Source organism: Falsiruegeria mediterranea M17 (genome assembly GCF_900302455.1).
Classification (GTDB): domain Bacteria; phylum Pseudomonadota; class Alphaproteobacteria; order Rhodobacterales; family Rhodobacteraceae; genus Falsiruegeria; species Falsiruegeria mediterranea.
Genome location: NZ_ONZG01000019.1, coordinates 1 through 54,366 on the forward strand (window position 1 = coordinate 1; position 54,366 = coordinate 54,366).

30 protein-coding genes are annotated in these 54,366 nt (G+C 61.5%); 18 read left to right on the forward strand and 12 right to left on the reverse strand.

Going from position 1 to position 54,366, the window contains the following annotated elements; genetic code table 11:
- From TRM7615_RS23940 to glmU, 3 genes are all read right to left on the reverse strand, one after another.
- The coding region (locus TRM7615_RS23940; protein WP_108792502.1) for a heparin lyase I family protein at nucleotides 1-6,449 on the reverse strand (6,449 nt) is incomplete at its 3' end.
- Between the two features lie 319 nt (nucleotides 6,450-6,768).
- A complete protein-coding gene (glmS, locus tag TRM7615_RS23945) occupies nucleotides 6,769-8,589 on the reverse strand; it encodes a glutamine--fructose-6-phosphate transaminase (isomerizing) (RefSeq protein ID WP_108792504.1) in 1,821 nt (606 codons plus the stop codon).
- Nucleotides 8,590-8,619: 30 nt separating this feature from the next.
- Nucleotides 8,620-9,963 carry a bifunctional UDP-N-acetylglucosamine diphosphorylase/glucosamine-1-phosphate N-acetyltransferase GlmU gene (glmU, locus tag TRM7615_RS23950; protein WP_108792506.1) on the reverse strand — a complete coding sequence of 448 codons (1,344 nt, stop codon included), beginning with the start codon at nucleotides 9,961-9,963 and terminating at the stop codon, nucleotides 8,620-8,622.
- Nucleotides 9,964-10,165: 202 nt separating this feature from the next.
- Here glmU and TRM7615_RS23955 point away from each other — a divergent pair, with 202 nt between their 5' ends.
- Complete coding sequence (locus tag TRM7615_RS23955; RefSeq protein WP_108792507.1) at nucleotides 10,166-11,167, forward strand: NAD-dependent epimerase/dehydratase family protein; 1,002 nt, start codon at nucleotides 10,166-10,168, stop codon at nucleotides 11,165-11,167.
- An 87-nt stretch (nucleotides 11,168-11,254) separates the two neighbouring features.
- On the forward strand, nucleotides 11,255-12,559 hold the full coding sequence (locus tag TRM7615_RS23960) for a UDP-glucose dehydrogenase family protein (protein ID WP_108792508.1): 1,305 nt from the start codon (nucleotides 11,255-11,257) through the stop codon (nucleotides 12,557-12,559).
- Nucleotides 12,560-12,665: 106 nt separating this feature from the next.
- Here TRM7615_RS23960 and TRM7615_RS23965 read toward each other — a convergent pair whose 3' ends face one another.
- Nucleotides 12,666-13,727 (reverse strand): ParB/RepB/Spo0J family partition protein, encoded by a 1,062-nt coding sequence (locus TRM7615_RS23965; RefSeq protein ID WP_108792509.1) that lies wholly within the window; start codon nucleotides 13,725-13,727, stop codon nucleotides 12,666-12,668.
- 34 nt (nucleotides 13,728-13,761) lie between these two features.
- Nucleotides 13,762-15,150: an AAA family ATPase gene (locus tag TRM7615_RS23970; protein ID WP_108792510.1), complete on the reverse strand. Its 1,389-nt coding sequence runs from the start codon at nucleotides 15,148-15,150 to the stop codon at nucleotides 13,762-13,764.
- 456 nt (nucleotides 15,151-15,606) lie between these two features.
- Between TRM7615_RS23970 and TRM7615_RS23975 the strand changes: the two genes are divergently transcribed.
- The 3 genes from TRM7615_RS23975 to rfbB all read left to right on the forward strand — a co-directional run bounded on the left by TRM7615_RS23975 (nucleotide 15,607) and on the right by rfbB (nucleotide 18,295).
- A complete protein-coding gene (locus TRM7615_RS23975) occupies nucleotides 15,607-16,623 on the forward strand; it encodes a replication initiator protein A (protein WP_108792511.1) in 1,017 nt (338 codons plus the stop codon).
- A 73-nt stretch (nucleotides 16,624-16,696) separates the two neighbouring features.
- A complete protein-coding gene (rfbC, locus tag TRM7615_RS23980; RefSeq protein WP_108792512.1) occupies nucleotides 16,697-17,251 on the forward strand; it encodes a dTDP-4-dehydrorhamnose 3,5-epimerase in 555 nt (184 codons plus the stop codon).
- A 3-nt stretch (nucleotides 17,252-17,254) separates the two neighbouring features.
- Nucleotides 17,255-18,295 (forward strand): dTDP-glucose 4,6-dehydratase, encoded by a 1,041-nt coding sequence (gene rfbB / locus TRM7615_RS23985; protein WP_108792513.1) that lies wholly within the window; start codon nucleotides 17,255-17,257, stop codon nucleotides 18,293-18,295.
- Between the two features lie 32 nt (nucleotides 18,296-18,327).
- Here rfbB and wecB read toward each other — a convergent pair whose 3' ends face one another.
- The gene (gene wecB / locus TRM7615_RS23990) at nucleotides 18,328-19,443 is read right to left on the reverse strand and encodes a non-hydrolyzing UDP-N-acetylglucosamine 2-epimerase (RefSeq protein ID WP_165821525.1); all 1,116 of its coding nucleotides are present in this window, start codon (nucleotides 19,441-19,443) and stop codon (nucleotides 18,328-18,330) included.
- Nucleotides 19,444-19,656: 213 nt separating this feature from the next.
- Here wecB and rfbD point away from each other — a divergent pair, with 213 nt between their 5' ends.
- The 3 genes from rfbD to TRM7615_RS24005 are packed head-to-tail and all read left to right on the forward strand — an operon-like array spanning nucleotide 19,657 to nucleotide 22,621.
- Nucleotides 19,657-20,502 (forward strand): dTDP-4-dehydrorhamnose reductase, encoded by an 846-nt coding sequence (rfbD, locus tag TRM7615_RS23995; RefSeq protein ID WP_235824200.1) that lies wholly within the window; start codon nucleotides 19,657-19,659, stop codon nucleotides 20,500-20,502.
- Entirely contained in the window at nucleotides 20,499-21,371 is an 873-nt protein-coding gene (gene rfbA / locus TRM7615_RS24000; protein WP_108792516.1) for a glucose-1-phosphate thymidylyltransferase RfbA, read from the forward strand. Before rfbD ends, rfbA begins: the two co-directional genes overlap by 4 nt.
- Nucleotides 21,368-22,621 carry a glycosyltransferase family 4 protein gene (locus tag TRM7615_RS24005; RefSeq protein WP_108792517.1) on the forward strand — a complete coding sequence of 418 codons (1,254 nt, stop codon included), beginning with the start codon at nucleotides 21,368-21,370 and terminating at the stop codon, nucleotides 22,619-22,621. Before rfbA ends, TRM7615_RS24005 begins: the two co-directional genes overlap by 4 nt.
- Nucleotides 22,622-22,702: 81 nt before the next feature.
- Here the strand turns inward: TRM7615_RS24005 and TRM7615_RS24010 are convergent, their stop codons facing one another.
- Complete coding sequence (locus TRM7615_RS24010) at nucleotides 22,703-23,827, reverse strand: polysaccharide biosynthesis/export family protein (RefSeq protein ID WP_108792518.1); 1,125 nt, start codon at nucleotides 23,825-23,827, stop codon at nucleotides 22,703-22,705.
- An 87-nt stretch (nucleotides 23,828-23,914) separates the two neighbouring features.
- On the opposite strand from TRM7615_RS24010, the gene TRM7615_RS24015 reads away from it, so the two are divergent.
- From TRM7615_RS24015 to TRM7615_RS24030, 4 genes are all read left to right on the forward strand, one after another.
- Nucleotides 23,915-24,769, forward strand: a complete 855-nt coding sequence (locus TRM7615_RS24015; RefSeq protein WP_108792519.1) for an NAD-dependent epimerase/dehydratase family protein — start codon at nucleotides 23,915-23,917, stop codon at nucleotides 24,767-24,769.
- Nucleotides 24,766-25,377 carry a sugar transferase gene (locus TRM7615_RS24020; protein ID WP_108792531.1) on the forward strand — a complete coding sequence of 204 codons (612 nt, stop codon included), beginning with the start codon at nucleotides 24,766-24,768 and terminating at the stop codon, nucleotides 25,375-25,377. Before TRM7615_RS24015 ends, TRM7615_RS24020 begins: the two co-directional genes overlap by 4 nt.
- Nucleotides 25,378-25,543: 166 nt before the next feature.
- Nucleotides 25,544-26,437: a UTP--glucose-1-phosphate uridylyltransferase GalU gene (galU, locus tag TRM7615_RS24025; RefSeq protein ID WP_108792520.1), complete on the forward strand. Its 894-nt coding sequence runs from the start codon at nucleotides 25,544-25,546 to the stop codon at nucleotides 26,435-26,437.
- Nucleotides 26,438-26,702: 265 nt separating this feature from the next.
- A complete protein-coding gene (locus TRM7615_RS24030; RefSeq protein WP_108792521.1) occupies nucleotides 26,703-28,583 on the forward strand; it encodes a polysaccharide biosynthesis protein in 1,881 nt (626 codons plus the stop codon).
- 20 nt (nucleotides 28,584-28,603) lie between these two features.
- On the opposite strand, the gene TRM7615_RS24035 is transcribed toward TRM7615_RS24030, so the two are convergent.
- Nucleotides 28,604-29,524, reverse strand: a complete 921-nt coding sequence (locus TRM7615_RS24035; protein WP_125133741.1) for a hypothetical protein — start codon at nucleotides 29,522-29,524, stop codon at nucleotides 28,604-28,606.
- Nucleotides 29,525-29,781: 257 nt separating this feature from the next.
- Between TRM7615_RS24035 and TRM7615_RS24040 the strand changes: the two genes are divergently transcribed.
- From TRM7615_RS24040 to TRM7615_RS24060, 5 genes are all read left to right on the forward strand, one after another.
- Nucleotides 29,782-32,007 carry a YjbH domain-containing protein gene (locus TRM7615_RS24040; RefSeq protein ID WP_108792523.1) on the forward strand — a complete coding sequence of 742 codons (2,226 nt, stop codon included), beginning with the start codon at nucleotides 29,782-29,784 and terminating at the stop codon, nucleotides 32,005-32,007.
- Entirely contained in the window at nucleotides 32,004-32,684 is a 681-nt protein-coding gene (locus TRM7615_RS24045) for a YjbF family lipoprotein (protein ID WP_108792524.1), read from the forward strand. The genes TRM7615_RS24040 and TRM7615_RS24045 overlap by 4 nt, the downstream gene beginning before the upstream one ends.
- Before the next feature lie 115 nt (nucleotides 32,685-32,799).
- Complete coding sequence (locus TRM7615_RS24050) at nucleotides 32,800-33,129, forward strand: hypothetical protein (RefSeq protein WP_165821526.1); 330 nt, start codon at nucleotides 32,800-32,802, stop codon at nucleotides 33,127-33,129.
- A gap of 202 nt (nucleotides 33,130-33,331) precedes the next feature.
- A complete protein-coding gene (locus TRM7615_RS26060) occupies nucleotides 33,332-36,397 on the forward strand; it encodes a LamG-like jellyroll fold domain-containing protein (protein WP_108792526.1) in 3,066 nt (1,021 codons plus the stop codon).
- Between the two features lie 203 nt (nucleotides 36,398-36,600).
- The gene (locus tag TRM7615_RS24060; protein WP_108792527.1) at nucleotides 36,601-37,971 is read left to right on the forward strand and encodes a calcium-binding protein; all 1,371 of its coding nucleotides are present in this window, start codon (nucleotides 36,601-36,603) and stop codon (nucleotides 37,969-37,971) included.
- Nucleotides 37,972-38,128: 157 nt separating this feature from the next.
- Here the strand turns inward: TRM7615_RS24060 and TRM7615_RS24065 are convergent, their stop codons facing one another.
- The 4 genes from TRM7615_RS24065 to TRM7615_RS24080 all read right to left on the reverse strand — a co-directional run bounded on the left by TRM7615_RS24065 (nucleotide 38,129) and on the right by TRM7615_RS24080 (nucleotide 45,472).
- Nucleotides 38,129-39,442, reverse strand: coding sequence for an HlyD family type I secretion periplasmic adaptor subunit (locus TRM7615_RS24065; RefSeq protein WP_108792528.1), 1,314 nt, complete (start codon nucleotides 39,440-39,442; stop codon nucleotides 38,129-38,131).
- Entirely contained in the window at nucleotides 39,439-41,175 is a 1,737-nt protein-coding gene (locus TRM7615_RS24070) for a type I secretion system permease/ATPase (RefSeq protein WP_108792532.1), read from the reverse strand. Before TRM7615_RS24070 ends, TRM7615_RS24065 begins: the two co-directional genes overlap by 4 nt.
- 395 nt (nucleotides 41,176-41,570) lie before the next feature.
- Nucleotides 41,571-44,261: a calcium-binding protein gene (locus tag TRM7615_RS24075; RefSeq protein ID WP_108792529.1), complete on the reverse strand. Its 2,691-nt coding sequence runs from the start codon at nucleotides 44,259-44,261 to the stop codon at nucleotides 41,571-41,573.
- A gap of 152 nt (nucleotides 44,262-44,413) precedes the next feature.
- Nucleotides 44,414-45,472: a sulfotransferase domain-containing protein gene (locus tag TRM7615_RS24080; RefSeq protein ID WP_108792530.1), complete on the reverse strand. Its 1,059-nt coding sequence runs from the start codon at nucleotides 45,470-45,472 to the stop codon at nucleotides 44,414-44,416.
- 238 nt (nucleotides 45,473-45,710) lie between these two features.
- Here TRM7615_RS24080 and TRM7615_RS24085 point away from each other — a divergent pair.
- Nucleotides 45,711-54,366, forward strand: an 8,656-nt coding sequence (locus tag TRM7615_RS24085; RefSeq protein ID WP_207775269.1) for a putative Ig domain-containing protein, incomplete at its 3' end; no start/stop codon positions are given.

Here is a 54,366-nt window from a genome sequence, read left to right on the forward strand (position 1 = left end):
GAAAACACCGTCTCGACCACCGCCGCGCCCGAGGATGCGGCCTCGAGGAAGGTGATCATGTCCTGCCCGTTGCCGCCGTCCAGCGTGTCGTCGCCGGCCGTCGCAATGAACCAGTCGTAATCGCCCAGACCGCGCATCTCGTCATTGCCATCGCTGCCGCGCATCACGTCGGCAAAGATCGAACCGGTGGCCCGTTCGATGCTGATCAGCTGGTCGGTCTCGCCGCCAAAGATTTTGGCAGTCCCTCCGCCCAGATCGAGGTCGAGCATGAAGTTCGTCCCCCGCCCGGCCACTTCCGGCGCGTCGGAATAGGACACCATGTCCAGACCCGTCCCGCCATCCACGGTGTCATTGCCACGACCCGGAATGATCCAGTCATACCCGCCCAACCCATTGATCTGCTCGCTGGCAGCGGTGCCGTGCAGGGTTTCCGTTGCAGACGTGCCGTTGATCGGCGGCACGGCCGGGCCGACTGTCGCCTTGAGAACAGAGGCATCGGCATAGCTCAGGATGGTGTCGGTAAAGACCAGGAATTCGACACTGTTGTGGACGAAATCGTTGCCTTCCGAGGATTGCAGCCGGAAGCTGGTCGCCCCTGCGGATGCCGTCACCTGGGTCGAGGCCACTTCGAACACGGCCCGGTCTGTGCCGTCGCCACCATAAAGCGTGTCATCGCCAAAACCGCCGACCAGCGTGTCATCGCCACCCTTGCCGTCCAGCCAGTCACCGCCGGTGCCGCCAAACAGACCCTGTCCCAGCTGGTTGCCAACCAGGGTCAGCCCCGCCGTGCCCTGCACTTCGAGGCGTTCGATATAGTGAACCGAGCTGAGCGTGAAATTGACCGAGGTGCGGATCATGTCAAAGCCGTTACCCGCCCATTCGTTGATCCGGTCGCCAGCATTGTCGACGTAATAGACATCATCCCCGGCGTAGCCGTACATGTTGTCGGCGCCACCTTTGCCGTCCAGCACGTTGTTGCCGGCATTGCCCCGGATCAGGTTGTCGGTGTTGGACCCGATCAGGTTGATCACGTTGGTCGAATTCAGATCGGTGGCGCGCAGCTCCTCGATCTCGTCATCGGCGCTCAGCGTGACGCTGAAATTGGTAAAGACCCGGTCGTTCCCCTGCCCCGCCGTCTCGACGATGCTCATGTTGGCCGCTTCGACATAGTAGGCATCGTCGCCCGCCCCGCCGCGCATCTCGCCGCCGTTGTTCGGGTCGTCCGATGCGCCTGACCGCAGGGTGTCGTTGCCATCACCACCGATCAGCAGGTCGACGCCGTCACTGCCGCGCAGGTCATCATTGCCGCCCAGGCCACTGATGGTGTCATTGCCGCCCTGACCGTCAATGACATCCGCCCCTGGGGTGCCTTCCAGCACGTTGGGTCCGGTCGGGTCCGACGGGACCGGATTGTTCGAGACCAGCTGGGTCGCCTCGGCAAAGCTGAGCGTGCGATCCAGGAAGGCGATCTGCTCGGTGCTGTTGTGCACCCGCAATTCGCCGTTCTGGGTATAGAGCACCAGCAAGGAGCCCCCGAGCCGTCCGGTCACCTCGGTCGAGTTCACATCCATCTGCAGCACATCGGTGCCCGCATCGCCATAGATGGTGTCATTGCCGTCATGGGCCACCAGCGTATCGTCACCATCGCCACCGCGCAGGGAATCTGCGCCATCGGTGCCTGCAATCAGGTTGTTGATGCCGTTGCCGATCAGGGTCATGCCCGTGGTCGAGGTTTCATCCGCGGCGCGCAGAACCTCAATCTCATCGACCGATCGCAAGGTGCGGTTCACCGTGGTCAGGACCGTATCGGTGCCGCCGCCCGCGCTCTCATAGGTGAAGTCACCAGCATTATCCACGTGATAGACGTCATCGCCGCCATAGCCGAACATCCGGTCCGCCCCGGCCCCGCCATCAAGCGTGTTGTTGCCCGCGTTGCCGCGCAACGTGTTGACGATGTTGGAACCGGTCAGGGAAATTCCCTCGATGCCACTCAGGTTATCGGCCTGAATGTTCTCGACCTGCGATCCGGCGGCCAGGGCCACGCTGACCGTTGTGCGGATGGTGTCGGTGCCGCCGCTTGCGGCCTCGGTCACGGTGGTGTTTTCGGCGGTGACATAAAACAGATCGTCACCAGTGCCACCTGCAAGCGTGCCGCCTGCTCCGTCCCCGGTGTGGAGCGTGTCGTTGCCCGCCCCACCTTGCAGCACATCCACGCCCTCATCCCCATAGATCAGGTCGTTGCCGCCCAGGCCGTCAACCGTGTCGTCGCCGCGCCCGGCATAGATCACGTCATCGCCCGCGGTGCCGGTCAGGCTGTTGTTGCCGGTCAGATCGCCGGTGATCGCCGTGTTCGAGGTCAGCTGCGCCGCCTCGGCATAGGTCAGGGTCTGATCGGTAAAGACGACCCGCTCGACATCCTCGCTGATCAGCTTGCTGCCGTTGGGGGTCTGCAGCAGCAGCCGCACCCCCTGCAGGGTGCCCGACGCCTGGGTCGAGGCGATGTCCAGCACCACCTCATCCACGCCGGCCCCGCCCAGCACCGTGTCATCGCCATCATGGACGAACAGCCGATCATTGCCGCCGTTGCCCACCAGGCTGTCGTTGCCATCGGTGCCATAGATGTCGTTGTCGAGGTTGTTGCCCACCAGGCGCATGCCGGTGGTCGAGGTTTCATCGAGCGCCCGCAGCTCTTCGATGAACTGGGTCGAACCCAGTTGCAGGTCGATCCCGGTGCGGATCGTGTCCCGACCCTGTCCCTGCCCTTCGACGACCTGGTCCCCGGCCTGGCGCACGAAATACAGGTCATCGCCGCCATAGCCGACCATCAGGTCGTCGCCCGCGCCGCCGTCCAGCGTGTTGTCGCCTTCGTTGCCGCGCACCGTGTTGTCGATGTCCGACCCGGTCAGGGCGATGTCATTGGTGGTGGACTGATCGTGGACCTGCAGGGTTTCGATGTCGTCATCGCCCGCCAGCGCAAAGCTAACCGAGGCGCGGACCACATCCGTGCCATTGCCGGCCGTTTCGGTGATGGTCGAGTCGTCGGCATCGACATAATAGGTGTCATTGCCCGCACCACCGCGCATTTCGGCGCCATTGCCGGTGCCAACCCCGGAATAGAGACTGTCATTGCCCGCGCCGCCGTCCAGCGTGTCGAAATCATCACCACCATAAAGCTTGTCATCACCGCCCAGGCCGTTGAGCGTATCCGCGCCACCGCCACCGTTCAGCGTGTCTGCGCCCTCTGTACCGGTCAGGCTGTCCGGACCCGCCAATTGGGTGGGCAGCTGAATGTTCGTCATCAGGGTGCTGGCCTGAGTATACGTCAGAGTCGTATCTTCGAACTGGATGGTCTCGACCGTGTCCGAGATCACCTTTTCCCCCAACAGTGTCTGCAATCGCATGCTGGTGGGGCCTGCCGTGGCCGTGACCTCGGTTGATTTCACATCCGCCAGCACCAGCGTGTCGTTGCCCGCGCCACCGTTGATCGTGTCGTTGCCTTCGCCCGCCACCAGCGTGTCATCGCCATCGTTGCCGACCAGGCTGTCGTCTCCGTTTGCGCCCACCAGACGGTTGTTCAACTGGTTGCCCACCAGGGTAACATCGACCCGCGAAGCACTTGGTGTCACCTCGACGGTTTCAATATCCATGGTCGAGCTGAGCGAATAAGAGGTCTCGGTCAGGATCTTGTCGTTGCCGCCGCCGGCCGCTTCGATCACCACATCGGTGCTGCTGTCCACGTAATAGACGTCATCGCCGCCAAAGCCGCGCAGGGTGTCATTGCCTGCCCCACCGCGCAGGGTGTTGGCGCCGGCATTGCCGCGCAATTCGTTGTCGATGTCCGAACCGGTCAGATCCACCGCATTGGTGCTGGCCTCATTGTCGACCCGCAGCACCTCGATGTCGGAACTGGCGTCCAGGTGCACGTCCACCGTGGTGCGCACCGTGTCGGTGCCGTTGCCCGCGGTTTCCACGATGTTGGTGTTGATGGCTTCGACAAAATAGATGTCGTCGCCAGCCCCGCCGCGCATCTCGCCACCGTTGTCGGGAATATCCGCCGTGCCCCCGCGCAGGGTGTCATTGCCGCCGCCGCCGACCAGCGTATCAACGCCTTCGTTGCCATAAAGCTCGTCGGCATCATCGCCACCTTCCAGCGAGTCCCGGCCGGTTCCGCCAAACAGCGTGTCCGAGCCGGTGCCGCCCAACAGCGTATCGTCCCCCTCGTTGCCGGACAGGTTGTCGGCGCCTGCGCCACCGTCCATGCTGTCGTTGCCGAGCCCCCCGAACAGGGTATCGGCGCCGCCGCCGCCCAGGATCGTATCCTGACCGTCCTGGCCCAGCAGGCTGTCGTTGTTGTCGCCTGCGGTGATGCTGTCGTTGCCATCTCCGCCAAAGACGGTATTGGCCCCGGATCCCGCATTCACCGTGTCATCGCCGGCCTCACCGGACAGGCTGTCAGCCCCCGCACCGCCAGACAGGCTGTCATTGCCCGCACCACCAAAGGCGGTGTCATTGCCGTCACCGCCATCCAGCGTGTCATCCCCGGCATAGCCCTGCAGCAGGTCGTTGCCACCGCGACCCAGCAGCACGTTTTCCCCGTTGGTGCCGCGGATTTCGTTATTGGTGTTCGACCCCGACAGGTTCAGCGCTGTGGTCAGGCTGGTGTCGGTGGCATTGATCACCTCGATCTCATTGGTCAGCCCGGCGTCGAAATTCGCAGACGCCCGTACCGTATCGCTGCCGCCACCGGCAGCCTCGACCACGGTTTCCCCGACGGCGTCCACATCATACTGGTCGTTGCCCGCGCCGCCGACCATGCTGTCGACCCCGGCGCCACCGGTCAGCGTGTCATTGCCCGCGTCCCCGATCAGCGTGTCATTGCCCGCATAGCCCTGCAGCAGGTCGTCGCCGCCCCGCCCCTGCAAGCGGTTGACGCCATCGTTGCCGCGCACTTCGTTGTCCCCGTCGGTGGCGATCAGGTTGATCGCCTGGGTGCCGCGCACATCGATGGTATTGACGATCTCAATCGAATTGGCTGCACCAGCGTCAAAACTGACGGCCGAGCGCACCGTATCGGTGCCATCACCGACCCCTTCGGAAATCACGTCCGTGGCGTTTTCGATCACATAGACATCGTCACCCGCCCCACCGGCCAGGGTGTTCTGTCCGGTGCCGCCATAGAGCGTGTCATTGCCGGCGCCGCCCAGCAGGCTGTCATTGCCCGCGTCACCATAAACTTCGTCATTGCCGGTGCCGCCCAGAACCGTGTCATTGCCGATATCACCGTGGACCGTGTCATTGCCCGCACCACCATCGACGCTGTCGTTGCCCCCATTGGCCAGCAATTCATCATCACCGCCCAGGCCGCTTATGGTGTTGTTGCCACTGTTGCCCTGAATCTTGTTTGCCTTGGCATTGCCGGTGGCAGAAATATTGTCATCCCCCAGCATCAGCAGATCTTCGATCTCGGCTTCCATGGTGCGGGTCACCCAGGTTTTGATCTGGTCGTGACCGCCCGCATCCGCGCCGCCTTCGCGCTCGTTGACCACGTCATTCACGTTGTCGACGAAATATTCATCGTTGCCCGCGCCGCCATTCATGGTGTCGGCTCCGACGCCCCCGTTCAGGGTATCGTTGCCGCCATAACCGTTGAGCACCTCGTCCTCGAAGAAACCGACCAGATTGGCCTGCAGGTCATCATCCCCTGCCGTGCCGTTGATCGGTGGCGGATCGCCCGCACCGGTATAGGTCACATCGCGGAACTGCGCGGCAAAGGTCTCGCTTGTGGCGCCGCGATAGACGCCCATCTGCAGGTAGGGGGCAACCGTGTCGTTATACCCGATGGGCCCGGAATAATCGACGATCTGCACATTGTCGCGCCAGACCTTGAGCATGCCACTGCCGCCAACATTATAGTCAAAGACGATTTCGATGCGCAGGTTGATCCACGTGTCCCGCGGCAGCGGATTGGAATCCAGATACAGCGTGTTGGTCGCCGGAGTATTGTAGGGGGGCACCGAGATCCGTTCCGGCGTCGACAAGGTCACCGGGTTGGGGTCGGTCCGGCCGGTGATCTCCAGGCGCTCCCCCCGCATCTGTACCGCAAAGGGCGGGCTGGCCGGGCCATCCTTAGACGAGCCGTCCGGGTTCTTGTCCTCGGTCTGGTGGAACTGCGCCAAAAGCAGCCAGGGGGCATTGTTCGCCGCACCGGATTCAACCTGAAAATCGAAATCCAGCGTAAATTTCCGCCCATATTGGGTATATTTCAGCGAGGAAATCTCGCTTCGGTTCTTGCCCTGAGCCTCATCGTCCAGCTCCGGCGGGGCCAGCGGGTTGTCATAATAGTCGCCCCCCCGCACCTCGAACCGCATCGTGTCGCTGTTCGGCGTGGAATAGCTCCAGGTCTTGTTCGAGTTTCTCAGGAATGAATCACTGCTGGTAAATGCGGGCATCGCCTCGGCCTCTGATAATTGTGTGTTAATTTTGCGCATCAAACTGCGGGTTTACCCCCCACCTGTCAACAATCGGTTAGCATATCTGCAGCCGATGTGCCGTACGCATCATATGTTTCACCAATTTAGAGTCTATTATGCCAAAATAAGCACAAAATCTCTGCATCTCGCCGTTGGCTCAAAGGCGGGTTTTGCGGCTGGGAATGGGGGGGTATCACGCCATTTCCAGACACACGCCAAGCGCGAAAAAAACCCGCCTCCCCAAATAGGGAGGCGGGTCCAAAACATCTTGCTCTCTAAAGGTCCGGCAAAACGCCGATCACTCGACCGTCACGGATTTCGCCAGGTTGCGCGGCTGGTCCACATCGGTGCCCTTTTCAACCGCCGTGTGATAGGCCAGCAATTGGATCGGCACCGCATAAGCGATCGGGGCAAAGGGCCCTTCGATCTGCGGCACTTCGATCTGCTGCCAGGTCTCGCCCCCTGCTTCGGCCAGACCCTTGGCATCCGACAGCATCACGATCTTGCCGCCGCGCGCCATGACCTCCTGCATGTTGGAGACGGTCTTGTCGAACATCTCGTCATGCGGCGCGATCACCACCACCGGCATGTCGTCATCGATCAGCGCGATGGGGCCATGCTTGAGCTCGCCGCTGGCATAGCCTTCGGCGTGGATATAGCTGATCTCCTTGAGCTTCAGCGCGCCCTCAAGGGCCAGCGGGTACATCGCCCCACGCCCCAGGAAGATCGCATCCTTGAAGCGGGCCAGCTGCTGACTGATCGCCTTGACCTGACCTTCGCAGGTCATGACATCCGCCATCAGCCCCGGCATCTGGAGCAACTGGTCCTCAAGCTTGGACAAGGCCTCTGCGGGCAGCACTTTACGCTGACGTGCCGCTTGCAGGGCCATGGCCGCCAGGACCACCAGCTGACAGGTGAACGCCTTGGTCGAGGCCACGCCGATTTCCGGACCGGCCAGGATCGGCAGAACCACATCGCTTTCGCGCGCGATCGAGCTTTCGGCGACATTCACCACCGACACGATCTTGCCCGCCTTGCCCGCGCAATAGCGCAGCGCCGCCAGCGTATCTGCCGTCTCTCCCGACTGGCTGACAAAAATCGCCAGGGTCCGATCCGAGATCGGCGGTTCGCGATAGCGGAATTCGGACGCGATATCGATTTCCACCGGCACGCCCGCGATTTGTTCGAACCAGTATTTCGCGGTGAAACAGGCCAGGGATGCCGTGCCACAGGCCACCATCACCACCCGGTCGATATTGGTGAAGTCCAGATCGTTTTCCAGCATCGTCTGACCTTCGCGGCCCGACAGGTAGAATTTGACCGCCGCTGCCAGAACCGAGGATTGCTCGGCAATTTCCTTGGCCATGAAGTGGCGATAGCCACCCTTGTCAACCGCCGAGGCATCCACATTCACCTTGCGACGCTCGCGTTCCACGGTGTTCTGTGCCGCATCGAAAAAGATCGCGCCGGCCCGGGACATGACGGCGATGTCGCCCTCTTCGAGATAGGTGATCTCATCGGTCATCGGCGCCAGCGCCAGCGCATCAGAGCCCACGAACATCTCGCTCTGGCCCCAGCCGACAGCCAACGGGCTGCCCTTGCGGGCGGCAACGATCAGGTCGTCTTCGCCGTCAAACAGGATGCACAGCGCATAGGCGCCTTCGAGCTGTGCAATGGTTTTCATCGCCGCTTCGATCGGGCCACAGCCCTGGGTCAGGTGCCAATCGCACAGCATCGCCACGGTTTCGGTGTCGGTTTCGGTTTCCGGCTTCATCTGATGCTCGCCCAGGAAAGCGCGCAGCTCGCGATAGTTCTCGATGATGCCATTGTGAACCACGGCCACCCGGCCACGGGCATGCGGGTGGGCGTTTTCGGTGGTTGCCGCCCCATGGGTGGCCCAGCGGGTGTGGCCGATGCCAACGGTGCCCGCCAGCGGCTGATGCACCAGCAGATCGCTCAGGTTGACCAGCTTGCCCAGGGCGCGGCGCCGATCCAGACGGTTTTCGTGCACGGTTGCGATACCGGCGCTGTCATAGCCCCGGTATTCGAGCCGCTTCAATCCTTCAACCAGAATGGGGGCCGCCTGATGCTGTCCCAATACGCCGACAATTCCACACATGATAAATACCTCAGTTTACAAAATTCAGCATCACTTCTTGGCCTTCATGGCCAAGCGCCGCTCGCGCAGCTTTCGCGCCAGGTCCGGCAACGTTTTCTGATCTGCCCGCGCAACAGCGAGCGCATGATCCGGCACATTGCGCGTCACCACAGACCCGGCACCCACAATGGCACCAGCCCCGACACTGACCGGAGCGACCAGTGAAGCATTCGATCCAATAAAAGCCCCCGCCCCGATTTCAGTCCGGTGCTTGGAAACCCCGTCGTAGTTGCAGGTGATCGTCCCGGCGCCGATATTGGCCTCCGCCCCGACCTCTGCATCGCCAATATAGCTCAAATGATTGAGTTTCGCACCTGCCGCGATATCGGCGTTCTTGGTTTCGACGAAATTGCCCACACGGGCGCCTGCACCAATGGTGCTTCCGGGGCGCAAACGGGCATAGGGACCAACCGTGGCGCCCGGTGCCACATGGCAACCTTCAAGGTGCGAAAACGCCCGTATAGTGACGCCATCTTCGACCCTAACCCCCAGACCAAAAACCACATTCGGCTCGACAATCACATCCTGGCCCAACTGGGTGTCATAGGAAAAATAGACCGTGTCGGGGGCCTGCAGGGTCACCCCTGCCGCCATCGCGGCCTGCCGCGCGCGGGCCTGGAAAATACCATCCGCCGCCGCCAGATCGATTCGCGAGTTCACGCCCAGGGTCTCGGCCTCGTCACAGACCACCACCGAACAGGTCCGGCCCGCATCATTGGCCAGACCGATGATGTCGGTCAGGTAATATTCGCCGCTGGCATTGTCGTCGTTCAACTGCGCGATCAGATCAAACATCAGGGCGCGATCGGCACAGATCACCCCCGAATTGCACAGCCGGATGGCCAGCTCTTCGGGCGTGGCGTCCTTGGCCTCGACAATCCGCTCCAGACGGTCGCCCTGCGCCACCAGACGCCCGTATTTGCCGGGATCTGCGGCCTCGAACCCCAGCACCACCAGATCGCTGCCCTCGGCGCGCCGGTCGCGGATCCGGGACAGGGTGTCGGGGCTGATGAAGGGCGTATCCCCCAACAGGACTGCAACATCGCCGTCGAAATCGGCCAGCGCCGCGCGGGCCTGATCCACTGCATGCCCGGTGCCCAGCTGTTCGGTCTGGTCGACAAATTCGATGCTGGCATCATGGGCTTGCACCTGGGCCCGTACAGCCGCGCCGCCGTGACCCACCACAACCAGACGCCGCTCGGGCGCAAGCGGGGCCGCTGCGTTCAACGCGTGGATCACCATGGGCACACCGGCCACCTTGTGAAGGACCTTGGGATCGGCTGAACGCATCCGCGTTCCTTTTCCCGCTGCCAGGACGATAAGAGCTAGTGACATAACAATTCTATTAAACAATTTCGGCTGTCGCTTGTTACTGTGAAGCAGGCGTTTTGCCAAGATAGTTTGTGCGCTATCAGCCCCCGCCAGCAAAAGCCCGCCACGACACAACCATGACAGGTAGCCGCCCCAAAAGAGGCTCTGCACGGACAGGGCAGAGAAGAGTTTGACAGCGCCACACCGGAATGGCTACGCAACCTACATGCGTACTATCCTCGTTACCGGCGCGGCCGGCTTCATCGGCTCAGCTCTCAGTCACCGTCTGCTGGACGCGGGCCACCGGGTTGTGGGGCTCGACAGTCTCAATGCCTATTATGACCCTGCCCTGAAACAGGCCCGCCTGGACCGGCTGACCGCCCGCGACGGGTTCACCTCGGTTCAGGGCAAACTCGAAGAGCCCGGCCTGCTGCGCGCCCTGTTTGAGCAGCACCGCCCGGCCCGTGTCATCCATCTGGCCGCACAGGCCGGGGTGCGCCATTCCATCGATGCGCCGCGCGACTACCTCGAGGCCAATCTGATCGGCACGTATGAGCTGCTCGAGGCCGCGCGCGCCTACCCGCCCGAGCATATGCTTCTGGCCTCCACCAGCTCGGTCTACGGCGCCAACACGGATATGCCCTACCGCGAGGTGGACAAGGTCGACAGCCAGATGTCGTTCTATGCCGCCACCAAAAAGGCAAACGAGGCGATGGCCCACTCCTATGCCCACCTTTATGGCCTGCCCACCACCATGTTCCGGTTCTTTACCGTCTATGGCCCCTGGGGTCGGCCCGACATGGCCTATTTCAAATTCACCCGCGCGATCCTGAACGGTGAGCCGATCGACGTTTACAACAACGGCGAGATGCGCCGCGATTTCACCTATATCGACGACCTGGTCACGGCCATCCTGGCGCTTGGCGATGCGGTGCCGGACGACGCCCCCGTGGGCGCGCATGACAGCCTGAGCCCGGTGGCCCCGTTTCGCGCCGTCAACATCGGCATGAACAGCCCCGTGGCGCTGATGGATTTCATCCAGGCGATCGAAACCGCCATCGGGCAAGAGGCCGTGAAGACCATGCTGCCCATGCAACCAGGCGACGTGCCTGCGACCTGGGCCGACACCACATTGTTGCAGGATCTGACCGGAGTGGAGTTGAAAACACCCGTCGCCAAGGGCATCGCACAGTTCGTGACCTGGTATCGGGACTATTACGGGGTCTAAGAGGCCCCCTGGACATCAGACAATTGAAACCTGCGCAGGAACGGTCAAAGGTGACCCCAAACAGGCAGGCACAAAAGAGGTAGGGCAATGCGGATTGCAATGATTGGAACGGGCTATGTCGGGTTGGTCTCGGGCGTCTGTTTCTCGGACTTTGGCCATGACGTGATTTGTGTCGACAAGGCAGAAGCCAAGATCGAGATGCTGCAGGCAGGACAGGTGCCAATCTATGAGCCGGGGCTTGAGGCTCTGATGGCCAAAAACGTGGCCGCGGGGCGGCTGAGTTTCACCACCGATCTGGCGGCGGCCGTGGATGGGGCCGATGCGGTATTCATCGCCGTGGGCACCCCGACGCGGCGTGGCGACGGGCACGCGGACCTGACCTATGTGATGGCAGCTGCCCAAGAGATCGCACAGGCCATGACCGGCTATACCGTGGTGGTGACCAAATCCACCGTCCCCCTTGGCACCAATCGTCAGGTGAAACAGACCATCCTCAAGGCCAACCCGCAGGCCGAGTTTGATGTGGCGAGCAATCCCGAGTTCCTGCGCGAAGGGGCGGCCATCGACGATTTCATGCACCCCGACCGCGTGGTTGTCGGCGTTCAAAACGAGCGTGCCGCCGAAGTGATGGCCGACATCTACCGGCCGCTCTACCTGCGCGACTTCCCGATCCTGACCACCGATCTGGAAAGCGCCGAGATGATCAAATACGCGGCCAACGCATTCCTTGCCACCAAGATCACCTTCATCAATGAAATCGCCGGACTGTGTGAGCGGGTCGGCGCAGACGTGAAAGAAGTCGCACGTGGCATCGGCCTGGATGGGCGGATCGGCAACAAATTTCTGCACGCAGGCCCCGGCTATGGCGGCTCGTGTTTTCCCAAGGACACCGCCGCCCTGGCGCGCATCGGTCAGGACCACGCCTATCCGATGCAGATCACCGAGACGGTCATGCGCGTCAATGACGAGGTCAAGAACCGCATGGTCGAAAAGCTGCGCGATGCGCTGGATGGATCGTTCAACGGCAAGACCGTGGCGGTGCTGGGGGTGACCTTCAAACCCAACACAGACGACATGCGCGACGCCCCCAGCCTGACCATCGTGCCGGCCCTGATTGGTGGCGGCGCCAAGGTGCGCGTGGTGGACCCGCAGGGCTTTGCCGAGGGCGAAGACCTGCTGCCGGGTGTGAAGTGGATGGACGATCCCTATCACGCTGTGCGCAACGCCGATCTGGTGGTGCTGCTGACCGAGTGGAACGAATTCCGGGCGCTGGATCTCAAGCAGATGGCCAAGAAGATGGAAACGCCCCGCATGGTCGACCTGCGCAACATCTACACCGAGAAATCCGCCAAGCGGGCCGGGTTTGAAATGTACCTTGGGGTGGGGCGGTAATCCCTAACGAAACGTTTCGCGCGCGAAACAAATAGACTCGATTAGGGTCTAATCAAAGGGGGTGCCGCACAATCCTGCGACACCCCCTTCATCATTTCAAAAGCGATCAGGCGCGGCGGATGGCGTCCTGGATCAGTTCGACCAAGGCCTCGGTCACACCGTCGCCGACCAGCTCAATACGGCTCTGATCCGGGGTAAACCGCATCTCGATCCCAGCTGTCACTTGCGTGATGATGCGCTCGCCCTTGGCCGGGTTCTGCGCGGTCGAGCGGATGCGGGGCCGTGGAGCAGGCTCGGGGTCTGCCGCCGGGGCAGGGGGCTGGCGTTCCGTGACAGCCTGGGCCAGGACCCGCATCTCGGCGCCGGCACTGTCACGAGGCGTCTCTTTCAACCGCTCTTTCAGTGCATCCGCGAACCCGGGGTCCCGCACCATCTCGCGCGCAAGCGCCAGACCCAGCTTTTCGCTGATCGCCGAGGGGTACCAGAGCGTCGCGTCAAAGGCATCGACCAGCATCATGAAGGTGCCAATTTTTGACCGCTTGGACCGGGTGGCATTGGCAAAGAGCCCCTGCAGGGCGGCGCGCTGTGTCGGATAGACCTCTTCCTTCATCGCCCGCACGGCAATGCGGGCGCGCTCGTAATGGCTCAGGTTCACCCGGATTTCGTTTTCTTCGACCATCGCCACATAAGCATCCTGGGCGGTATCCGGCGTGATCACCATGGCGCGGACCTTGGCAAATTTCGGGTCTGATGTCTCTTTGTAGAGTCTTTTCAGCGCCGTCAGCCGTCGCCAGCCCGAGATCAGACCATGGGTCCGCCCACCGGCTGCGTCAGGCAGGGCAACCACCTCGACCGGCATCTGCTGGCCGCGCGCGCGCAAGCTTTCGACAAGCGACTCCATCTCTTCTTCGTTCTGCTCCAGACGATCGCGCACCAGGTGGCGTTCGTCGATCACATCCAGATCCAGCAGTTCCAGCATCCGCCCCTCGGCGCGCGCCGTCGCCAGTGCTTCACTCACCTCGGCAAGTGCCGCCGTCGCCGAGGCTTCGCCCGCCACTTGCGCGATTGGGGCGTTCATACCCACCGGCATCGCCTTGGTTTCGGGTGCGGCTTGTGATGTGCCCAGAAAGCCGGGTTGGGCGGGGGTCAGCCGTTTGCGTTTTGCCATATCTGCTCCTCCGAATAGCCCTTGTTAGGGTCTGTTATTCTGCAGCTTGTTGTGCGTCGAGTTCGCCACGCCGCCAGACACCCAGAAGCAGGCGCTTGAAGGCGGCATAGGTGGCGTCGAATGTTTCGCGGCCGCGCGCATAGGTCTCGCGGTTGAAATCGCGGTAATCGGCCTCGTAGATGCCATTCACCTGCTCGCCAGCCTGGCCAATGAGGGCGGTGAAATCCTGTCGGTGGGGGGACAAGGTTTTGCCCAGATAAGCCTGCATCAGAGCCGAAAGTTCGCCCTGTTGCGCGCCGTCATATCGGGTGATCACCGTGCGCACCGCGTCCCATTCAAAGCCCATTTCGGGTCGCCCCAGGGCACGGGCGGCGATATTCTCGCCATCCTCGATGCTGGCAAAGGTGGAATGCAGCATGTCGAAAAAGCGCCCCGTGCTGTCGAACTCCAGAAACGATGCCCCCATGGGCACCAGCAGGATGTCCGCCGCCGCCAGCCCGTTGATGGTCAGATAGCCAAGCGCCGGGGGCGTATCGATGAATACGAGATCATAGTCATCAAGGACACCATCCGCCTCGAGCCGGTCAGTGAGCGCATCCCACAGCTTCCAGCCGCGCGCCTGCATGCGCCAGACCGGGATCTGGAATTCCGCCCAATAGAGGTTCAGCTGCGCGCCGATAAGGTCGATGTTGGGCCAATGGGTGGATTGGATGACGTCACGCGCTGTCATGTCCATGGCGGCGCTCAGCGCCTCGTCCAGGGGCTGTGGCGCGTCTCCACGATCCAGGCGGCGCTGGTTCTCGATGCGCAGATACTCGCCATAGTGGCGCGCCAGCAGCGGGAAGGCGGTGTGCCACTCATCCTCGACCCGGCCACCAAAGATCGACGTCATCGATCCCTGGCTGTCCAGATCCACCACCAGCACCTTGTAGCCATCCAGAGCCGCCGACATGGCCAGATGCGCCGCCGTGGATGTCTTGCCGACGCCGCCCTTGAAGTTTGCCACTGCCACCAGTTTGGCGGGTTGCCCGGCGGGCCGATAGGGGAGGTAGTTCTTGGCCTTTGACCCTTGCGCGCCAAAGAACGCCCTGAGCCGCAGCACCTCATCCAGGGTGAACCACTTGGCGCCGCCCTCGGTCTCGGACTGGCCCTGGGGCAAGTCGGGGTTCTGCTTGAGCACGCGGCGGAAATGGGCCTGGGCCACGGGGATCAGATAGCGGGTGATCTCCCATGTGGAAAACAGGCGCAGGGATTTGCGCCCTTCCTCATCCATACCCCGGCTGGCCAGGTCCGCCCGACCCCGGGTGCAGGCCTCGGCAATCTCGGCAAAGCCGCCTGTGTCTGTGGGTAAGTCCAGCTCGGCCAGGGCCGCGTCGGGGTCGATGTTGAAATAGGGGGGCAGAGAGGTGCTGTCCTTGGCCATGGGGGAACCTGTTTGAAATCCGCTCGATGTGCTGTGTTTTCCCCATGATACCGAAAAAGGCGACACATGAAAGGAAAACGCGCAGGTCGTTTGAATTTTCTCAGCAAAATAAGGGGATGGTGGTGCGAATATAGCGCAAGCTTGGGTGTGGTGAAACTTTTTTGGCTTGTTAGTTTTGTGTTATCTATCAGTTACAGGACATGTCTTTCCGGGAAATTTCCTTTTGAATCAAACAGCAAAGGTCAAAATCTTGGTAAGTAACGACTCTGAAACCCCGATAAGGTGACTCTGAACCCCCGATGAAGTGACTCCGAACCCCCGTTGTCAGATGCTTGTCTGGGCTTGTGGATAACTCTAGGGTGGCGTTACTAAAACCACGAAAGAAAACGAGCCCTAAACGAGTCGGCCAACCGACCACCAAAAGGGGCCGAGCAGACAAGAGCCGGGGCAGGGCCAATGAGCAGGGCAGTGACAGCAGCGGGGGGGCTATTGCCGGACCGCCATCAACAGGGCGATTTTTTCGTCTGCGATATTTTTGACGCGATCCCCAAGGATGATCTCGCCAGCATGGAGCATCCGCTGTTCTCGCTGGCGACCCGGCCGGATCGGCGCATCCTGCAATATGATCACAACGGCACCGAGATCACTGTGACCCCGTCGGTCAAGGGGCTGGCCACGATCCACGACAAGGACATCCTGATCTTTTGCATCAGCCAGCTGATGGCGGCGATCAATGCTGGCCGCACCGTCAGCCGCACGCTGCAGCTCAAGGCGCATGATCTGCTGGTGGCCACCAACCGCGAAACCTCTGGCGATGCCTACCGCCGCCTGCGCGAGGCGTTTGAACGACTGGCGGGCACCCGCATCACCACCAACATCGTCACCGGCGAGAAAGAGACGACGACGGGCTTTGGCCTGATCGAGAGCTGGGAGATCGTGCGCAAATCGCGCGGCGGCCGAATGGTCAGCGTGGCGGTGACGCTGTCGGATTGGCTGTTTCGCGCGGTGGTGTCGAAATCTGTGCTGACGCTGAGCCGCGATTACTTCCGCCTGCGCAAACCGCTGGAGCGGCGGATCTATGAGCTCGCGCGCAAACACTGTGGGCGCCAGCCGTCCTGGACGGTGTCGGTCGACACGCTGCTGAAAAAATCTGGCAGCGCCTCGCCCCGGCGTGTGTTCCGCAAGATGCTGCGCGACATGATCGAGGCCGACCACTTGCCGGATTATGAGATGTCTGAGGAGCCCGGCGACCTGATGCGCTTCACCCCGCGTGGGGGGCTGGTGAGTTCCGACACGCCGCCGCCGACACTCAGCGCCGAGGCCGTCGAAGAGGCCCGCCGCCTGATGCCGGGCGCGGATGTCTATGCGCTCGAGGCGGAATGGCGCGGGGTCTGGGCGCGCTCAGGCAGCCCCCGCCTGCGCAAGCCCGATGCAGCCTTCCTGGGCTGGGTGAAAAAACGCGCCAGCCGGTGACAGATCGGTGACATCTCCCGGGTCATCTTGGTAGAGGTCCGGATAGGACAATTTTGAACGAGGTGATTTGCAGATGCAGGTAGAGCAGACCGCATTGCCAGGGGTGCTGATCCTGACGCCCCAGCGATTTGGCGACGCGCGCGGGTTCTTTTCCGAAAGCTGGAACAGACAGCGCATGGCCGAGCACGGCATCACGCTGGAGTTTGTGCAGGACAATCATTCACTCTCGGCCACCCCTGGCACCATCCGGGGCCTGCATTTCCAATCGCCGCCCCATGCCCAGGACAAGCTGGTGCGCTGCGGGCGCGGGGCGCTGTTTGATGTGGCGGTCGACATCCGCAAGGGCTCACCCACCTATGGGCAATGGGTGGGGGTTGAGCTGAGCGCGGAAAACGGCAAGCAGCTTCTGGTGCCCAAGGGGTTCCTGCATGGCTTTGTCACCAAGGCCCCGGATACCGAGATCTGCTACAAATGCACCGACTACTACGCGCCCGAGTGTGACGGCGCGGTCCGCTGGGACAGCTGCGGCATAGACTGGGGCTTTGACGGCGACCCGGTGCTGTCGGACAAGGACAAGGCGGCGCCTGCGCTTGCTGATTTCGACAGTCCGTTCGTGTGGGAGGGGTAGGTCATGCGTTTGATCGTAACCGGCGGGGCCGGGTTCATCGGATCGGCTGTGGTGCGCCAGGCGGTGGCGGCGGGGCATGAGGTTCTGAACCTTGATGCGCTCACCTATGCGGCCTGTCTGGACAATGTGGCCAGTGTCGCTGATAGAGCCAATTACACCTTTTTAGAGGCTGATATTCGCGACCGTGCAGCGATGGATCAGGCCTTTGCCGACCATCAGCCCGACGCCATCATGCATCTGGCGGCCGAGTCCCATGTGGACCGGTCAATCGACGGGCCGGGCACCTTTATCGAGACCAACATCACCGGCACGTATACGCTGCTCGAAGCCGCCCGCGCCTATTGGCTGGGGCAGGGCAAGCCCGAGGGCTTTCGGTTTCATCATATCTCGACCGATGAGGTCTATGGCTCGCTGGGGGACACCGGCCAGTTCACCGAAGACACAGCTTATGATCCCCGCTCGCCTTATTCGGCCTCCAAGGCGGCCAGCGATCATCTGGTGCGCGCCTGGGCCGAGACCTATGGCCTGCCGGTGGTGTTGACCAATTGCTCGAACAACTACGGGCCATACCATTTCCCCGAAAAGCTGATCCCGGTGGTGATCTTGAACGCACTGGCAGGCAAACCGCTGCCGATCTACGGAGACGGCTCTAACGTTCGCGATTGGCTCTATGTCGAGGATCACGCCGACGCGCTCTTGACCGTGTTGCAGCGCGGAGAGTTGGGCCGGTCCTACAACATCGGCGGCGAGAACGAGCGCTCGAACCTGGAGCTGGTGCAGACGATCTGTGCCATCCTCGATCGGCTCAAACCCGGCCCGCATCCCTATGCCGATCTCATCACCTTTGTCACCGACCGCCCCGGCCATGACGCGCGCTATGCCATCGATCCCACGCGCATCCGCGAGGAACTGGGTTGGCGGCCGTCGGTGACGGTGGAAGAGGGGCTGGAGAAGACCGTGCGCTGGTATCTGGACAACGAGGCCTGGTGGCGCGCCCTGCAGGATCGTCAGGGTGTGGGGCAGCGGCTGGGGGTCAAGGCGTAGCCTGCCCCTTCATCTTTCCCAAGCCGCCTGCATCACGGTTCCAGGAATGTGCGCAGACATTGCGCCACCCGCTCGGCGGTCAGCCCGTCCCATAGGGGGATGTCCTGGATCTGACGCCCTGCGGCCAGGGCCTTGGTGATGACGCTCTGGTAATTGTGGATCGAGATCAGGTGATTGGACCCGGCCTCGATGGTCTGGGGCCGTTCGGTGTTGTCGCGGAAGGTAAAGCAGAGCCGTTTGAGGAACGCCGCCTCTTCCTGCACGCCGCCGGAATCGGTGAGCACAAATTCGGACCGGGCGATCAGGTGGATGAAGTCGATATAGGGGATCGGATCACATAAGCGCAGCCAATCCTGTCCGGTGAACTTTTCGGTCAGGCCAAAGGCCTCGATATTGGCGCGGGTGCGGGGATGCACGGGAAACAGCAATGGGTGATGGCGGGCGACGTTTTTCAGCACCCCGTACAGCTGTTCCAGCGCCTGCGCGCTGTCGACATTTGACGGCCGGTGAAAGGTGCAGAGCGCAAACCGTTCCAGGTCCAGCTGATCCAGGATCGCCGGGCGATACTCTGCGCGATAGATATGCATCAGCGTGTCGATCATGATGTTGCCGACCAGCTGGGTGCGCTTGATGGCGCGCCCCTCGCCATAGACCAGGTTGTCCATCGCCGCCTGCGAAGGGGGCAGATGCAGGTCCGAGATGGAATCGATCAGCATCCGGTTCAGCTCTTCGGGCATGGTTTCATCAAACGATCGCAACCCCGCCTCGAGATGCGCCACCGGCACGCCTGCGCGCCGCGCCGCGATGGTGGCCGCAAGCGAGGCATCCACATCGCCAGGCACCACTATCAAATCGGGCATCAGATCGGGCATCTGGTCCGGTCCGGCCTGGGTGATGAAATCATGCACCTTGTCGGCAATGATCCCCAGCCTGCGCATCGGGCTGCCGCCGCCCTCCAGCACGATGGTGTCGTCAAATTCGGGGATGCCAAGCGAGCGGGCAATTTCGGTGGTCATTGGTCCGGGGGGATGCTGGGCCACATAGAGCAGGCGCACCTCGCACCAGCCCTGCTGTTTGAGGCACAGGTAGAGCGGCGCAATCTTGATGAAATTCGGCCGCGTGGCCGCAACCAGTGTAATGCGCCGCATGGGCGGTCTCCTTCGTGGTGCCATCTGTCATGGCGACGTGCCGCCCAGTGGTAGCAGCATCCGGCCCGGATCGGAATGCCATGGATGGCCAGAGATATGTCCTGGGTATCCAGCCCGGGAAAGGGCGGGATGCTGGGCATTCAGCATTGGATTTTTTCTGTGAAATGGGGCATTTGGACAAGAGATAATAATTTAAGCAACACGAGCAGAGACGTGAACATTTTGATCTTTGGCCAGACCGGGCAGGTGGCGCGGGAACTGGCGATGTATGAGGGCGTGACCTGTGTGGACCGGGCGGCGGCGGATCTGGAGGATCCAGGCGCCTGTGCCGCGCTGATTGCCGCGCGGCGTCCCGATGCGGTGATCAATGCCGCTGCTTATACAGCCGTCGACAAGGCCGAAGAGGACGAGGCGCGCGCCACTGTGATCAATGGCGATGCCCCCGGTGCCATGGCGCGGGCCTGTGCCGATCTGGGCGTGCCTTTCGTCTCTATTTCGACGGATTACGTGTTTTCCGGGACGGGCACGCGCGCCTGGCAGGAGGCGGATCCGACCGGCCCCCTGGGCGCCTATGGGCGTTCCAAGCTGAAGGGCGAGCACCTGGTGCAGGCAGCCGGTGGGGCCTATGCGATCCTGCGCACCTCCTGGGTGGTGTCGGCTCATGGGCATAACTTCGTCAAGACCATGCTGCGGCTGGGGGCCGAACGGGATGCGCTGACCATTGTGGGTGATCAGATCGGTGGGCCAACGCCTGCGCGTGATATTGCGGCGGCCTGCATGGAAATCGCCCGGCAGCTGGCGGATGATCCGGGCAAGGCGGGGATCTATCATTTTGCGGGCGCCCCAAACGTGAGCTGGGCAGATTTCGCGCGCGAAACATTTGCTGTTGCGGGATTGACCTGTGCGGTTACGGATATTCCTAGCTCCGATTACCCCACACCAGCACAGCGACCGCTGAATTCGCGACTGGATTGTGATAGACTAGAGACTGTTTTTGGCCTCAGGCGCCCTGATTGGCGCGTCGGGCTGCAAGATATTGTAAAAGAGGTATCCGTATGACGCGGCGCAAAGGTATTATTCTTGCAGGAGGATCGGGAACGCGGCTTTACCCGATCACCATGGCAGTGAGCAAACAGCTCTTGCCGCTTTATGACAAACCGATGATCTACTACCCGCTCAGCGTGTTGATGCTGGCGGGCATCCGCGAGATCTGCGTGATCACCACGCCGCAGGATCAGGACCAGTTCAAGCGCACCCTGGGCGATGGCAGCCAATGGGGGATCTCATTGAGCTATGTGATCCAGCCCAGCCCCGACGGTCTGGCGCAGGCCTTTGTCCTGACCGAGGATTTTCTGGCGGGCGCCCCAAGTGCGCTGGTTCTGGGTGACAACGTGTTCTTTGGCCACGGCCTGCCCAAGCTGATGGCGGCCGCAGACGCGCATGCGGCAGGGGGCACGGTGTTTGGCTATCACGTGGCCGACCCCGAACGCTATGGTGTGGTGGCCTTTGATGCCGATGGTCGGGCCCGCGAGATCATCGAAAAACCCACCGTGCCGCCCTCGAACTATGCGGTGACGGGGCTCTACTTCCTTGACGGGTCGGCCCCGGAGCGGGCGCGCCAGGTGACGCCGTCACCCCGCGGCGAGCTGGAGATCACCGACCTGCTGCAGAGCTATCTGGATCAGGGGCAGCTCAGGGTGGAAACCATGGGACGCGGATATGCCTGGCTCGATACCGGGACACATGCCAGCCTGCTGGATGCGGGCAATTTCGTGCGCACCCTGGAAGAGCGTCAGGGTCTGCAAACCGGCTGTCCCGAAGAGATCGCCCACGAGCAGGGTTGGATCGACGATGCGCAGCTGCGCGCCCGGGCCGAGATGTTCGCCAAGAACGCCTATGGCCGTTATCTGGCGGGGTTGCTGGCATGAAGATCCTGTTTGTCCATCAGAACATGCCCGGTCAGTACCGCGAGATGATCCAATGGCTGGCCGCGCAGGGGGGGCACGAGTTGGTGTTCCTGACCCAACGGACCCCGGCGCCACAGCTGACCGGGGTGAAAACCGTGGTCTACAAGGCGCATCACAAACCCGCGGCAGAAGCTTATGGGTTGAGCAAGGTCTGGGAAGAGGCCGCAGGGGCCGGGTTCGGGGCTGCGATGGCGGCGCAAGCGCTGGAACGCAGCCAGGGGTTCAAACCGGATGTCGTGGTTGGTCACACCGGCTGGGGCGAGCTGCTGTTTTTCAAACAGATCTGGCCGGACGTGCCGGTGCTGGGGTTCTTCGAATATTTCTATATCAGAGAGGGCGGGCTGGTCGGCTTTGACCCTGCCGATCCGCCGACGGAACATTCGCCCTTTTTCCTGCATGCGCGCAATGTGGTGCCCTTCACCAACATCAACGTCGTCGACACCGGGCATGTGCCGACCGAATGGCAGAAGAATGTGTTTCCAACCAGTTTCCACGACAAGTTCTATACCTGTCACGATGGCATCCGCACCGACCTATTGCGCCCGAACCCGGATGTGCAGGTGGGGCTGGGGCGGCTTCCGGCGCCGCTGACGCGCCAGGATGAGGTCTTTACCTATCTGGCGCGCAACCTGGAACATGCCCGCGGCTTTCATATCTTCATGCGGTCGCTGCCCCGGATTCTGCGCGAACGCCCGAACGCCCGGGTGCTGATCCTGGGCGGGAACGAGGTGTCCTATGGCCGCAAGAGCCGCCACGAAGGGGGCCTGCGCGCCGAGATGGAGGCCGAGATCGGCCCGGATCTGGATTGGGACCGGGTGCATTTCCTGGGCCGGGTGCCCTATCCCAAGTTCTGCGAAATCGTGCAGCTCAGCCGGTGCCACATCTATCTGACCATGCCGTTTGTGCTGAGCTGGTCCGTGCTCGAGGCGATGTCGATGCAGGCCACCATCGTCAGTTCCGATGTGGCCCCGGTGCGCGAGGCGATCACCCATGGAGAGACCGGGCTCTTGGTGGATTTCTTCGATCATGAGGCGCTGGCTGCCCAGGTGATCGATGTGCTGGCCAATCCGCAGGACCATGCCCATCTGGGCCCGGCGGCGCGGGCGCATGTGGTGGAGAAATACGATTTCCTCACCCGCTGTCTGCCGGAACATATCCGTCAGATCAACGCGCTGGTGCCCGCGGACAAGCACATTCCGCTGCCTGCGTAAGGCTGGTTGTACAAACGGAAAAGGGCGCCCCAGTCAGGGGCGCCCTTTTCCGTTGGGCGAGCAGAACCGGTAGGGTCCGGATCAGTTCGCCAGGTTGCTGGTGGCGTTGAAGACACCGACGAAGTTACCGATGATGTTCGACACGGTCAGCACGTCGTTGATGGGCGATTCCGTGGCGATGATCAGGTCGTCGGGGTTGATCTGAAAGCGGCGCGCGGAAAAGATCCCGTCGGTCGAATCCAGGTCCACCGAAAAGACCACCCGGGTCATGCGTGGGCCGCGTACGCCGGTGGTAATGGCATTGGCGGGGTATTCGCGCAGAATCAGCAGGCCACCGGGGTCGGCCTTGGAATCATTCAGCCCGCCCATGATCGAGACCGCATCCATTGCCGACACCTGGTCCTTGGTGAAGATGTGCAGGGCTTCCTTGCCGGCCGCGCCAAACGACAGGAAGTACCGCTGATCTTCTTCGACAAAGACCCGGTCGCCACCGCGCAGCAGGGTGTCCAGGTTCGGATTGTTCAGCAATCTGTCGATCGAGGTGCCATAGATGTTGCCGCCGCGCATCAGGCGAATCTGCGGGTTGTTGAGGCTGGAGCTGATGCCGCCCCCGGCCGAGATCAGCCCGAGGACGGAATAGTTTCGATCCGGCATCGGATAGGTGCCGGGATTGGCCACGCCGCTGACCAGATCCACCGAATTGTTGCGCCCTTCGGACATCGACAGCTGCAACTGGGCCGACGGCACGATGGCCTCAAGCGCGGCCTGCAGGTCTTCGCGGGCCAGGTCCGGGGTCAGGCCGATGACGCTGATGTTGCCGACATAGGGCATGAAGATCGATCCGTTGGCCGCCACGGTCACGTCCTGCAGCTGGACCACCTTCTGATCCAGCGAGGTCAGCAGCGAGTTGTCGCCACTGTCCCAGATTGCCAGGGTCAGCTTGTCACCGGGTTGGATGATTTGGGTCTTGGCCCCGCGGGAGGCGCCGATCCAGCTCAGGTTTTCCTGTTTGCCGGTGGGCGGCCAGTGCGCCACCGTGGGCAGGAACGCGCGAGTCACGGGATAAAGCGCAAAGTCTGCGGTGTCTTCGCTGGCCTGCTTCAGGATGTCTTCGCTGACGGGGGCGCCGCCGGGCAGGCGGCCAGTGCAACCGGCAAGGGCGAACAGGGCGCAAGTCAGCACCAGAAGTGGAAAGTGGAGACGCATGACGATTGACCTGAGTGAAACTGCTTGAATTTTTGTTGCTGCAAGATACTGCCACAGGACAAATGGTCAACTGGAACAAGGACGCGGATGAAAATTCTCAAGGTTTTGGTCCTGGGCGCAACAGGGCGGATCGGGTCGGTTCTGCGCCGCTCCTGGATGCAGGGGAACACCGCTGATGGGGTGATCTGGCAAGCGCGTCGCCCGCAGGCCGGGCCGGGCTGGCATGTGTTTGATCCGCTTTCGGGGCAAGAGGTCGCAGCAGGATCCAAGGCGCTGATGCAGGCGGCGCAGGGGTGTGATCGCATTCTGTGTCTGGCCGGAGCCATTCCGGGACGGCAGCAGGATCTGGCGGACAACACGCGTCTGGCCCGGGCGGCGATCCTGGCCGGGGCCGAGGTCGGGGCCGGGGTGCTTCTGTGCTCGTCGGTCGCGGTTTACGGGGCGCAGGACGGGGTGCTGGATGAGGCGAGTGCGCTCAGGCCGGTGGCCCCTTATGGGCAGGCCAAGCTCGAGATGGAGCAGGCAGGTCAGGCCCTGGGGCAGCAATTGGGCGTGGCGGTGACGGCGCTGCGCATCGCCAATGTTGCGGGCTGTGACGCGATTTTGGGGGGGTGGGCGCCAGGGTTTGCGTTGGATCGCTTTGCCGATGGCACCACCCCGCGCCGCAGCTACATCGGCCCGCAGACCCTGGCGCGGGTGCTGTGGGATCTGACCCAGGCGCGCGATTTGCCGCCGGTTCTGAATGTGGCGGCCCCCGGCGCGGTCGAGATGGGTGCGCTGCTGGATGCGGCCGGTCTGGCCTGGACCCCGCGCCCGGCCCCGCCCGAGGCCATCGCGCGGGTCGAGGTGGCAACGGGGGCGCTTTCGGCCTTCACCCGGCTGGAGGCGCGCGATAGCTTGCCCGAACATCTGATTGCACAATGGCGGAGCAGCGCGGCATGACCTGGGGCAAACGCCTCTTCGATCTGGTTCTGGTGGCCCTTCTGGTGCCGGTCCTCGGGCCGGTGTTGCTGTTGCTGGTGCTGTGGATCCTGCTGCGCGAGGGGCGGCCGGTGTTTTATGTGGCCGAGCGGATGAAGGGGGTGGACCGGCCCTTTTCCCTGTGGAAGCTGCGCACCATGACGGTGGTGGACAGTGATGCGGGGGTATCGGGGGGCGACAAGGTGGCGCGGATCACCCGCACCGGCGCCTGGCTGCGGCGCAAGCGGCTGGATGAGATCCCGCAGCTTTGGAACATCGTCCGGGGCGATCTGAGCTTTGTTGGCCCGCGCCCGCCACTGCGCGAATACGTGGAACGCTTTCCCGCGCTTTACGGTCAGGTCCTGCGGTCGCGCCCCGGGGTCACCGGCCTGGCCAGCCTGGTCTATCACCGCCACGAGGCGACGCTGCTGGAGCGGTGTGATACGGCGCTGGATACAGATGCGGTCTATGCCCGCATCTGCGTGCCGGCCAAGGCCAGGCTGGATCTGATCTATCAGCGGCATCAGAGCGTCTGTTTCGACATCGCCCTGGTGATACGGACAGCCGCTACGGTGTTTCGCCGCCGATAAAAGCGGCGGGGGAAGCACAGCCGGGGACTCCCTTTGTGAAACCCGTTGCGTCCCGGGCATGATCGGACCTATTAACAGTCAAGCTCTTGGAGGGCATGTAATATGCCTCACTGTCGGGCCGGAATTTTTGTGGTTACATAACAATAAATCAGTTGAGGAGTGAGGGATGGCGAAAAAGGTCACAAAGGCGATTTTCCCGGTTGCCGGCATGGGAACGCGTTTCCTTCCGGCCACCAAATCGGTGCCCAAGGAAATCATGACCCTGGTCGACCGCCCGCTGGTTCAATATGCGATCGACGAGGCCCGCGCGGCCGGCATCAAGGAGTTCATCTTTGTCACCTCGCGCGGGAAATCCGCGCTTGAGGATTATTTCGACCACTCTCCAGTTCTGGAACAGGAATTGCGCAAGAAGGGCAAGACCGAGCTACTGGAGACGCTGAAAGCCACGAACATGGACAGCGGCGCCATCGCCTATATCCGCCAGCACAAGCCGCTTGGGCTGGGACATGCGGTCTGGTGCGCGCGCCGCCTGATCGGGGACGAGCCGTTCATGGTGATTTTGCCCGACGACGTGATTGCGGCCGAAAAGCCCTGCCTGCAGCAGATGGTCGAGGCCTATGCCGAAACCGGGGGCAACATGGTCGCCGCGATGGAAGTGCCGCCCGAGAAGGCCAGCTCTTACGGGGTGCTGGACGTGGACGAGGACATGGGATCGGTCGTTTCGGTCAAGGGGATGGTGGAAAAGCCGCCCGCGGATCAGGCCCCCTCCAACCTGGCGGTGATTGGTCGTTACATTCTGGCGCCCTCCGTGCTCAAGAACCTCAACAGGATCAAATCCGGGGCGGGTGGCGAAATTCAGCTCACTGATGCCATCGCCGAGGACATCACCTTGGGCAACCCGGTCTATGGCTACCGGTTCCGGGGGCAGCGTTTCGATTGCGGCTCCAAGGCGGGTTTCCTGCAGGCCACTGTGGCTTTTGCCCTGGCGCGGGATGATCTGCGGGACGATCTGGATCTGTATCTGGAAAAGCTGCGCCAGTCGCGGGCTGCGGCGGAGTAGTCGATTGAGGCTCGGGGTGTGCACAACTCCGAGTTGTTTTGCGTGTGTTTCTCAGCTAAGAGATCCTGTGTCCTGCAAGCCTTGTCGGAGAGGGGCGCCCAGTGGCGAAGGTGACGGAGATTTTGAGTTTTTTGAGTAGAAGTGCTATCTGTCTTTCATATTTGGGTTTGATCAGCGTATCTGACCCTGTTTGAGCGCAGGTAAAATCAATACTGGACGTATACCGTTTTTAGGTTGAGCCAAAGATTATTAGGAGAGCCAACCGATGTTCCAATTGCTCAGTTCTTGGAGCAGGAAACAGAAGGCCGTCGTTTTTCTGGCGATTGATCTGGCCCTGGTTCCGCTGGCATTGCTGTTTTCGTGCTTTGTGCAATTCATGCCAACGATGCCGTTGGCAACCTTTGTTTCGCTGTTTCCGATCCTGCCCTATCTTCTGGTTCTTGTTGCGGCCGTGTCAACGCTCATGGGGCTGCCTTCGGTACAGTTGCGGATGTATGAACGTACGGCTGCAGGTCGCACCGCAGTGCTGGCGATTCTGGCGGGGCTGACCTCGGCCGGGCTGGTCTGGTTGGCAGGTATTCGCCTGCCATACGGCACCCATGTGATGTTTGCCGTTAGCTATTTCATCATGATCCTGGCGATCCGCCTGGTTCTGTTCCACATCGTGTCATGGTTGTATCTGCGGGCGCAGCCGCGCCGCCGGGTTCTGATCTATGGTGCCGGGGCGACCGGGACACAGCTGGCCCAGGCCCTGGCCGCGCATGAAACCATCCGTCCCGTGGCCTTTGTCGATGACAACATGTCATTGCAGGGACAGACCCTGATTGGCTTGCCGGTCTATACGCCGGTGCGGACGGCCGAGCTTTTGGAAAAATACAACATTGACCGGGTGCTGCTGGCGATGCCGTCGCAAAGTCAGCCGAAACAGGCCCGGATCGTGACACGGTTGCAGAAGCTGGGGGTCGAGGTGCAGGCCCTGCCTTCGTTTGCACAGCTGATCGGCGAAGAAGAGCTGGTCGACAAGCTGACCCCCGTGGTTCCCAGTCATTTCCTGGGCCGCGAGGCCCATGCGGTGGAGTTGAACGAGGTCTGCAGCAGCTATGCGCAGCGGACGGTCCTGGTGTCCGGCGCCGGGGGCTCTATCGGGTCGGAACTGTGTCGGCAGATCCTGGCGTGCCGTCCGAAAAAGCTGGTGCTGTATGAATTGAGCGAACTGGCGCTCTATACGATCTACCAGGAACTGGGACAGCTGACCGAGGCCATGGACATCGAGCTGGTGCCGGTGCTGGGATCGGTGACCGATCCGCGGCAGGTGCGTCAGGTGTTGAGCGACCATCAGGTCCAGGTTGTCCTGCATGCGGCAGCTTACAAACATGTGCCGCTGGTCGAGGTGAACCCGCTCTCGGGGCTGACCAACAATGTGCTGGGCACGCAGATCCTGGCCCGCGAGGCAGCCAAGGCAGAGGTCGAGCGGTTCCTGCTGGTCTCCTCCGACAAGGCGGTGCGCCCCACCAATATCATGGGGGCCTCGAAACGGTTTGCCGAACTGGTGGTCCAGGATCTGGCCGCACGCCAGGGAAAGACGATCTTTTCCATCGTACGTTTTGGCAACGTGCTGGGCTCCAGCGGGTCCGTGGTGCCGCTGTTTCAGGAACAGGTCAGCCGGGGCGGGCCGGTGACGGTGACCGACCCTCGGGTCAAACGCTATTTCATGACCGTGCGCGAGGCGGTTCAACTGGTGCTCAGGGCCGGGGCGGATGCCAGCGGCGGCGAGGTCTTCGTGTTGGACATGGGACCGGCGGTGCCGATCATGCAATTGGCGCGGCAGGTGATTCAGAGCGCCGGCTACACCGTGCGTGACGAGCTGACCCCGGAGGGCGATATCGAGATTCAGATCATCGGTTTGCGTCCGGGCGAAAAGATCGAAGAAGAACTGTCTCTGAACAACACGATGATCAGAACGGACCATCCCAAGATTCTGCGCGTCGACGAGCAATCCCTGTCCGAGTTGGAAATGGCCCGCGTGATGCGGGAGCTGCGCCATGCGCTGGCGGGGGGCAATGCGGCGGCTGCACGCGGCATCGTTCAGAATTGGATCGAAGGGTATGTCGATTGGGAAATTGCCCAGCAGAAACTGCCCAGCTGATTCCATTCGGACAGGCTGCTTCACTTGGGTTTTAATAAGCTCATTCTTACGCGTTTTGCAGTGGTAGCGTTGTACACTTTAACGCCAATAGCCGACATCGTATCCCATTCAGCCTTTTCTAGACGCTCAAGTGTATCTAGGTACTTTTGAGGCAGAGTTGGTTTTTTCTCGTCCAGCTTGACCTCGGGTGGCTCCATAAAACATGAAATCAAGGTGTCGAGCCTGCGCTTGTCAAAAGTGCCATTCTTTTGGCATTTCTCGTTGTAGCGGCGTACGATTTCACAGACCCCGACACTGAGTGCTATGTTGCGTCGCGCGGATGGCACTTCCAGAACCTCGACTGACGGCAATTCACATGCCTTTCGAAACGCGCCCCAAGTATCGCCCGAACCAATCCGGATGACCTTGATACTCGCTTTCGCAACATTATGCCAGCGCTGCGCCGCTGCGCCGAAAGCATAGGTGCGGTACAGGCTGCCCTCACGCGCCTCAAAGCTCTGGATGAAGCGCTCAGCGTAATCTTCAATTGTACTTTTGGATCCGCCTTTCAAGGACTGCTGCCAAGCCGATGGAACAATCGTTGTAAGTGGGCGCATTGAGATGATGACGGACGTCGGCGCGGATATAGAACTTAAAAGGTTCTCGATCCCTTGTTCGGTCAGGTTGGCAAGCGCCTCGGAGGACACCAGTCGGTTATTGTTTGTATCGGAAAGATCTCTTACGAACTGATCAGATTCTGGTGTTGAGGATGCTTCTGTAGTACGCCAGCTTATGTCAGTGCCGCAGAGGGTGTATATTTCGCTTTGATGGTTCAATCTGGTTCCGGGGTAAACCCAACCCTGAGACGCCAGTGCTTCCCGGTTATTGCTAACAATATTCTGAAAATATGTTGTTGCTGTCTTCATCATGCCGATGTGAAATACTACATTTTTTTTCTTCATCGAACCAATCATCCAAATCTGAATTCTCTATCTAGTATCCTCTTAGTAGATTTTTTTTTTGGATGCGAGGATATCTTTGACCTCTCGCACCAACTTGTTGACTTCTGTCCAGGACTTGACCTGGTCCCGCTGCCTTGTCCAAGGTGCCGTGTTCTGGCCACACTCTGCGATGGCTCGTGAGGGGCGGATTGATCTGCTTCCCTGGTTTGTGGTTTAGCTGAGCCAGATATGTGTGTGAGGAAGGGCAATTGAGTTTCATGTTCGGGAAACCCGGTTTGCGCCCGTTGAAGGGGGCCGCTCTTGCCTTGATCGTTCTGGTCACCGCGGCCCTGCCGCAGGTCGGCCAGACGCAGGCGACCGCCGAACCGGTGGTGGTGTCCACGGGTGCCGGAACCGCTGCAACCGCGCCCTCCTTTGAGCCGCTGCCGCCACCCAGTCTGAATTTCTACGGCTCGCCCGGCCTGATCGACATGCCATCGGCCGAGATGTTGCCTGATGGGCAATTCACCACCGGCATTTCCTATTTCGGCGGGCAGGGGCGCTATACGCTGACCTTTCAGCCCACCCCTTGGATGTCGGCCAGCTTCCGCTACAATTCGATCCGGAACTGGAACCTGGGCGGCTTCCCGACCTATTACGACCGCGGCTTCGATGTGCGCTTTCGCCTGTTGAAGGAAACCCGCCTGCGCCCGGAAATCACGCTTGGTCTGCAGGACTTCGTCGGCACCGGCATCTATGCGGCCGAATATTTTGTGGCGACAAAGAACTTCGAAAATCTGAGTCTGGGTCAATCGACCCTGCCGGGGCGGCTCAAGCTCACTGCCGGGATCGGTTGGGGGCGTTTGGGCAGCCATGGCTCCTTTGCCTCTTCGGGAACACGTCCCCCCTTTGATCCGTCGGGAACCGGCGGGCAGGTGGCTTTTGATCAGTGGTTCCGTGGCCCGATGGCGGCCTTTGCCGGGGCCGAGTGGCTGATCAACGATCGGTTGGGGGTCAAGGTCGAATATTCCTCGGACGACTATGTGACCGAGACCCAGACCACATCGGTGTTTCAGAAGAAATCGCCGTTCAACTTCGGTGTCGAATATCAGGCCAGTCCGCGCACCCGGCTTGGGGCCTATTATCTTTACGGGTCCGAATTCGGCCTGAGCGCGCAGATCCAGCTCAACCCGCGCCACCCTCCGGCGCCGCGGCATGCGCCGGCGCCCTTCGCTGTGGCGCCACGTCCGGATCGGGCCGTGAACCCCGATGCCTGGGGGACCCAATGGGTGGCCAGCACCACCGTGCGCCAGACCATGCGCGATCTCATGGTGCCGCTGATGGAACGGGAGGGTCTGGTGCTGGAGAGCCTGGACCTGAACGGGGATTCCGCCGAGCTGCGGTTCCGGAACCTGCGCTACAAGTCTAACACGATTGCTTTGGGCCGTGCGGCCCGGATCATGGCTCTGGTCCTTCCGGCGTCGGTCGAAACCTTTGACCTGGTGCCGGTGTCCCGGGGAATGGGGCTGTCTCGTGTGACCATCCGCCGATCGGATCTGGAGGCGCTGGAACATGACAGCAACAGCTCTGAGGCCATCCTGGCGGTGACCGGATTCAGCAATGCCGGCCCGGAACCGGACACGGCATTGAAGGGACCCGGGCTCTATCCTGATTTCAGCTGGTCGATCGCCCCGTATTTCTCGCCCGCCTATTTCGACCCGGAACAACCGATCCGGATCGATGTTGGTGTGGATCTGCAGGCGACGTACAAACCGGCCCCGGGCTGGGTGATTTCAGGGCGTTTGCGGCAGCGTGTGGCAGGCAACCTGGAAGATGGCCGGTTGTCGCCGTCGAACCTGCCGCCGGTGCGCACCGATCAGGCGCTCTATGCGCAATTTGATACCACGTTGAACAATCTCTATGTCGCCCGCTATTGGAAACCGTCCGAAGATTTGTATGCCCGGGTGACGGGGGGGTATTTCGAATACGGCTATGGCGGGCTGTCCACGGAACTGCTGTGGAAACCGGTCAACAGCCCGCTGGCGTTGGGGGTCGAGGCCAACTATGCGATCAAGCGCGACTATGACCAGCGGTTGGGGTTCCAGGATTATCGGGTCTTTACCGGTCACGCGTCGGCTTACATGGATTTCGAAAACGGTTTTCACGGGCAGATCGATGTCGGGCGCTATCTTGCCGGGGATGTCGGCGCGACCCTGTCTTTGGACCGTGTGTTCAAGAATGGCTGGATCGTTGGCGGCTTTGCCACCTTCACCTCGGCCTCGGCCGAGGAGTTCGGCGAGGGGTCCTTTGACAAGGGCATTCGCTTCAGCATCCCGCTGAACTGGTTCCTGGGCAAACCCAGCCGCAAGTCGCTGGGAACGGTCATCCGCCCCATCCAGAGGGACGGCGGGGCCAAGGTCAGTATCCCGGGCCGTCTCTATGGTCAGGTTCGGCCTGCACACAACAAGGCGTTGCGCGACCAATGGGTAGGGTTCTGGGAATGATGCGATCTGTGTATCTTTGGCTGCTCGTGCCGGTGTTGGTTCTGACGGGCTGTGCCAGCGGCACCGAAGAGGTTCCGCTGCAGATCGAAGTGCTGCAGAGGACACGTGGCATCATTGCGGACAGAACCGGACCCGAGACAGCGCCCAAGACGTTGCGGCGGGCAGAGCTGGATCCCATCGAGGACCCCTTTATCGAGGTTACGATCGAGGATCGGGATCAGCTTGGCTATATGGGAATCAGCAGCCAGCGGCGCGATGACCAGCCGGGCAATGTCGTTGTCTGGCGCAGCGAGGACAATGTGTCGCTGACCCTGCGCAATGGTGTGCTCATCGCCACCCGGGGGCTGGGCGGCGATGTGATCTCAAGCCTGGTTCCGGTCAGTGGAACCACACCGGGGCCTGCACGTGGCGGAGAGCTTGTGCACCGGATCCATACCGGTGACGAGCGTCTGGCCCATGTCTCCATGGCCTGTGATCTGGTTGATATGGGCCCCGAAACCATTGTCATTGTCGAGCGGCGTCATGACACCCGGCATCTGCAGCAGCGCTGCGAGGGAGCAGGGGGGCAGATCGCAAATGACTACTGGATTGATTCTCGGGCCGGGATGGTCTGGCAGTCGCGCCAATGGGCTGGTCCGCATATCGGCTATTTGACGATGCGGCAACTGACCCCATAAGAGAAATCCTGCGCGAGAAAAGGCCCATTCAAGGGGCGTGGCCACGTTTCCCTGATTGAAAAGCCGTTCGCATTCCTCTATCGTTCAGACAAATTCAGCCATAAGGGGTTTGATTATGAAAAAGTTTATTGCGGCACTTGCTACCTGTGCGATGTCCATTCCCGCTATTGCGTCAGCAACTGCTCTTGACGACGCACGCGAAGCCAACATCTGTGATGTAACGGCTGCCGAATATCTGGCAGATGGCCGACTCAAGGTCGTTTGCGTTCCAGGGACCGTGAACCCGGCATACGCTGGTGCGGTTCAGACACCTGCCGCCTTTGGTGCAGGCAGCCTGTCGCCGACAGCGATCGCAGCTGTTGCTGGTGCTGTCATTCTGATCGCCATTGTTGCGAATGATGACGACACCACCACGACAACAACAACGGCTCCGAGCAGCCCCTGATCTGAGCTTCGGATCCTCGAGATTGAATGCAGCCTTGCCGGATTGGCAGGGCTGTATTTTTGTGTCGCCCGATGATGAATAATCAAGATGCCTCGCCTGTTTCTGGTATCGGGCGCGACGCTATGTGGTCTGCCTGAGGCGGTATATCTTTGATAAACTAGGTCCTGCTATTGAGGTTGCAGACGAAGCAGGATTGAAAGCCATGGCAGGCGCATCGAATTTGGTAGCTGCGGACAACCCTTTGCTGGCCTCGATTGTCAGCACACATGTCCGGCAGGTCCCCGTTACATACAGCTTCATGTCCGCCGGAGACGCGGTGGACAAAGCCGAATATCCCGGTGGGTCGGATCTGACCCGGGCCTGGACCGAGGCCGAGAAAGACAGTTTTCGCGCGATGACGCAGAACTTCATGGCGGTCAGCAACATTTCCATTGTCGAGCAGGAATCACCCTTGGGGGTCGATGTTCGTGCACAGATGGTCGATGACGTGCCGGGGGGCTGGGCCGGGTATGCCGGAACCGGCACCACCTTTGTGGTTGGCAGCGCGCGCCTGGGGTTGCTGACCCATGAATTCGGCCACGCCATGGGATTGGCGCATCCCTTTGACACAGGTTTCGGCAGTCAAGCTCTGCCGGGGGTTTTGGCGACGAATGCCCCGGGGGATTTTGGGTTCAATGCGCTGCCCTATTCCATCATGGTCTATCGCACCGGCGGATTTCCCGAGCTTCCGAATGTGGATGTCGCTATCCCCCAGACCCTGATGGCGTTGGATATCGCGGCCCTGCAGGTGATGTATGGGGCCAACACCAATTACCGGACCGGGGATGACACCTATGGAACCCTTGAGGGCCTGACGACCATCTGGGATGCCGGGGGCCAGGACCACATCGATTTCGGGTCCGTGCTGACGGATGCGGTGATCGATCTGCGCGCCGCCACGTTGCAGGTTGAGGCCGGCGGGCTGGGGCGCCCCTCCTTGATGGATACATCCACGTCGGCGCGTGATGTGGGGGGCTATACCATTGCCTATGGTGTGACAATCGAAGACGCCACGGGCGGCAGCGGCAATGACACGCTGACCGGCAACGCGGCGGACAATGTTCTGACCGGCGGCATGGGCAACGACACGCTTGTTGGCGGGGCGGGCAATGACCGTTTGATCGGCGGCCCTGCGACACCGGTGACCATCCCCCTGGCCGAGTTGAATGACGCCACCACCAGCAATCGCGCGCTGGAGGTCAACGCCTATTCCGAAATCACACCGTCGATCACCCTGGACATGGTGCTGCGCCTGGACAATGGGCCTGCGGATTTCTATCGGATCATGTCTTATATGCCGACCCAGTCGGATGGGTTCCGCTTCGACATCCAGTATTTCAAGCCGCCGCAGGATTATCTGGCGGTTCTGGTTCGCAAGGAGGATGGCGGGTCGCAGGCCTTGTCAGTTGGGGTCGAAGCGGCCGAGCTGATCGATGGCAAGGCGCATCGGTTGACCCTGTCGCGGGATGCCACAACGGGTGTGGTCAAGGTGTATCTGGATGGGGTCTCACAAGCTGAGCGCATTATCGATGTGGGGGGCGCTTTTGCACCGGGGGGCAAATTGGTCTTTGGTCAAAGCCAGGGCGCCTGGGCCCCGGCAGATTCACCTCGGGCCGCGATGCCGGGCGCAATCGGGGAAATCGCCGTCTACAACGGGGTGCTGAGTGAAGCCGAGATCGCAGCAGGCAGCCTCACCAATCTGGTGCCAGGTGCAGATCCGCGGCTGATCAGCCACTGGCGGCCAAATCCCCAGACGGACAGCTTTGATACCTTGGTCGGTGCCAGTGCTCTGACCACCCGCAATGTGACAACAATTGACGCGGTTGCCGTGACCACGGACGAAGACCGCCTCATTGGTGGGGCAGGCGACGACACGATCCTGGGCGGCGACGGGAATGATATGGCCGTGTTCGATCAGCACAGCGATGCGATCACGGCCCGCCAGGTGGCACAGGGGCTGCAGATCATCTCGGCCGAGGGCACAGATCTGATCGGCACCGATGTGGAATCCTTCGAGTTCAGCGATCAGACTCTGAGCTATGCCCAGGTGACGGCCTGGGCCTTGTCCACGGTCATGGGCACATCCGGGAATGACGTTCTGAACGGGACCTCCGGATCCGAGCGGATCAGCAGTTTGGACGGCTATGACTGGATTTTGCCCGGCATCGGCAATGACACGATCAATGGCGGTGAAGGCCGTGATATGGTGTCGTTCATCAACCACCCCGAGGTCGCGGGGCGGACCAATCTGGACTTCATGCTGACGCTGGATATGGAGGCGGGCACGGCCAATCTCTTTGGCGGCGAGGCCAACACCCTGACCAGCATCGAACGCATCACCGGCTCGATCTTTGCCGACCAGCTGCGCGGCAGCGATGGCGATGACGAGATCCGCGGCGCGGGCGACTATGATTGGTTCATCGCGACCACCGGCAATGACACGCTGGATGGCGGCAACGGGCAGGACATGATCACTTTCCTGGAATGGGGGGGCGCCGGTCGGGCGACGATCACCGACGTGTTCTCGGCCACTGGTGCACCACCAAGCGGGGCGCAGGCCAATGGGGTGCTGGTCGATCTGGCGAACCCGGCCAACAACACCGGGCTGGCCGCGGGCCTGACCATGACCAGCATCGAAAGGGTCACCGGCTCGTCCTATCAGGACGTGTTTTACGGCGACAACGGGTCGAACGATTTTCGCGGGCTTGGCGGCTATGACTGGTTTGTCGGTTCGGCCGGCGGGCGCGAGCGCTATTTCGGCGGTGCTGGCGTCGACACGGTGACCTATTTCCAGTCCACCTCGGGCGTCGCGGCGTCCTTGCGCAATGGCGCCCCGGTGAACGGCCAGGAGACGGGCTATGGCAGCCGCGGCGACGCGGTGCGGGATCTTTATTTCGAGATCGAGAACCTGGTGGGCAGCAACTTTGACGACCATCTGACCGGCAACAACGGGCGCAATTACCTGTCGGGCCTGGACGGGGATGACTTCCTGTTCGGCTATGGCGGCGGCGACTATTTCAAGGGCGGCGCGGGCAACGATACGATCAACGGCGGCGCCGGGTCGGACTTTGCGATCTTTGACGGCAACCGCGGCGATTACACGATCACCCGGAGCTCGGCGACGGATGTGACGGTGACGGGGGCCGACGGCACCGACAGCCTGATCTCGGTCGAGTACTTCCAGTTCGACGACGAGACCGCCAATATCTGGCAATTCGCGATCGCCTAAGGCGGCACTCAGAACAAGAAACCCCGGCTCGTGTCAGGCGGGCCGGGGGGGGCTGCGCAAAGAGGGCGTGGTCCGTTGTCGTTTTGAGTCCACACCCGTAAAGGGAAAAGTTCTCTGGCCCTGATTGTTTGGGTTGCTCTCACTTCGAGACTTAATTTAAGTCTATTCAACAATAATCAACTGATTTTTTGAAAGGTTTTCCGATGACGCAGCCCTCTGCCGTGCACGTTGTTTCTCAGCCGTCTCTCCAGACGAATACACCCGTTGCCGCCAGCCCGGCTGGTGCAGTGCAGCCCCTTGCTCTGGGCGGTTTGCGGCGCATCACTGGCACCAATGGCGATGATTTGCTGCGGGGGGGGGACGAGGATGAGTTTCTTTTCGGATTGAATGGGAACGATACGCTGGACGGTCTGCTTGGCAATGACAACCTGTCGGGGGGGATCGGCGAGGACATCCTGATTGGCGGATATGGCAACGACACGCTGATTGGCGGAGACGACAACGATACGCTGGATGGTGGCCCGGGCGATGACAGCCTGTCGGGGGGCGCGGGTGACGAAATTCTGGGCGGTGGCGCTGGCGATGACACGCTGGTGGGGGCCGCTGGCGACGATACGCTGAATGGCAGTTCCGGCAATGACAGCCTGTCTGGCGGGGCCGGGGCGGACATCCTGACCGGGGGCGCGGACAATGACACCCTGATCGGCGGCGCGGACAACGATACGCTGGATGGTGGGGCAGGCGACGAGAGCCTGTCAGGCGGGACAGGCAATGACATCCTGATTGGTGGGCTTGGTGCTGATCTTCTGTTCGCGGGCGAGGGGGATGACCTTGTCGAGGGGGGCTCGGGCAATGACTGGCTGCAGGGCAGTGCGGGCCAGGATACGTTGGATGGCGGCGATGGGATCGACTTTGTGTCCTATGTCGATGCCACAGCCCGGCTGGTGGCAGATCTGGGCGCCAACCAGGTGCGCATGGTTGGCGTCGAGACCGATCAACTGGTGTCGATCGAAGGTCTGTCCGCCTCGCGGTTTTCCGATGTCATCCGGATCGGGGATGGCGGTGCGACCGTTTATGGCAAGGCCGGTCACGACTGGATTGCCGCTGGACGGGGCGTGGATGTGATCGATGGCGGCAGGCATATCGACACGGTGTCCTATGCGGGCGCGAACCTTGGCATCAGCGCTTCGCTCAAGAACGGGCGCGGCTGGACCGGAGCGGCGACGGGGGATCGTTATGAAGATGTCGAGAACCTGACCGGCACTGCCTATGCGGATGAGCTATCGGGCGACCATGGGCGCAATCACTTGCGGGGTCTGGAGGGGGATGATGTCCTGTTTGGCTACGGCGGGGATGACGTTTTGACCGGCGGCGCAGGCGATGACATGCTCTTTGGCGGCAACGGCACGGACCGGGCGGTGTTTGCAGGCGATCTGGCGGATTACACCATCACCCGCACCTCGGCGCGCGAGATCACCGTGGTGGGGGCGGACGGCACCGACCTGTTGGATTCGGTGGAATATCTGCAGTTCGACGACACCACCACACGCATCTGGGACCTGGAGATTGTTTGACGTACCAATCGTGCCGGTAGAAAAATTACCCTTGGATCGTGTAATTCACTGTCCAGGTGCGAGAGGATGTATCCTGTCTGAGAAGGCTATCATGCGCCCTGAAAAGTATCAGGGTAGTTAGATCGCTCGGTCACGCTTCAACTGGTACGTTTACGCTTTATCCGCGCATGGCCCTGTTGAAATAGTCCGTGAAGGGTTTGGTCAGATAGCTTAGCGGCGTGCGCTCATCGGTCTTGATAAAGACCTCGACCGGCATGCCGGGCAGCAGGGTGTTGTCCCCGAGTTTGACCATCTCACTCTCTTTGGGCAGGACTTCGACCCGATAATAGGGTTGGCCCGTGACATCATCGGGCAGGGCATCGGCAGACACTTCCATCACATTGCCAAAAAGCTCGGGTGTGGTGCGTTGCTCGAAGGCCGAGAACCGCAGGCCGGCGGGTTGGCCGCGATAGACCTGGTCGATGTGGATAGGGTCGACGCGCCCTGCGATGATCAGGGGTTGGTCCTGGGGAATGACGTACATGAGCGGTGCGCCGGGCTGCACCACGGCGCGCTCTGCAAAAACCTGGCTGTCGTAGATCACACCGTTGACGGAACTCTTTACGCTCAGGCGGCCCAACCGTTCCGTGAGCGCCAGTTTTCGTTCGGTCAGCTCGATGGTCTGGAACTGCTGATCCCGCAACGTGGCGATGGCCTCTTCCCGGCGTGCGGTTTTCAAGCGCAGGATTTCGATCTTGCTGGTTGCGATCTGTCCCTTGGTCTGGGCGATAGCCGAGATCAGCTCCCCGATCCGCCCTGCAAGGCTCGCCTGTTCACGTTGCAACGCCGAGACACGGCTGTTCTGGGTCAGGCCCTTGGACAGCAACGTGTTCTGATCTTCAAGCTCACCTTCGATCAATTGCAACTGCGTGCGAAGTGCGGTGAGCTGTGCATTTATCCCGGTGATGGAGGCCTCGTATTGCTGAATCCGTTTGCCCAGCTGCTCGACCTGTTGTTCGGTCGTGCGCAGCCGAGCCTCGAACAGGTTTCTTTGTCCGTCCAGCTGATCCGCTACCTTGGCATCCGTTTGAGCCGCTTCAATCAGCCAGGGATCAAAGGTTATCTCGGAACTCTCATCCCGTTCCGCTGCCATGCGCGCCTTGCGGGCCGCCAGTTCTGTCAGCTGCTCTGTGACCACCGACATCTCGAGTTGCAGCAGGGTGTCATCAAATTTCAGGACAACGTCACCGGCCTGAACCTCCTGGCCGTCTTTGGCCAGGATTTCGCCAACGATCCCCCCTTCGGGGTGCTGAATGACCTGACGATTTGTTTCCACCTCGACGATGCCGGTTGCAACCACCGCACCGGCCAGGCGCGTCATGGTGGCCCAGGCACCCAGACCGCCGACCAAGAGGACGAGGGCCGTCATCCCAACGATCATCGGCATTGTCGAGCTTCGGTATCCGGGGCGTTGCGTTTTGGTTTTGGTCATTTCGCCACCGCTTGTGCATTCAGGTTGCGTTTGATCTGATCGGCGTTCTTGAGCTGGGCTTTCATCACCTCGTCCCGCGGTCCAAACGAGACAACCGTCCCTTGATCCAGCACCAGAAGCGTGTCGCATTCGGCAATGGCCTGCGGACGATGCGACATGATGATCACGGCTTTGCCTTCGGTTTTGAATTCCCTGATGGTCTGGTTCAGAGCCTGGGATCCCTCTGCATCCAGCGCAGAGTTGGGTTCATCCAGGATCAGAATGACGGGGTCCCCGAACAGCGCGCGCGCCAGGGCCACACGCTGCTTCTGTCCACCCGACAGGTGGCTCTGATCCCCATCAAGCTGCGTGTCATAGCCATTGGGCAGGGTCAGGATCATGTCGTGCGCATTGGCGCGTTTGGCCGCCGCAACAACGGCGTCGCCATCAACATTGGCTGACATGCGCGCGATGTTTTCCGCAACGGTTCCGGGCAACAGGGCCACGCTTTGGGGCAGATAGCCGATATATTGGCCCAGCTTGTCGGGGTCATATTGGTCCAGCTCGGCCCCGCCCAGGCGGATTTCACCGCTGGCACTGGGCCAGATCCCCAGCAGCGCCTTTGCAAGCGAGGATTTGCCTGATCCGCTGCGGCCAATCACGCCAAGGGCATGGCCGGGGTTCACGCCAAAGTTCAGGTTCTTGAGGGTGGGCGCCGATCCGCCCGGCGGGACAACCACCAGCTTGCGCACCAGGATCTGCGCCTTGGGACGCGGCAGGGCCGTGAGGGGTTTCGCCTTGGGTGTCGCCGACAAAAGCGCATCCAGAGAGGACCACGCCTGGCGCGACCGCTGAAAGACCTGCCACTGTCCCAGACATTGTTCGATCGGCGCCAGGGCCCGCCCCAAAAGGATCGATGCCGCGATCATCGCGCCGCCAGTCAGCTCGCCCTGGAGCACGAAATAGGCCCCGACGGCCAGGATCGCCGATTGCAGGAACAGGCGAAACGCCTTGCTGCTTGTGGTAAAGCTGCCGACCCAATCGGCTGCGTTGATCCGATCATCCAGCGCGGCAGATTGTTTCTTGTGCCACCGTTCGGACACGGCATGGCGCATCCCCTGGCTTTGCACCACATCGCGGGCATGTTCGGCTTGCGCTGCCAGGCTTTGAGCCTGAAACGACGTGACATTGGCCCTTTGTGTTTTGCGCACGGTCAGAAACTGGTTCAGCACGGCAATGACCACGAGCACTGCGCCGCCTGCACAGGCCGTCCAGCCCAGCATCGGGTGGAGTACAAAGATCGCGAACAGGAAGAGCGGGGACCAGGGCAAGTCAAACAGCGCGAGAAACACCGGAGAGGCGGTCAGCGTCTGGATCGATTCAAGATCTTTCAGCTCCGCTCCCTTGCTTTGCGAGCCGTCCGGGATCCGCGACAGCCTGGCCTCGAAGATTGTGCGGTCAAGGGAGGTTTGAAAGTTTGCCCCGTAGCGGGCCATGATGCGGCCCCGTGCGTAATCGAGCAGGCCCATGAAAAAATAGAGAAACCCGACCAGCACAAAGAGGGCGGCCAGCGTCTCTTCGGAGCGGGAGCCCAGAACGCGATCGTAGACCTGCAACATGAACAACGGGCCCGTCAGCATGAGCAGGTTCACAAAAATGCTGAACAGGAAAACAGCCCAGATCAGGGCCGTGCCGGACTTGCGCGCATCAATGAGTTCGTGACGCTTGCTTTCATTGACGTGTAATTGATTCACAGTGTTGAAACCCAATAGTCTTTTATGCTCTGGCGCCACTGACAGACCATGTGTGACGCTAAGGGCTGGGTGACTGGTAAAGAAGAGAAGTTCAAACGAAGTTGACAACTCGCGTATTTAAATCTGATGAGCGAAAGTCTCCCAAGTCTATTTGCTCAACGTCTTTGGCTTACCTGATTACTTGCCGCAACAAAAGCATCTTTCAACCCTGCAAGGAACTGGTTTTGGCAAGCTATGCGCTGGTTTTGGCCCATATTATTTTGCGTTGAGGGCAGCGGGCACAGAGGGGCCTCTGGCCATGCAAGACGGGGAGGCACGCCAGCTCAGCGGTAGTCGCCCGCGCTGAGATTTCGAAAAGCGCGGTCTTTTTCGGAGCCCGTTTCAGCGAATGGGCGTTACAGATAAAAAAGGTCGTCGCTGAATTGCAGGGCTTCGATATTGATCAGCGTATCGGTGCCATCGCTGCCGCTCAGATGTGTGACGGTGGTGACATCACCCCGAGTCGAGATGGCGTATTCGTTGCGCTGGCCGGAAAAGAGGGCATAGTCCCAGCCATAGCCGCCATCCAGCGTATCGTCCGAGGCCCCGCCTTCAAGCCGGTCCACCCCGCCGCCGCCCAGAAGCGTGTCGCGCCCGTAATACCCACGCAGGTAATTGCGGCCGTGATCTCCGGTCAGGTGGTCGTCATGGTTCGACCCGCCCAGGTTCTCGATCGAGGTATAAAGATCGCGGGCCGCATCGCCGTGGGATCCGCGCCCCAGCAGCAACGAGGCGCTCACGCCGCTGCTGGATTGCCAATAGGCCACGGTGTCCGAGCCTGATCCGCCATCATAGCGATCCTTGCCACCACCGGATCCGATGAACCAGTCATAGCCCCCAACCCCGCGAAAATCCTCCTCGCCGTCCGAGCCGTAGAACAGATCGCCATGGATCGAGCCGGTGACCCGCTCGATCGAGGTATATGTGTCGCCTGCGGCCTGGCCCGAGGTGCCGCGCCCGGTGCCCAGGTTCACGGTGACCGCGCCGGGGGCATAGACATAGGACATCATGTCCCGACCGCTGCCCCCGTCATAGCTGTCGTTGCCATCGGTGCCGATGAACCAGTCGTAATCCCCCAGGCCGCGCAGGCGGTTGTTGCCCGCATCCCCTTGCAGGACATCGCCATAGATGGAGCCGGTGACATCCTCGATCTGGCACAGGATGTCCGTCTCGCTGCCGCTTGTTGCGGTGCCCGCGGCCAGGTTGACCCGCACAAAGGCGCCATAGTCGGAAAAGCTGACCATGTCGGTGCCGGACCCGCCGTCCAGCGTGTCATTGCCGCGGCCGGGCAGCAGCCAGTCATTGCCGCCGCGCCCCTCCAGCAGGTCATGTCCGTCCGCGCCGGTCAGGGTGTTGGCCTGGTTCGTGCCCCGGAAGGTGTCATTGCCGCCGGTCCCTGTCAGACCCTCGATACTGTGCAGGACATCGTCGGTTGCGGCCCCGGCATTGCGGGCGTTGTCCATCAGGTCAACAGAGGCCGCGGTGGGGGCCATGCTGTAGTCCAGCGTGTCGAACCCGGCGCCACCGTCGACGGTGCTGGGCCCATTGGCCCAGTCAAAGACATCATTGGCGCCGCTGCCCAGGGTTGGCAGCGGGTCGGGGATGATGACGTGGTCGCTGTTGAACAGGCTGCTGTGGGTCAGCACCGTCGGGCTGAGGCTGCCGCCCCGAGCGCTGTAGATGGTCAGGGTCTCGTCCTGCCAGCGCAGGACCAGCCCGTTTTCCAATGGGGTGACCTGGAAATCTTCGATCCGGTAGTAGCCCGAAAAGGCAGACAGGTCGATCTTGTCCCGGACATGGTCGAAATCGGCAATCGTGTCGGGGTTGCCATCCGGAGCAAAGATAAAGACATCCGCCCCCGATCCGCCGGTCAGCACGTCGGACCCGGAGCCGTCGATCAGGATGTCATCTCCGGCCCAGCCATTGACCTGCGAGCCGCCGGGCAGGGCGCTGAGCACGTCGTTCTGCGATGTGCCGGTGGGCCCCTGGGTCACGGTGCCTGCCGGTCCCAGATCCAGGGCCAGCCGGGTCAACCCCTTGTCGCCGGGGCTGAGCACGAACAGCTCGACCCGGTCGCCCATGGGGACAAAGCGCAGTTGGCTGACAGCCCCCAGAGCGGTGCCAACCTCGTCGATCAGGGTGTCGCGGTGGATCAACCGCCCACCAGGCAACATCTGAAACAGGGATACACCGCCATCCGCGCCCGCCACGGCCACCAGCACCTGATCGTTCAGCGTGATCGTGTCCAGGGCGCTCACCCGATAAAAGCGGGTATCCTGGGTGTCGTTGACCTGATCCACAAATCTGAGTTCACCCTGCGCATCCAGCTCCAGAACGGTCAGGGACGAGCTGGAAAACGAGGTCAGGAGCACAAAGGCCCGATCCCCGATCATGACGGTTTCCATTGCCGTGGGTTGATCGACCGGCAGCTGTTCCGCAAAGCCGAACGCCGCGACCTGGCGCAGGGTGCCGTTGGTGTTCTGGGTAAAGACGGTCAGCCCGTTTTCCCTTTGCGACGCGGCCACCAGATAAGAGGTGCCGTCGACGGTGATGCTGTCCAGGGCCACCACCCCTTTCAGATACCGGCTGGCCGAGTCGCTCTGTGTGCCGACATGGCTGAGGGCGCCCGAGGGGGCTATGCGATAGGTGCTCACTCCGGATTGCCCCTGGGCCGCGACATGGAGGTAATCCTGACCCTGAAGCGTGACCCGGTGCAGCGAGACGAGATTTCCGGCAAAGCCCACACCGTCCAGATAGGCGGTACAGCTGCTGTGATCCCCGCTCAGTCGGTCGACCGTGGCGCCGTCCAGGGATCGGGTCTGACCGTTGAAGGTAAAGTCCTGCTGATCGCGCGACAGGTTGGCACGTCCGGCCTGCGCCGGATTCAGCAACCCGTCCGTCAACGCCAGGCTGGCGCGCTGACCGCTGACCGGATCATGAACCAGCAGCTGGGGCGACGCCCCCGCCGTGATGTCGATCCGGGCCGTTTGACTCAATTCAGGCAGATGTGCCGACCAGATCGTCTGGACAACCGAAAAAAACCCCATACCCACTTCCACTCATGCGCCCCCACGCATGGGTCAGGAATGGGTCAGGACTGGTGCCTTGAGATGTGCCAAAACGGGGCGAAAGCGGGGCATGAACGCCGCATTCTATTAAAACATGTTAAGATTTGCTTTCAGCTGGCGACGGGCCGACCTCAGGTGCCGTTGCTCTTGAACCATTTCAGTGTCTTGTGGATCCGAGACCCTCTCTCAGGGGACGCAGTTGCCGTGCCGTCCAGCGCATAGGCCGCGGCAGCAAGGTCGATCCACTGCATCTGGCTGATTTCCTCGCGATAGAGCAGGTCGTCGGGAATCCCGGGCTCCTGAAAGGTGAACCCCGGCTGCCACTCCTGCACCCGCTCTGCCAGAAGCGCGTTGGCGGGGGCATAGCGCGTCGAGAACTTGGCGTATTCATGACGGGCCAGCAGGCTGGTCGGGCCCCCTTTTGTTGACAAGATATCGGTGGCCGCATGGACCAGATGCGCCGGGGGCAGGCCCTGCCGCACAATCTGGCAAGCGATCCAATACGCAAGGGGATCGGGTGATATATTGGCCTCGTCCGGGGGTGGGGCATCCAGCATGTCCACCGTCAGGCTGCTGCCGAGCAGGGTCAGAAAGCTTCCGCCGATCCCGCCAGGGGCACGGCGGATCTGATCATAATCCAGCAGATGGATCTGGCTGGGGGCAAAGCCTTGCAGCAGGGTGTCATAGATTGCGTTGTGATCAATGCGGATCCCAAAGCTCCGACGCTGTTCCAGAGCCTTGCGCACATACGCATAGATGGCCTGGGGATGACCGGATTTCGCCAGTTGCAGCCACAGGGACTGTATCAGCTCGGCCTGGGCGCGCATGGTATAGACGATCTTGACATCCTCGAAGCTCGAGAGGCGCTCGGCCAGCGCGGCCATGTCCACCGGTTCGGGATAAAACCGCGAGAAATTCTCGGCGGACAAAAACAGCGTGCCGGGGGCATCGGCATAGCGTTCAATGAGATCTTGCCAGAGATCTTCGGGCGTGTTGGCCTTGAAAAAGGCCTTTGGAACGTCCGGCATGGTTTGCCAGACAGCGGCCAGAACGTGGTGGGCGGTATTGGGGCCGATGTACGGGTAATGAATCCCGTCTTGTGCCAAACGGTCCCGGTTCAGATGAAACAGGGACTGCAGGTAGGTGGTGCCTGTTTTGTGGGCGCCTATGTGAAAAACGACGTTTGCCATATCTGATCAGAAAGCTTTGAAATCACTGGGACTGCTGCATGTTACAAAACATGGACGAGATCAATGGTGCACCGGAAACACCGCGGTGCGTGGCCGACGGTCACCACTTGCCCAGATCATGCGTGTCCCGGCCTCTTGTTCGTTGACATATGTCTCGTAGTAAGCGGATAGTGCAGGACAAATTTCAACCCCCCTGGCGTTAATCGACGGTCTTTGGCCTGCTTGGAGATAAAGTTTTATGGCGACATTCAACGGTACCCCTGACAGTGATGTGATCTTTGGAACGTCTTCGGCAGACAGCCTGTCCGGAGGAGACGGGGATGACCAGCTGATCGGTCAGGCCGGGGCGGATACGCTCCTTGGGCAAGCGGATGACGACCTGCTGTCGGGGGGCGCGGACAATGACAGCCTGGATGGCGGTGCGGGTGTTGATACGCTCTCGGGGGGCGTGGGGGCCGATACCCTGACCGGGGGCGCGGGCGCCGATGTCTTTCGCGATGATGCGGTTGGGCTGGACGGGGATCTGATCACGGATTTCACCTCCGAAGATGTGGTGCGGGTGTCCGGGTCCTTTCTGTTTGACGACAGCTTTCAAAGAACAACCACGGGCGGGACAACGCTGCTCGAAATCAACACCGATGAAACACCGGGTTTCGATACGTCGGTCACATTGACCGGAACATTTGCGACCGGGTATTTCGCGGCGCTGGCCGGGCCGACGTTCAGCGATATCGTTTTTGTACCGGCCCCGGGTGGGACGGCGACCGCCGGGGATGATGAACTCAACGGAACCCTTGCGGCGGATACCCTGGATGGCGGTGCAGGTGATGACCGCATCATCGGGGCCACGGGCGCGGATCTCCTGTCTGGTGGGGCAGATCACGATTCGATCTATGCCGGGGCGGGCAATGACACGATTTCAGGCGATGGGGGCAATGACTGGCTGGTCGGCGATGCCGGCGATGACAGCATCGATGGCGTTTCGGGATCAAACAGCATCTATGGCGGCTCGGGCGAAGACACGATTGATGTCGGCACAGGCACACGGAATTTTGCCGATGGCGGGTCCGGCGCGGATTCCGTGGTCTCTCAGGCAGGCTCGGACACGCTGCGCGGCGGGGCCGACAATGATACGCTGATCGGCAATCAGGGGAACGATGTCCTGCACGGGGATGCGGGCAATGACACGCTGAGCGGTGATACCGGCTCGGACCAGCTGTATGGCGGATCGGGCAATGACACCCTGTCGGGCGGCACCGAGGCCGACCAGCTTTATGGGGGGCAGGATCATGACCTGGTCCTGGGCGGCGACGGCAATGATTATGTTTCGGGCGATTCCGGTCGCGATACCCTGCGAGGAGAGAGCGGCAATGACACCCTCAGTGGCGGGTCGGGCGATGACCTGCTTGAGGGCGGCGTCGATAATGACAACCTGATCGGTGGCGGCGACAACGACACGCTGCGTGGCGAGGCCGGAGAGGACACCCTTTCGGGCGGGACAAACAATGACAGCCTGGATGGCGGCGCTGATGATGACCGCCTGAGTGGCGGCCAGGGAAGCGATACCCTGACCGGTGGCACCGGGATTGATCTGTTCATCGATCAGGCGACCAATCTGGACGGCGATACGATTACCGATTTCACGGTCACGGATGCGGCCGCCGAAGGCGACGCCATCACCGTGACAGGGCGCCGGTTTGACGATGGTCATGTCACGGTCAGCTATGCCGGTGGCAATACCATTCTGACCATCGACACGGACCGTGATGGGGTTGCCGATACGGTGATCACCCTGACCGGCACCATCACCGCGGATTTCCTGACCGTGACCGATGGCACCAACACCACCATCCGCGCCTATCCGACAGCCGGCCTTGGCAGTTCCGGCAACCCTGTGCGCGGCACCATTGCCGACACCACCAGCGCATCCGCGATTGCGGCCGGCGGGGCAAACACCATCCTTGGCAACGCGGGCGCAGACACCCTGACGGGGGATGCCGCGACCAGATCCATCATGGCCGGCCTGGGCAACGACAGCGTCGAGGGCGGCGCTCAGGGTGAGGTGATCTCGGGCGATCACGGCGCCGATACGCTGGCGGGCAATGGCGGTCAGGACCGGATCTATGGTGGCGACGACGGGGACAGCATTTCCGGGGGCGCCAGCCAGGATACCCTCTATGGCGACCGGGGCGACGATACCCTGTCGGGTGGGGATTCAGATGACGAGGTCCATGGCGGCGATGGCGCCGACAGCATTCTGGGCGAACTTGGCGGTGACGAGCTCTATGGGGAAGCGGGCAACGACACGATCGAAGGCGGCGCCGGGGTCGACTACATCCAGGGCGGCACAGATCAGGACCTGATCTCGGGCGGCGATCTGGGTGATCAGCTTTATGGCTCCTCCGGCAACGATACGATCAACGGCGATGCCGGACGGGATTACATCTCGGGCGGCAGCGATGACGATGTTCTGCGTGGCGGGGCGGATGAAGACACGCTGTTTGGCAGCTCGGGCGATGACCATCTGCTGGGTGAGGATGGCGCCGACAGCCTGGATGGCGGTGGCGGCAACGACCTGCTGGAAGGCGGGGCCGGCGACGATACGCTTGGCGGCGGCAACGAGGTCGATACGCTGACCGGCGGGACAGGGGATGACCTGTTTGTTGGCCGCACCACTGAAATGGCCGGCGATATCATCACCGATTTTGCGGCTGGCGATCGGATCCGGCTGAATTATTCCAGCTTCTTCGATGCAGATGTCACGATCACCGTAACGGGTGGCAATACGGAATTTGCCATTGATACCAATCAGGATCTGACGGACGATCTGTTCTTTACCCTGCAGGGGGCTTACACGCCCGGCGATTTCCAGCTGATCACGGCTGCGAATTTCACCGAGATCTTCCTGCCGTCGCTTTCGGGCGGGATCTGGACCGGGACCGAAAATGCCGACACCTATGTTGCCTCCAACGGCAGCGACAGCCTGAACGGGCTGGGTGGGGATGACCAGCTGACCGCTCTCGAAGGCAACGATATCGTCAATGCAGGCAACGGGAATGACGATGTCTTTGGCGGTGAGGGCAACGATCAGATCGATGGCGGCAACGGCGATGATTTCCTGCGCGGTGATGCGGGCAATGACACCGTTCTGGGCGGCGCGGGTCGCGATGAGATCAACGGCGACGCGGGCAATGATCTGCTGTCTGGCGGCACCGAAGCTGATACGCTGCGTGGCGGTATCGGGGATGACAGCCTGAATGGGGATGAAGGCGCTGACGATCTGTATGGCGGCGAAGGGTTTGACACCCTGGATGGCGGTGCCGACAATGACGAGCTTTATGGCGAAGATGGCAATGACAGCCTGTCCGGCGGCGCAGGTGACGATTACATCAATGGCGGCAACGATCAGGACACCCTGTCGGGCGGCGAAGACAACGATCAGCTCTATGGATCCAGCGGCAATGACAACCTGTCCGGTGATGCGGGCAACGACTATGTCAGTGGCGGCAGCGGCGATGACATCATGGATGGCGGCGCCGACAATGATACGCTTTTGGGCAGCTCCGGCAGCGACCGCATCGATGGGAGCGACGGGGATGACAGCCTGGATGGCGGCAGTGAAAGCGACACGCTGACCGGCGGGGCAGGCAATGACACGCTGACCGGCTGGACGGGCACCGACACGCTGACCGGCGGTGTGGGCAATGACGTGTTTGCCGACCGCCCCGGGCACCTGGATGGCGACCGGATTACGGATTTCACCGGTGGATCGGATATGATCCGCCTCACCAATGTCCGCTTCACGGATGTCGATATTTCCACCGCCGAACTGAATGGCGACACGCTGCTGCGGGTTGATACCACGGGCGATGGCACGGTCGATACCACCATCACCCTGGCGGGCACCGCCTATGCGGGGACCTGGATTGCGCAAAGCGATTTGCAGGGCACCAACATTCGCCTCGAGGCACCCAGCGGCACGGGTTCGTCTGTGGGCACGGCAGGCGATGACGATCTTGTCGGCACGGATGTGGGCAACCTGCTGGAGGGGCAGGCCGGCAACGACACGATTTCGGGTGCGGCCAGCGGTGACATCATCAATACCGGCGCAGGCGAGGACTATGCCTATGGTGGTTTTGGCAACGACACGATGTCGGGGGGCACCGACAACGATGAGCTGACCGGTGGCATCGGCAACGACCTGCTGAGCGGTGACGATGGCGACGACAGGCTCTGGGGCGACGAAGGCAGCGATACGCTGATCGGTGGGGAGGGGCGCGATACGCTGCGCGGCGGCGATGGCGCAGACAACCTGACCGGCGGCGAGGGGATCGATGACCTTTATGGCGAGGATGGCGACGACAGCCTGTCGGGCGAGGCCGGGGCCGATGAGCTTTATGGCGGCGAGGGCAACGACGAGTTGTCGGGTGGTCTGGACAACGACTATCTGAATGCAGGCAACGGCGATGACCTGCTTGAGGGCGGGGATGGCAACGACCAGCTCTATGGCTCAAGCGGGGACGATACGGTGCGCGGCGACGGGGGCGACGATTACATGTCAGGCGGGGCCGACAATGACCTGCTGGACGGGGGCGCCGATGCAGACACGCTGTTGGGCAGCAGCGGCGATGACACGCTGCTTGGTGGCGCGGGTGACGACAGCCTGGAGGGCGGCAGTGACGCCGACAGCCTGGATGGTGGGGCCGAGAATGACACGCTGAACGGGGGCACCGGCAGTGATACGCTGACGGGCGGCACCGGCGACAACGTGTTCAAGGGGCGCCTGAGTGATCTGGATGGCGACACGTTCACCGATTTCAAACTGGGGGATCGGATCCGGGTCGATCTTGCCACCTTCAACGAAACCGACCTGACCCTGACGGATGATGGCACCAACACGACGTTGGCAATCGATGCGACCGGTGACGGTGTTGCAGACAGCACGATCACGCTGAACGGGCTGTTCACCGAGACCTTTGCCACGCTGAGCACAGCCAATTTCACCGACATCCTTTTGGTCAGCGGCACCGGCGGGGTCATCAATGGCACCAACAATGCCGACAACCTCAGCGGGTCGGCCGGGGTCGACATCATCTCGGGCTTTGAAGGCAATGACGAGCTGATCGGCCTGGGCGGCAATGACAACATTTCCGGCGACGAAGGCAACGACACGATCAACGCGGGTGCAGGCGACGATGTGGCCAGCGGCGGCGATGACGACGACAATATCACCGGCGGGGTTGGCAATGACGTGCTGAGCGGTGATGCCGGTCGCGACAGCGTGCATGGCGACGAGGGCAACGACACGCTCTCGGGTGGCGCAGGCAACGACATCCTTCGTGGTGGCATCGGGGACGACAGCCTGGATGGCAATGAAGATGCTGATGATCTGTACGGCGATGCCGGCAGTGACACGCTCAATGGTGGCCAGGGCAATGACGAGCTCTATGGTGGCGATGATGCGGACCTGCTGCGCGGGGATGCCGGCAACGACTATCTGAATGGTGGCCAGGGCGAAAACACGCTGGAAGGCGGCGAGGGCGATGATCAGCTCTATGGCGGCGGTGACAACGACACGCTGCGGGGTGAGATCGGGGATGATTACCTGGTCGGCGGGACGGCGGACGACCTGCTGGAGGGCGGCGCAGACAATGACACGCTATTCGGCAGCAGTGACAACGATACGCTGACCGGCGGCACCGGGGATGACAGCCTGGATGGTGGAAATCAGGATGACAGCCTGTCCGGCGGCGAGGGCAACGACACCCTGTCGGGCGGGAACAACAATGATACGCTGACCGGGGGTGCGGGCCGTGATGTCTTTACCGACAATTACAGCCATTTCAACAGCGGGATCATCACCGATTTCACCACCGAGGATCGAATCCGTGTCGAGCTTGTCCGGTTTACCGACGTGGATATTTACAGTTCCACCAACGCGGACGGGAACACGCTGCTGTCCATCGACACCGATGGGGATGGCAACACATCGGGCTTCAATGATTTCAGCATCCTGTTGCAGGGCACGTTCTCGGGTACCTGGGCGGCGACCTATCAGACGACTGCAGGCAGTGCGACGGACATCACTCTGGTGCCGCCCTCGACCAGCGTGTCCGGGCCGACCACAACGGATCCCGATGAGATCGCCGGCACATCCGGTGCCGACACGCTGCTTGGGGATGTGGGCAACGACACGCTGATCGGCCTGGAAGGAGATGACAGCCTGGGCGGCGGCACCGAGGATGATCACCTCTTTGGGGGGCGCGGCAATGACACCCTGTCCGGCGATGATGGTGACGATCAGCTGACCGGGGATGCCGGGGATGACCAGTTGTCGGGTGGCTTTGGCAGCGACCGGCTCTATGGCGACGAAGGGCTCGACACGCTGGATGGCGGGTTTGGCGGTGACACCCTTTGGGGGGGCGACAACAACGACAGCCTCTCGGGTGGCGAGGGCAATGATGACCTCTATGGCGAAGACGGCAACGATACGCTGGATGGGGGCATCGAAAACGATGAGCTCTATGGCGGCGAGGGCAATGACCTGCTGCTTGGCGGGGATGGCGGTGACTACCTTAACGGGGCCGAGGGCGCAGATGTACTCGAAGGAGGCGAAGGCAACGACCAGCTCTATGGCTCGGGTGGTGAAGACACGCTGCGCGGTGATCAAGGCGCCGACTATCTCAGCGGTGGCAATGACAGCGATGACATGGCTGGTGGGTCGGGCAATGACACGCTGGTGGGCGGATCCGGCAGTGACACTCTGGATGGCGGCGACGATGACGACAGCCTCAATGGTGGGTCGGACAGTGACCTGTTGCTGGGCGGCGCGGGCAATGACACGCTGAACGGTGGCGGCAGCGTGGGTGTAGATACGCTGACCGGCGGGGCCGGGAATGACACATTCCGTGGCAATACCGGGTCTCTGCAGGGGGACATCATCACCGATTTCACAATCGGGGATCGTATTACGGTCGAATCCTATCGCTTCTCGGATGTGGACATTTCGACCACGTTCGATGGCACCAACACGACGCTGCATGTGGACACCAACGGCAACGGCGTGCTGACGGACAGCACGGATGTTACGCTCATCCTGCAGGGCGCGATGACCGGCACGTTTGTGGCGATGTACAATGCGACCATAAACAATGCGACCGACATCTACCTGGTCAATGGAGCTTTTGGCGCCCCGACCATAAACCCCGATTTCCTGGGGGGAACCAATGGCAATGAGACGCTGAACGGCGGGGTCGGCAATGACACCATCGTCGGGTTGAATGGCGATGACAGCCTGTTGGGCTTTACCGAAGACGACAAGATCTATGGCGGGCGTGGCAACGACACCATTGCGTTGCAGGACGGCAATGACACCGGTGTCGGCGATGCCGGGAATGACGAGATCAGCGGTGGCTTCGGGAACGACCATCTGTACGGCAATGAAGGCACTGATCTGCTGTTGGGTGAGGTCGGCCGTGACTCTCTGTATGGCGATGAAGGCAATGACACGCTCAATGGCGGGGTCGACGCTGATCAGCTGTATGGCGGCGACGATGACGATCTTCTGAACGGCGGCGATGACGCTGACCAGCTTTATGGCGAAGACGGGCGCGATACGCTCAACGGGGATGCCGGAACCGATTACCTGAACGGGGCCGATGGCGATGACAGCCTGGATGGCGGCAGCGGCAACGACCAGCTTTATGCCGGGGATGGCAACGACACCCTGCGGGGCGGGCTTGGGGATGACTACCTTTCGGGCGGGCGCAACACCGACTACGCCATCTTCAGCGGCAATTCGAGCGAATACACCATCACCCAGGGCGCCAGCAGCAACGCGACCAGCTATATCGAGCACACTGGTGGCACGACCTTGAACGGGCGGGATTCGCTGGTGCAGGTCGAGCGGGTCATCTTTGATGACACCACGATTGTCCTGTTCAATGACGCACCGACATTGGTGGATGACGTCGACACGCAATACTGGCGTGAGGGGACGTCCTATTCGCTGGATGCCTCCGGGGCCTTTGCGGATGTGGACCTTGTCACCTTCAGCGCGCAGATGTCAGACGGTTCGGCGCTGCCGAGCTGGCTGAACTTTGATCCCTCATCCCAGAGATTTGACGCCAATCTCTCAGGTGTTGCGACAGGGTGGTATTACGTCACGCTGACGGCGCGGGATGCACTTGGAGCCGAAAACTCGGACACCTTTGGCATCCGGGTGGATTCCAGCACGATCCTTGGCACCAACAACGCAGACACGATCGCCGGCACCGCTTTGTTCGATCAGATCTATGGTCGCGGTGGCAATGACACCATCAATGCCGGATTGGGGGATGACCGTGTCTTTGGTGAGGACGGGGATGACTTCCTGTTCGGGGGCCTGGGCGAGGATACCCTGGATGGCGGTGCAGGGGCGGATGTCTATGCGGCCAATCAGGCGGCGGAATTGGATGGCGACCGTATCGTGAATTTCGAGGCCGGGGATTCCCTGCTGTTTGAAAACGCCAGTGCAACGGCGACAGCGGCGCTCTTTGCGGATCGCATCGAGGTGGACAGTGATGGCGATGGCACAACGGATGTGACCATCGGGCTGGATGCCACAAATGTCAGTCAGTTGGAAAAAATAGTCCTGCCGGGTGGTGGGGTTCAGTTCGGCACGCTCCGGGTGATCAACGGCACTCCTGCCACGGAAACCTTGTACGGAACGCCGGATGACGAGCAGATCAATGGGTTGGGCGGGTATGACTGGATCATTCCGGGTCGTGGCAATGACACCGTGGATGGCGGCGTGGGGCGGGACATGGTGTCTTACTCCGACGCGCCTGAGGTGGCCGGGCGGGGGACGGCATTCATGCTGGATCTCGATCTGGGCGCGGGCACGGCCGAGCTTT

Excerpts from the sequence above, each read along its gene's own strand:
- glmS (WP_108792504.1), bottom strand. The coding sequence starts at position 8,589 with ATGTGTGGAATTGTCGGCGTATTGGGACAGCATCAGGCGGCCCCCATT.
- glmU (WP_108792506.1), bottom strand. The coding sequence starts at position 9,963 with ATGTCACTAGCTCTTATCGTCCTGGCAGCGGGAAAAGGAACGCGGATG.
- TRM7615_RS23955 (WP_108792507.1), top strand. The coding sequence starts at position 10,166 with ATGCGTACTATCCTCGTTACCGGCGCGGCCGGCTTCATCGGCTCAGCT.
- TRM7615_RS23960 (WP_108792508.1), top strand. The coding sequence starts at position 11,255 with ATGCGGATTGCAATGATTGGAACGGGCTATGTCGGGTTGGTCTCGGGC.
- TRM7615_RS23965 (WP_108792509.1), bottom strand. The coding sequence starts at position 13,727 with ATGGCAAAACGCAAACGGCTGACCCCCGCCCAACCCGGCTTTCTGGGC.
- TRM7615_RS23970 (WP_108792510.1), bottom strand. The coding sequence starts at position 15,150 with ATGGCCAAGGACAGCACCTCTCTGCCCCCCTATTTCAACATCGACCCC.
- TRM7615_RS23975 (WP_108792511.1), top strand. The coding sequence starts at position 15,607 with ATGAGCAGGGCAGTGACAGCAGCGGGGGGGCTATTGCCGGACCGCCAT.
- rfbC (WP_108792512.1), top strand. The coding sequence starts at position 16,697 with ATGCAGGTAGAGCAGACCGCATTGCCAGGGGTGCTGATCCTGACGCCC.
- rfbB (WP_108792513.1), top strand. The coding sequence starts at position 17,255 with ATGCGTTTGATCGTAACCGGCGGGGCCGGGTTCATCGGATCGGCTGTG.
- wecB (WP_165821525.1), bottom strand. The coding sequence starts at position 19,443 with ATGCGGCGCATTACACTGGTTGCGGCCACGCGGCCGAATTTCATCAAG.
- rfbA (WP_108792516.1), top strand. The coding sequence starts at position 20,499 with ATGACGCGGCGCAAAGGTATTATTCTTGCAGGAGGATCGGGAACGCGG.
- TRM7615_RS24005 (WP_108792517.1), top strand. The coding sequence starts at position 21,368 with ATGAAGATCCTGTTTGTCCATCAGAACATGCCCGGTCAGTACCGCGAG.
- TRM7615_RS24010 (WP_108792518.1), bottom strand. The coding sequence starts at position 23,827 with ATGCGTCTCCACTTTCCACTTCTGGTGCTGACTTGCGCCCTGTTCGCC.
- TRM7615_RS24015 (WP_108792519.1), top strand. The coding sequence starts at position 23,915 with ATGAAAATTCTCAAGGTTTTGGTCCTGGGCGCAACAGGGCGGATCGGG.
- TRM7615_RS24020 (WP_108792531.1), top strand. The coding sequence starts at position 24,766 with ATGACCTGGGGCAAACGCCTCTTCGATCTGGTTCTGGTGGCCCTTCTG.
- galU (WP_108792520.1), top strand. The coding sequence starts at position 25,544 with ATGGCGAAAAAGGTCACAAAGGCGATTTTCCCGGTTGCCGGCATGGGA.
- TRM7615_RS24030 (WP_108792521.1), top strand. The coding sequence starts at position 26,703 with ATGTTCCAATTGCTCAGTTCTTGGAGCAGGAAACAGAAGGCCGTCGTT.
- TRM7615_RS24035 (WP_125133741.1), bottom strand. The coding sequence starts at position 29,524 with ATGAAGAAAAAAAATGTAGTATTTCACATCGGCATGATGAAGACAGCA.
- TRM7615_RS24040 (WP_108792523.1), top strand. The coding sequence starts at position 29,782 with ATGTTCGGGAAACCCGGTTTGCGCCCGTTGAAGGGGGCCGCTCTTGCC.
- TRM7615_RS24045 (WP_108792524.1), top strand. The coding sequence starts at position 32,004 with ATGATGCGATCTGTGTATCTTTGGCTGCTCGTGCCGGTGTTGGTTCTG.
- TRM7615_RS24050 (WP_165821526.1), top strand. The coding sequence starts at position 32,800 with ATGAAAAAGTTTATTGCGGCACTTGCTACCTGTGCGATGTCCATTCCC.
- TRM7615_RS26060 (WP_108792526.1), top strand. The coding sequence starts at position 33,332 with ATGGCAGGCGCATCGAATTTGGTAGCTGCGGACAACCCTTTGCTGGCC.
- TRM7615_RS24060 (WP_108792527.1), top strand. The coding sequence starts at position 36,601 with ATGACGCAGCCCTCTGCCGTGCACGTTGTTTCTCAGCCGTCTCTCCAG.
- TRM7615_RS24065 (WP_108792528.1), bottom strand. The coding sequence starts at position 39,442 with ATGACCAAAACCAAAACGCAACGCCCCGGATACCGAAGCTCGACAATG.
- TRM7615_RS24075 (WP_108792529.1), bottom strand. The coding sequence starts at position 44,261 with ATGGGGTTTTTTTCGGTTGTCCAGACGATCTGGTCGGCACATCTGCCT.
- TRM7615_RS24080 (WP_108792530.1), bottom strand. The coding sequence starts at position 45,472 with ATGGCAAACGTCGTTTTTCACATAGGCGCCCACAAAACAGGCACCACC.